We start from the raw sequence: 56,149 nt of genomic DNA, 5'->3' as shown, positions 1-56,149 counted from the left end.
TGCGTTCCGCCCGGCCGGATTATGGCTGGCTTTCGGAAGAGACGGATGACGATGCCGACAGGCTTTCCCGCTCCACCGTTTTCGTCGTTGATCCCATCGACGGGACCCGCGCCTTCATTGGCGGCCGGGATACCTGGTGTGTCAGCGTCGCGGTGGTGCATGAGGGGCGGCCGGTCGTTGCGGTCCTTGTTGCTCCGGCGCTTGCCGAGGAATTCACGGCGCTTGAAGGCGGCGAGGCGCTGAAGAACGGGCAGGCCATTTCCGTCGCGCGCGAAAATGCCGGCATCTTCCATCTGGCGGCCCCCGAAGACGTGATCGCTTATCTGCCGGAGGAGGTGCGCGCCGGCGTCAAGCGCATTCCGCACGTGCCTTCGCTCGCCTACCGGCTGGCCATGGTGGCGGATGGCCGTATCGACGGAACGCTGGTCAAGGCCAATTCCCATGAGTGGGATCTGGCCGCTGCCGACCTCATTCTGGAAAGAGCCGGTGGGCAGCTTGTCGGCCTCGATGGAAAACCTCTGATGTATAATCGCCGTGAGGTGAACCACCCCGCATTGTGCGCCGCAGCAGATTATGCGCTGCCCGCACTTTTGAAAGCGTTTTCACACGTTTCCGACGGTTGACGTTTGCCCGGAAATCCCGCAGATGAAGGCCTCTCTCAGCGTTTAAGAAAGAGATAATGACATGACGGAATCCGGCAAACCGAAACAGCTGCTGCACCTCGTCTTCGGCGGCGAACTTGAAAACCTTCAGGATGTTCAGTTCCGGGATTTGAATGCGCTCGATATCGTCGGCATCTATCCGGACTATGCTTCTGCCCTCACGGCATGGAAGTCCAAGGCGCAGATGACGGTCGATAATGCCCATATGCGTTATTTTATCGTGCATATGCACCGTCTTCTCAATCCCGACGACAAAAATTGAGTCCTTTTGCCCTTGCGTTGTAATACTATTGGGTGAAGGCGAGCTTTCCGTGATTCCTGCCGTTCAGCGCAGGCCGGGAGTTCCGGCACGAGAAAATGTGATCGCGCTTTCGTTTCCGATGATAAAAAATGACGCAATTTAAGAAGAAGTAGGCGGCGACAACAACAAGAACAGGGGCAGGCTTTGCGCGGAATGATCAAGGGCAGAATGTCATGAGCAGCCGTATCGCACGTTTCGCTCTTTCGGGTTACCGGATTGCCGGTATCGCTGCCTATCCCTTTGCCCGACCCTATCTTTCCTATCGGGCCGCAAAGGGCAAGGAAGACAAGCGCCGCCGCTTCGAACGTTTCGGTTATGCCAGCGCCGAGCGCCCGCGCGGGCCGCTCGTCTGGTTCCATGCCGCAAGTGTGGGCGAAACGCTTGCCCTCATTCCGCTGATCCGCGAAATTCGCAAACGCGACATTTTCGTGCTCCTGACCACCGGCACCGTCACGTCAGCCGAACTGACCCGTACGCGGCTTGGTGACGATGTGATCCACCAATATGTGCCGCTCGATATCAAGATCGCGGTCAACCGCTTCCTCACCTATTGGGCGCCGGATGCCGCCATCACCGCTGAATCGGAAATCTGGCCGGTGACGATGATGGAGCTGGAGCGCCGGCACATCCCGCAGATCCGGGTCAATGCCCGTCTCTCCGACCGGTCCTTCGACCGCTGGAAAAGCCGTCACGATATTGCGGAATCGCTGTTTTCCAAGCTGGCGCTGGTGGTTGCGCAATCCGATCTCGATGCCGAACGCTTCCGCGATCTCGGCTCCTGGCCGGTGGTGATTTCAGGCAACCTCAAGGGCGATACCGACCCGCCGCCCTGTGACGAGGCGCTGCTGGAGACCTATCGCAAGCAGGTCGGCAATCGCAAGACATGGGCGGCGATCTCCACCTTCGACGGCGAAGAAAAGGCTGCCGCCACCGTGCATGCGGCGATCAAGTCGCGCAACGGGCAACTGACCATCATCGTGCCGCGCCATCCCGAGCGTGGCGACGACGTGGAAGCCATGCTGAAGGGCATGGGACTGACGGTGGCGCGCCGTAGCCGCAACGACGTGATCACGCCGGAAACCGATATTTTCCTCGGCGATTCCATCGGCGAAATGGGGCTTTACCTGCGGCTGACCGAACTTGCCTTCGTCGGCCGTTCGCTGACGGCGGAAGGCGGGCAGAACCCGCTGGAGCCGGCCATGCTGGGCTGCGCCGTATTATCGGGCGCGCATGTGCAGAATTTCCGCGAGGCCTATCAGAAGCTGATCCGCGCCGGCGGCGGTCGTATCATCCGTGATGTGGAGATGCTGGCCAAGGCGGTGCACTATCTGCTGGTCAACGACAATGAGCGTTACAAGATGATCGATGCCGGCAACCGGGTCATTCAGGACATGCGCGGCGCGTTGTCCTCCACCGTCAAGGCGCTGGAACCCTATATCAACCCGCTTACCGTTTCGGCCAAGCTGCAACCGCGGAGCGCCATCGGTTCATGGTAGCGGATATCGAAGTTGATGCGGCGCAGTCGATCGCCGCCGTGCTTTTCGACAAGGACGGTACGCTTTTAGGTTATGACGCGAGCTGGGGACCGGTAAACCGCGAACTTGCGGCGATCGCGGCCAAAGGTGACGCGGCGCTTGCCGACCGCCTGCTGGCCGCCTGCGGCATGGACCCGATCACCGGCCACGTGGTGCCGGACAGCCTGCTCGCCGCCGGAAATACGGCGGAAATCGCCGCCGGTCTGGTTGCCGCCGGCTCGCCCTGCGATGTTGTCGAACTGACGCAGCGCCTCGACCGGCTCTTCACCGAAGCCGCGGATAAATCCGTGCCCGTCACCGATCTCAAGGCGTTTTTCGCACGGCTGAAGGCACGCGGCTACAAGCTCGGCATCGCCTCCAGCGACAATGAAAATTCCATCCGCCAGACGGCAATCCGCTTCGGTTTCGAGAGCGATGTCGATTTCGTCGCGGGTTATGACAGCGGTTACGGCACCAAGCCGCAGCCCGGCATGGTTCTCGGTTTCTGCGAAGCAATCGGATTTCCGCCGGAACGTGTGGCTGTTGTCGGCGACAATAATCACGATCTGCATATGGCGAAAAATGCGGGTGCGGGTTTACGCATCGCCGTTCTGACGGGAACCGGCTCACGCGAAAGCCTTGGTGCGGATGCGCATTATTGTTTCGATGATATTACCGCGCTGGAAGCGCTGTTGCCGGAACGGGTTGTTTAAGAAGGAACCACCCATCTCTTCCGTCATTCCGGCCTCGAGCCGGAATCCAGCCAGCCCAAGTCCTTGGGCTGAAACAGACTCTTCTCGCCGCGCAGACGCGCGCCGGATGGATTCCGGCTCGAGGCCGGAATGACGGAGAGCTTTTTTGCAATTTATGGTTTTTTCTGGCAAACAACCCCTGACGTATAACATCCGAACGAATGCCGTGGGCGACGCGGCCGGGAGCGGGCATAGATGGTTTCTGAAGCGCCGCCATTCTGGTGGCAGAAAGCGGGCTGGCAGGCATGGCTCCTGTCGCCTTTCTCGCTTCTCTACGGCAAGGTTGCCGGACGGCGGATGCGGACGGCAAAGCGGGCAAGCGTATCCGTCCCGGTGATCTGCATCGGCAATTTCACTGTCGGCGGAGCGGGCAAGACGCCGACGGCGATGGCAATCGCCCGGGCTGCTACCGCTAAAGGCCTGAAACCCGGTTTCCTCAGCCGCGGTTATGGCGGCACGCTTGATGTCACCACCCTTGTTGATCCGCACCATCACCGCTCCGCCGATGTCGGCGATGAGCCGCTGCTGCTGGCGCGTGAGGCGGTGACGGTGATTTCGCGCAGGCGCGTCGAGGGCGCGCATCGGCTGGTGAAAGAGGGCGTCGATCTCATCATCATGGATGATGGCTTCCAGAGCGCGCGCCTGACGCTGGATTATGCGCTTGTTGTCATCGATACGGTGCGTGGCATCGGCAATGGCCACCTCGTGCCGGGTGGGCCTGTGAGAGCGCCGCTGGCCGATCAGATGCGGCAGATGAGCGGCCTTTTGAAGGTCGGCAACGGCCATGCGGCCGATCCGCTGGTGAGACAGGCGGCAAAGGCCGCCAAACCCGTCTTCGTTGCAGCGATTGCGCCGCAGGAACCGCAGGAGTTCAGGGGAAAGCGCGTGCTGGCCTATGCCGGCATCGCCGATCCGGCCAAGTTTTATCGAACCGTTGAGGCGCTTGGCGGTGACATCGTGCAGCAGCGCTCCTTTCCGGACCATCATCACTTCAGCGACGACGAGGTCGCTGATCTCCTGCAGGATGCGGGCAAGGAGAACTTGCAGCTGGTGACGACGGCCAAGGACGCCGTGCGTCTCAATGGGCATCACGGTCGGGCAGAGGAACTGCTGTGGAACAGCCAGGTGATCGAGATCGACATGGTGTTCGATGACCCCAATGCGGCCTCAACGATCATCGATGCCGCGATCCAGCATTGCCGCGCCCGCCTGCTGCGGGAAAATGCGCGGTCGTAATTGTGGAGGTTGTCGGCAAGGTCCGGAAACCTCTCCTCCGTCATGCTCGGGCCTGTCCCGAGCATCTGCAACCTATCGATTTATGAGGCATCAGCAGATCCTCGGCACAAGGCCGAGGATGACATCGAGTGAGGGTGTCAGCCGCCTCTGCAACTGCTCCCGAGAAAGCCGCTTAACACACGTAAACGTTTCAGCGCGCCGTTTCCGGCTCATGCCGGCAAACTACCAGCCTTCCGTTCGGCCTCAAGCGAAGCGGCCGCGTCCACATAGGCTTCCTGCCGCGCTACGCTCCAGTAACGTAATTCATCGAGCGGAATGGTCTTTCCGGTGATGGCGCAGACGACATGCGAGCCGGTTTGCACGATCCGGAAGTCTCCGTCGAGATATTCGATGACGGCGAGACGATTTCCGCCTCCCTCAAATCTGTTCATCCGTTTTCGTCTCCTGCTCTGTCCTGTCAGGGCACCCAGTCCGAAACGGCGTAGCGTTTTCCTGAACAATCCGGATGCTCCAATGTCCTGGATTTATATCGTTCGGCGCGGCACAAGGCCAGCCCCGGCCGCTTGCGGCTGGATGAAGACGTCAGCTTCGACCGAAGAGCCGTTCTATATCGGAAAGTTTCAGTTCGATATAGGTCGGGCGGCCGTGATTGCATTGTCCTGAGCCCGGCGTGTTTTCCATCTGCCGCAGAAGCGCGTTCATCTCCTCCGGCCGCATGCGCCGGCCGGAGCGCACGGAGCCGTGGCAGGCCATGGTGGCCGCGACATATTCCAGCTTGTTGGCAAGCGTGGAGGCGGCGTCCCATTCGGCGATCTCGTCGGCAAGCTGGCGCACCAGCCCCTGCACATTGACCTCGCCGAGCATGGCCGGTGTTTCCCGAACCGCAACCGCTCCCGGCCCGAAACGCTCGATGACGAGGCCCAGCCCATCGAAACCGGCGGCATGATCCATCAGCCGGTCGCAGTCTTCCTCGGGCAGATCGATGATCTCGGGGATCAGCAGAACCTGTGACGGCGGACGCCGGGAATGCAGTGCATTGCGCATTTCCTCGAACACCAGCCGCTCATGTGCGGCATGTTGATCGACGATGACGAGGCCGTTTTCCGTCTGTGCGATGATGTAGTTCTCATGCAGCTGCGCCCGTGCGGCTCCGAGGGGGTAAAGCACCGGTTCGAACGAGGAATTTGCTGCGGCTTCGTAAGCCTCCCGTGGTTCCACCCGCGCCGTCGGCATAGTGATGTCGGAAAAGCGCGATTGCACCGCCTCCGCAAACTGTGACCCGCCGGAAACGGCGAGCGGCCGTGAGGGCGAGGTGGCGGCGGACCATGTCACGGAGGGAGAAGGCCGCAGACCGGACGGGCTGTATCCGGGACGAAAGGCATTCATCATCTGACTCGCGCCCGTCGTCGCCGCCCTGTCACCGTCGCGCGTCAGCGCCTGCCGGATCGCGCCGACGATCAGCCCGCGAATGAGGCCGGGATCGCGGAAACGCACGTCGGATTTCGCCGGATGCACGTTCACATCCACAAAAGCGGGATCGAGCGTGATGGACAGCACCGCCACCGGGTATCGCCCATGCGGCACGGTTTCGGCATAGGCGCCGCGAATGGCGGATAAAAGCAGCTTGTCCTGCACCGGGCGGCCGTTGACGAAAACATATTGATGCGCCGAGTTGCCGCGGTTGAAGGTCGGCACGCCGGCAAAACCGGTCAGCATCACGTCCTCGCGCCCGGCATCGATCTCGATGGCATTGTCCTTGAATTCCGCGCCGAGGATTTGCGCCATGCGGGCAAGGTGGTCATCGCCGGTCGAGGGGATTTCGAGCGTCGAACGGTCGGTGCCTGACAGCACGAAGCGGATATGCGGAAAGGCGATCGCCATCCGCTTGACGACCTCGGTAATGGCGGCCGCCTCCGCCCGTTCCGTCTTCAGGAATTTCAGCCGCGCGGGCGTGGCGAAGAACAGGTCGCGCACCTCGACGATGGTGCCGGCATTCGCGGCGGCGGGGCGCACGTCCGAAACCTTGCCGCCGGTAACCGAAATCACCGAACCCTGTTCCGCGCCCTGTTGGCGGCTGGTGATCGAAAGCTTGGCGACCGAACCGATGGAGGGCAGCGCCTCGCCGCGAAAACCAAGCGTGCGGATGTCATCCAGCGTCGTGGAAATTTTTGACGTGCAGTGGCGCCTCACCGCAAGCTCCAGATCGGCGGGTGACATGCCGGAACCGTTATCGGTGATCCGCACCAGCCCCTTGCCACCGCCCGCCGTGGCGATCTCGATCCGGGTTGCGCCCGCGTCGATGGCATTTTCCACCAGTTCCTTCGTGGCGCTGGACGGTCTTTCGATGACCTCGCCGGCGGCGATCTGGTTGATGAGGGTTTCTGAAAGCTGCTTGATGGCCATGATCGTCATTTTCGCGGATTCGCCATGGCTTCGAAAGCAAAAAACGCCAATTGCGGCAATTTGCACATGTTTTGTGGACTTCCGGGCATTTGATCATTTCCGTCAACGCCGGGTTAAGCGTTAATCCGCTTTTAATCGGCCTTGATTATGGTGGGGCGGCTTGAAATGACCGCAGGCAAGAGGCCCCCGTTCCGGGTGGTGTGTGACGTCGATTATGGGTGAACGTCATCTTCTCCTCAAGACTGCTTCAAGTGGCGAACCCTGATGTCTCTTTTTCGGAATTTGTCGTTTCATCCCGGCATCTGCCCTGAACGATTCCAATAGAAACATAAGCCTGACCCATTAACAGGCGGGAGTTTGCAGTTGAGTGATTTGGCGTCCTCTGGCGCGGGCGTTCATACGGTGATGCTTGATGCCCTTTGCGACGCGCTTGGCGCGGCGATCGTCGTTTACGACCGTAACGATCACATTATTTTCGCAAGCCGGAAACTGTTGAATTTTTTCCCGCTGGAAGAGGCCGTTGTCGGCCCCGGTGCGCGGCTGCGCGACTATCTGAGCGCGCTTTACGATTGTTATCTGCTGGAGACGGAAAATCTCGCCGCCAATGCCCGCCAGCTCGGGCGGGACGAATGGATCGGCGAGCGGCTGGCGCTGCACTGGAAGGAAAGATCGGAAAAGACCGAACGGCTGAAGGGCGAGCGCTTTCTGCGTTTCGTCATGAACCGCCTGCCTTCCGGGCTCGGCATCAGTGTCGTCGCCGATATTTCCGAACAGAAAAAAAGGGAAGAACAGTGGCGCATCGACCTTGAGCGGGTGCAGCTGATCGAGGACATCCTCGACAATCTGCCATTCCCCGTTTTGGTCAAGGACCGCAACATGGCCTATGCGGCCGTGAACAAATCCGCCTGCACCATGGTTGAAACCAGCGCGGAGAGCATTCTCGGCAAGACGGTTTTCGATCTGCATTCACGCAAGGTCGCCGCGCAGATCGATGCGGCTGACCGCGCGGTGATGGATAGCGGCACGCCGAGCCTCATTCCCGAAAGAGTGAGACGCATAAACGGCGAGGAAGTGCTGACGATTACCCGCAAGCAGCGCGTGGGTCGCCCGGGGCGGCATTTTCTGGTGACGACGATGGAGGATGTCACCGCGCTTGCCACCATCGATGCGAGCGGCAGGCCCGTCATCCCCTCGCTCGAACATGTCGCTTTCGTCGCCTCCACCTATGGAAAGGACGAGGGGGACGCACCGGCTAAAGACCTGCTGAAAAGCAAGGCGGTGCTGGTCGTCTCCGAAAGCGGGCGTTTTGCCGAATCCGCCGGCCGCCGGTTGACCGCGGGCGGCATGGATCATGCGGCGGTGACGAGCGAGGAAGAACAGCAGGCATTCATCGATATCGCTACCTCCGCCGGCGTGGGCATCGATGTCGTCGTCGTCGATGCCCAGATGAGCGTCACATGTCTCGATATAGCCGCTGCGCATGACCTGCCAGTCGTCACCATCGAGGAAGAGGAAATCGACGCATCCCTGCTGCATCACGTCGCCCTCGGTCTCAAATCGTCTCCTAACGAGAAATCGCCGGAGGAAGACTGGGAAATCATGACCGAAGACCTGCCCAGGATCCTCAAGACGGATGGTGTCTGCGAGATACTTCTCGTCGAGGACAACCGGGTCAACCAGATCGTCTTTTCGCAGATACTCGAAGGTCTCGGGCTTTCCTGGCGGCTCGCCGCCTCGGGCGAGGAAGCCTTGCAGCTTTTTGCGGAGCAGGCGCCTTCCGTCGTCCTGCTCGACACGACACTCGCCGATATCGACGGTTTCGAGGTCGCCCGCCGCATGCGTGAACTGGCGGGGGACCAGAACATTCCCATCGTCGGGGTCATCACCCACGCCTTCGAGGGCGATCTCGACAAATGCCTGGCGTCCGGAATGAACGACATGCTGCTGAAACCCGTCAGCCCTGACATGGTCGAGGCGGTTTTTCTGCGTGTTTTCGGCGCGGATGCGATGCGGCTGCAGGCCTGAACGCCCACCGACCCGGCCGTTTTTCCCGAGCGGCAGACTTTCCGAAAATGCCGCCGCATTTTTGGTTCGCAGCTCTATGGTTTTTTTAATACTTGCCCTGCATTGTGAGCGCGTTCACACAGGATTAACGAGATGCAGGAATGAAACGGGCAGAACCGCAATCGTTGCAGGTCAGCCAGAACGAGCTGCAGGCGATGGCTTACAGCGACCCTCTGACGGGGCTCGGCAACCGTTACCGTCTGCGGGACAAGATCCGCATGCTCGCAAGCGAACGCTCCAGCGACCCCGCGCCCTTCACGGTCGGCATCGCCAATATAGACGGCTTCAAACCCATCAATGATCTTTTCGGTGTTCAGGCGGGTGATGAAATCCTGTGTCAGGTCGCGCACCGCCTGAAGGCCTGCATTCCCGATGGCGCGGTCGTGACGCGCCATGATGGCGACGAATTCGCCTTCGTGCTGCCGCTCGTGTTCGAACGCACCGGCGCGGAGCGCATCGGCAACATGATCAAGGACGTGCTCTCGGCCCCTTACGATCTCGGTGATCGTAACGTTCGGCTTTCCTCCTCCTTCGGTTTTGCCATCTATCCCTTTGCCGGCGATGACTTCGAGGACCTGCTCAAAAGCGCCGAGACGGCGCTTTATCGCTCCAAGCGGCGCGGACGTGGCCAGATAACGGTCTATTCGCGTGAGATCGCGCAGGAAATGAAGCGCGCCACCCAGCTGGAACAGGCCTTGCGAAACGCCATCATCACCGATGCGATCGATGTGCATTTCCAGCCCATCGTCCGGCTGGAAGAGGCGAAGGTCATCGGCTTCGAGGCGCTGGCCCGCTGGAACGACCCTGATCTCGGCTTTGTTTCGCCCGCCGTCTTCGTGCCGCTTGCCGAAGAACGGGGTTTTATCGACGCTCTGTCGGAAGCCCTGCTGCGAAAGGCGGCGGAAGCCGCCCTGTTCTGGCCGCGTGAGCTGTTTTTGTCCTTCAACCTGTCTTCCGCGCAATTGATGGACCCGAGCACGGCGGATAATATTCTTTCGATCCTTGCCCGCGTTGGTCTCGATCCGCACCGCCTGGAGCTTGAAATCACCGAAACGGCTGTGATGACGTCAGCCGATACCGCGCAACGCATCATCAGCGAATTGCAGAGTGCCGGCGTTCGCATTTCGCTTGATGATTTCGGCACCGGCCAGTCCAGCCTTGGCCGCCTGCGCGATTTCACCTTCGACAAGGTTAAGATCGACCGCGCCTTCGTTTCCCGCATCAGCAGCGACCGCCCCTCGGAACACATCATCAAGGCCATCGTCGCCATGTGTGACGGACTTGATCTTGAGGTGGTGGCCGAAGGCATCGAGGAGCGGGTGGAAGAGGAAAAGCTGCGCGCGCTCGGCTGCGCCATGGGGCAGGGCTATTTCTACGGCCGCCCCGCCGATGCCGCCGCAACCCAGCGGTATCTGCATGAGAATTATCGCGAGATATTGTCGGATATTTCCTGAAAACCGGGTGACCATAGACCGGAGTCGAACTCACCAGCCCTCATTCCTGTGCTTGTCACAGGAATCCAGCCGACGCGCGTCTGCGCGGCGAAACGACTCCTTCCCGCCCAAGGACTTGGGCTGACTGGATTCCTGTGACAAGCACAGGAATGAGGGAGGTCGTTTCGGGAACAACCCTTGCCAGAAGGCGCTCCGCGTTTTGTTGCGGGCGGCATGCGCCTCGCTTCACAACCGGTAAAGCGGCTCGAACCGGCCTTTGACGTCGATGCCGAGGTCGAAGGTCAGGCCATGTTGCGGATTGGCGGCAAGGGCGCCCGCGTCCAGATTTTCCCGTGCGGAGGTGACGAGAAGGCGCGACGCGTCGGGTCCGATGAAGGCCGGGCAGGTTGTCTGTCCCGCCGGCACCTCATATCGGGCGATGTGATTGCCGTCCGTATCGTAGTGATCGACCGCGCCAATACCCCAGCGGGCATTCCAGATATGCCCTTCGGCATCGCAGACCGACCCGTCGATGCCGCCTTCGACCCCGGCGGAATCGATGAATACCTCTGCCTTGCCAGTGGGAAGGCCGGTCTCCGCGTCGAGCGACACCCGCATCAGCTTGTTCACCTTGGTATCGACGTAATATCCCGTCGCGCCATCGGGGGAGAAGCAGATTGAATTGGGGATGCTGATCTCGGCAAACAGTTTCGTCACGGTTCCCCGGGCGACGTGATAGATGCTGCCGGCACCTGTCTCCGCCTTCCGGCCCATGGTGCCGATCCAGAGCGCGCCGGAGGGGTGCATGCGCCCGTCATTGGAGCGGTTGCCCGGCAAGTCCTTTTCCAGCTCCGCATGCAATGTCAGCACGCCGGTCGCCGTGTCGCGCAGGAAAAGCCCGTCATCGGAGGCGATCAATTGCTTGTGGTCGCTGATCTTGGCCAGCGCGCTGCCCATGAAGGGCAGTGCGTACACCGTCTTGCGGCCGGAAGCGAAATGCAGCTCGTGCAACTCGCGCTCGATGATGTTGAACCACCAGGCGGTGCCTGTCGCAGGGTCGAAGGTCGGGCCTTCGCCAAGCATCATCGGCGTTTCGTCAAGCACATGTCCGGCAAAGGGAAAAACAGTCGCCAAGCTCTTATCCTCCGATGGCTGCGTCATAGGCCGAAAGTGTGACGGTAGCACGCTCGCGCACCTCGGCCGCCGTCATACCCGGCTTGTAGAGGCTGGTTCCAAGCCCGAAAGCGGTAATGCCGGCCGAGGTATATTCGGCGAAATTCCTGTCCGAAACGCCACCGACTGCGACAATGATGAGGTCCTTCGGCAGGATCGTCCTGATAGCATTTATGCCGGCCGGGCCGATGATGCTGGCGGGAAAGAATTTCAGCCCCGTCGCACCGGCCTTTGCAGCCACCAGCGCTTCGGTAGGCGTGAGAACGCCGGGCATCGTTACCATGCCCTTGACGCGCGCGGCGATGATCACCTCGGCATCGGCATTGGGGCTTACCATCAGCTTGCCGCCGGCGGCATCCAGTGCCTCCACGTCTTCTACGCTCAGCACCGTGCCGGCACCGATCAGGCAATCGGCAGGCGCCATCTTCGCGGCAATTTCGATCGAGCGGAACGGATCGGGCGAATTAAGCGGGATTTCGATGGCACGGAAGCCGGTTTCGATCAATGCACCGACGACGCCTTCGGTTTCCTCGGGTTTCAGACCACGCAGGATGGCGATCAGCGGATATTTCATGGCAGGGAAGGGGATACGCATGGTGGGTCTTTCTTTTATGACCAGATGGTATTGGCGGCGGCCAGCAATCCGCGCCGCACGGCCTCGTCTGCATCGATGACCGTATATTGGATATCAAGGGCCGTGAAGGCGCCTTCGTAAAGCGCACCGAGCGCGCCGGAGCCGATCAGCACGACCGGTGTGTCCCGCCGTGCATTGGCATGCGCGCCGGCAATTTCCAGCCCGATCATGATGCCGGAAAGCTTGGCCTTGGCATCGGTCGCGGTCAGACCATGCAGCAATTGCCCCGAGCGCAGGGTAAACAGCCGGTTGGTCGCCAATTGGGGATTGGCGTAGATGTCGCGCACGGCGGCCTTGAAGGCCTCGTGTTCGCCGGTAAAAGCGTCCGCTTCGGCCACCGCATGGGAAAGGATCGTCTGCTTGGAGATGACCTCGAACAGTTCGCCGGTCATGAAGGTGGCAAAGCCGGTCACGTCACCGCCCTTGACCGTCACCCATTTGGAATGTGTGCCCGGCATGCAGACAAGCTTTTCGCCAGCATCAGTGGAGGCGAGCGCACCGAGCAATTGCGTTTCTTCACCGCGCATCACGTCGGGCGCATTTTTATCCCGCTGCGCCAGCCCCGGCAAAATCCGGACATCCCGCGCCTGACCTGGTACCCGAACCGCGCCGTCGAGAACCGCTGAAAGCGCTGCCGGCACGTCGATATAACCGGCCTCAACCCAGCCCTGCCGCGCACCCGCCATGCCGCAGACGAGAACCGGCAGATTGTCAGGTGCACCCATGGCATCAAGATGCGATTGCAGCACCTCGGCAAAACCGGTGCGCGCGGCGGTGGTCATGCCTTCCGCGCTTCTGCGCTCAGCCAGCACCGCGCCGGAACGGCTCAGAAGCCAGAGCCGGAAACTGGTCGTGCCCCAGTCGACGGCGATAAAAGCGGGTTCGGACATTATAGGAGGCCTCCGTCTACGATTATGGATTGCGCCGTGATGGCGCTTGATGCTGAGGATGCGAGAAACAGGCTCGGCCCGGCGAGATCGGCGGCGATGAGCGTGCGCTTGAGACATTGCCGCGCCGTGGTGGCAGTGATGCCCTCGTCCGTCAGCCACAGCTCTTTCTGCCGCTCCGTGACGATCATGCCCGGCAGGAGCGTGTTGACGCGGATATTCTCCGGTCCCAGCCTGCCGGCAAGGCTCTTCGTCAGTCCGATAATGCCGGCCTTGGCCGCCGCATAGGACGGCAGTTCGCCCATGTTCAGCAGAAATGAGATGGATGAAAAATTGACGATGGATGCATTCTTCGCCTGTCTGAGATAGGGCAGCGCGGCTTGAACGGTGAAGAACATCTGCTTGAGATTGACGGCCTGATTGGCGTCCCAATAGGCTTCCGTCACGGTGTCTATGTTGTGGCGGTCATCCCACGCGGCATTGTTGACCAGCACCTTGATGCCGCCGGTGGCGGAGGCCGCCGCATCCACCGTCCGCCCGATGGCGGGAATGTCGCTCAAGTCTGTCTTGAAAAAATGCACCGGATGGGGAGCCACTCCTGCGAGCCGCTGGACGAGGGCGGCGCTCGGCTCCTCGGCGATGTCGATGAAGGCGACCTTCGCTCCCTGCATTGCGAAGGCTTCCACCAGCGATGCCCCGATGCCGGAGCCGCCACCGGTAATGAGCACGCCCGCATCCTTGAGGTCGGGAAATTGGGCTTGCATCATCGACATCGTCTCATCCATGAGGGCTTGATTGTTCCAATATATGGAACTAGATTTTATTAAATGGAATTATTCTCTTGGCGTCACACTTATGTCAAGGCAGATGACGGTGGATGTTGCCATGCCCGATAATAAAACGCCCAATGCTCAACAGCATGACCCCGTTCCCGGTCGCGCAGGAAAACCGCAAAGTGAGACCGGCACGCTCGGAAAGGCGGTCTCACTTCTGGAACTTATCGCCTTTGCGGAAAAACCGATGCGTTTTACCGATGTGGTCGAGGCTTGCGGCCAGCCGCGCGGCACGGTCCACCGCCAGCTCGCCCACCTCCTTGCCGAAGGCTTGATCGACCATGCCCCCGACCAGACCTATGCTGTCGGCCTGAGGTTGTTGCAATTTGCGGCGAAAGCCTGGAGCGGCAATGATCTGCGCAGTGTCGCTGCCCCGCATCTGGCGGCTCTGCAGGAAATGACGCAGGAATCTGTACATCTCGCCGTTCTGAACGGCGGGCAAGTCACCTATCTCGACAAGATCGAGGGCAGGCACACCCTGCGCATGCATTCGCAGGTCGGCAAGACCTCGCCGGCCTATTGCACGGGTGTTGGCAAGGCGGCGCTGTCCCTGCTGCCTGCTGATGCTCTGGCACACCTGGCTGCCGGGCTGGAGTTCCAACGCTTTACGGAAAACACGATCGCAACGCCGGAAGCGCTGATAAGGGATGTGTCGACCATTCGCGTGCAAGGTTACGGTTTTGACCTTCAGGAACACGAGATCGGCATTCATTGCGCCGCTGCGCCGGTCCACGCGCCGGGACGCAATTTCCATGCGGCGATTTCCGTCACCGGCCCCGCCTATCGGGTGGATGTGGAACAGCTTTACAAATGGGCGCCGCTGGTGCGCGAAACCGCTGATAAAATTTCAGCGGAGCTTGCCTGCCGACTGTCGCCGGTTGCGGATGGTTGAGGAAAAACAGGCGCTGCCCCGTCGATTTTCGCGACCGGGGAGACGGGTTTGACGTCGAATTGCGCGAGTTAAATCTTATTTTCGACTATTCTGAATTAAGTTTTCAACTTTTGTTTGCATGAATCATTTTGGTGAGTAACATCCCCGGCAATTTCCGGGCAAAGGTGGCCTTTGCGGCGGTATTTCTCATTCTCGAAGAACAGCTTTCATGCAGAAAACAGAGACGGCCGCCGTTCAGGCGATTGGTGTTGATTGCGTTCGCGAGATCGCCGGTCTGAACACGCAATTCGACATATTCCGGTTCTTGAAACGGTTGACGGAGGCCTGGGAGTTCAGGGCCTTTATGGTGCTTGACCTGTCATCCGAAATGGCGAGCGAGCTGTCGCAATATACCATCATCACCAGCTGGCCAGCCGAGCTTCTGCAGCGTTACGACGAAGAGGGCATGCTGCAGAACAGCAAAGTGATGGCGCAGTTGAAAAAATCGACGGTGCCCTTTTCCGTCTCCGCGGATTTCCTGGCCGGAGGCAACGAACAGATCGCCAAAAAAAACGTGATCGGCCTTTTCGAGCGATTTGAGATGATCAACTCCATATGGTTTCCCGTTCACGACATCACCACAACCAGGGGCGCGGTGTCGTTCTCCGGCAACAAGACAATTTTGCCGGCAAGCCGGCTGGCGGAACTGTTTTACATTTCAAGCCATGTGTTTGCCCGGCTATCGGAAATCCGTCGTCTCGATCTCCGGGTTCCCGAAAAATTGAGCGAGCGGGAGATCGATTGTCTGAATTGGACGGCGGCCGGCAAGACCAGCGCTGAAATCGCTGAAATCATGGTGTTGTCGGAACATACGATCAATCATTACCTCAACCGCGCGACGAAAAAACTCGACACGGTCAACCGCACCCAGGCCGTGGCCAAGGCGCTGCGGGTCGGTTTGATAAAATAGCGAAATCGTAATTTTATCATTGTGATAAAGCCTTTCCTGGGCGATCCTTCTTTCGAATCACCGGAAAGGAGAAATCGTTTGCCGGAGCGGCATAAGGTAAAAGCGGGATTTTCTCCGACTGTCGATTGCGCCGTGCTGATAGTCGCTGCCGAAAAAGGCTTTGCTGCCGATGAAGGCATAGAACTGCAACTCGTCCGAAAACAATCCGCACGCGCTGTTTTGACTGCGCTTGCCGAGGATGAGGTTCGCATCGCCCATCTGCCCGCTCCGGTGCCGGTCGGTTCCGCAGTCGGCCTCGATGAGCTGCCGGCCGATATTATCGGCGTTTTCACACTTTCCCTGGGCGGATCGGCAACCACTGTTTCGCACGCATTTTACGACGAGCTTTACCGTGAAGGTCTGAAGCTTCCGGACCCTGCGGCCTTCGGGCGAGCCATGGCCCGCGTCTGCGCGGCGCGCCGCGCGGCAGGTAAAAACCCGCCGGTCTTTGCGGTCGAGGATATCGTTTCCACGCCGTTTTATATGTTGCGTTATCTGCTCGGAAGCTGCGGTGTGCTGCTCGGCCGGGACATGGAAATTGTCGAGGCCCTGCCGAAAGCCATGCCCGACCTGCTGGAAAACGGCAAGGTCGATGCGCTCTGTGCCGCCGAACCGGCGGGCAGCGCCGTGGTGCTGGGCGGCGCCGGGCGGATCGTCACCACCGGGGCGCTGATCTGGCAAAATGCGCCGGAAAAGATACTGTCTGTGAAGCGGCAGTGGGCTGAGGAGAACGCCACGCTGCTGGAAGGGCTGTTGCGTGCGCTCTACCGCGCCGGCGAATGGTGCGCCAATTCCGCCAATATCGAGGAACTGACGGGCATCCTCGCCGCCCCTCATTATATGGACGAGAACGGCGAATTCCTGTTGCCGGCGCTGACGGGCTATATCTCCACCTCGCAGAGGGATATGCGGCGTTATCCGGAGTTTTTCGTGACCAGCGCCAAGGCCGCAAATTTTCCGTGGCAGAGCCAGGCGCTTTGGTTCTTCAGCCAGATGTTGCGTTGGGGCGAGGTTCCCGCCGAATGTCGATTCGACGCGGCCGTGGTGGAGGCCGCGCGCAACGGCTATCGGCCGGATATTTTCCGTAAGGCGATGAAGCCGCTTTTCGTGCCGGTGCCGGGCGCCAACCTGAAACTCGAAGGCACGCTCAGGGAACCGGTGCATGTCGGCGCGTCGCGCACGGGCCTCGTCCTCGGCCCGGACTGTTTTTTCGACGGCCGGGTCTTTGACCCGGAAACGCTCGATATGGATGACGAAATCTGAAATGGCAGTGTCGAATCGCCGCTAATCTCTCCTGTTTGCGCTTTGGCATTGGCGAAGCGCTCCCGCTTGTCTATGGATGGCGCGGAAGAGTGCCCATATCCGGCCGGACCACGTATACGGAGTAAGACAATGGCAGACGTCAGCAAGAACCAGGTGGAAAAGGCTCTGGAAGCCGTCATCTATCCCGGCAGCGGCAAAAGCATCGTGGCGCTCGGTATGGTCTCGGAAATCTTCATCGCCGACGCGAAGGCCTATTTTTCGATTACCGTTCCCTCCGACAAGGCCGCCGAGATGGAGCCGCTGCGGCTTGCCGCTGAAAAGGCGGCCAGGGGCGTTACGGGCATTGCCGGCGCCGTGGTCGCGCTGACGGCGGATCGCAAACCCGGCCAGCAGCAACAGCCGCCGCGCCCCGCCGCAGCAACCGGCCGCCCGGCTGCACAGCCGCGCTCCTCCAAGGTGGGCGTGCCGGGTGTCGGCGCCATCATCGCCGTCGCCTCGGGCAAGGGCGGGGTCGGCAAGTCCACGACCGCTGTCAATCTGGCGCTCGGTCTTCAGGCGCTCGGCCTCAGGGTCGGCATGCTCGATGCCGATATTTACGGCCCTTCGCTTCCCAAACTCCTGAAGATTTCCGGCCGCCCGCAGCAGCAGGAAGACCGCATCATCCTTCCCATGGAAAATTACGGGCTGAAGGTCATGTCCATGGGCTTTCTGGTGGATGAGGAAGCGGCAATGATCTGGCGCGGGCCGATGGTGCAGTCCGCCCTGATGCAGATGCTGCGCGAAGTTGCCTGGGGCGAACTCGACGTGCTGGTGCTGGACATGCCGCCCGGCACGGGTGACGCGCAGCTGACCATTGCCCAGCAGGTGCCGCTTGCCGGCGCCGTCATCGTCTCCACACCGCAGGATCTGGCGCTGATCGATGCGCGCAAGGGCATCACCATGTTCCGCAAGGTGGAAGTGCCGTTGCTCGGCGTCATCGAGAATATGAGCTATTTTATCGCGCCGGATACCGGTGCGCGTTACGATATTTTCGGCCATGGCGGGGCAAAGGCCGAAGCCGAGCGGATCGGCGTGCCGTTCCTCGGCGAAGTGCCGCTCACCATTTCCATCCGTGAAATGTCGGATGCCGGCACTCCGGTTGTCGCCGCCGAGCCGGATGGACCGCAGGCAGAGATCTATCGCGATATCGCCGAAAAAGTCTGGGCGCGCATCGGTGCAGGCGAGAGAAAGGCCGCGCCGAAGATCGTTTTCGAATAACGCAACGGCTTCCGGCATAAACCGAAAAGGCGTCTGTCGGTATTAAATAATCTTTTTAAAACAAAGATTGATCGCCAGTATCAGGCAATATTTCTGGATGTGAATATCGAGAAATGCTTCGCCTGCAATGCTGTCGAGAAAAAATATTGCTTGATTGCATCTCGCTTTGGGCGCATACGCCTGCGCCGTTTGGCTCTTGGTCCATCGGGCTGGCGAGATATGAAATCCCGCTCGTTCCGGCGTGCCCTGAAGTGTCGTCCAAAGGTTTGCCGACCGCAAACAGGATATGTTAAGCAGCATTGCGGCTGAAGCTTGCGATGTGGACCGGAGAAGCGGATTGATAAAAGCCTATCGCGCCAATTGCGAGGCAATCAGCCTGTCGCCAGACGACGGCTCCGGACAGATTCCCGACGACATCGTCTGGATCGACATCGTCAATCCCGACAGGGCGGAAGAGCAGCATGTGGAAAAACTGCTGGGGCTCGATCTGCCCACCCGTGAGGATTTGAAGGATATCGAACCCTCCAGCCGCCTGTATATGGAAGACGGCAACGTCTTTATGACTGCCTCTCTGGTGTGGAAGGCGGAATCGGACGATCCGCGCCTCACGGATGTCGCTTTCATTCTTGCCGGCAAACGCCTTGTGACGATCCGTTATGCCGAGCCGAAATCCTTCCACCTCTTCATCGCCGCCATCACCCGCGTGCCGCACGAAATGCGCAGCGGCACGGCCCTGCTTCTGAAGCTGCTGGAAACCATCGTCGACCGCACGGCGGAAATTCTCGAAAATTCGGTCACCGGCATCGACAATCTCGCCGCCGACATTCTCGGCAGCCAGGCACGCTCCAAACGCAAGGCGCCGCGTTATCTCGAAGACCGTCTGACCAACATCGCCGCCTATCACCGGCTGATCTCGAAGGTCCGCGTCAGCCTCGCATCGCTGGCGCGCCTGCAGACCTTCCTGTCCACCAGCGATCAGGCTCGCGGAGACAAGGAAGCGCGGGAACAGGGCAAGTCGATCGGCCGCGATATCCAGTCGCTGAACGAACATGCGGCCTTCGTTTCCGGCAATCTGACATTTCTGCTCGACGCCTCTCTCGGCATCATCAATATCGAGCAGAACGGCATCATCAAGATTTTCTCCATCGCTTCGGTGGTGTTCCTGCCGCCAACGCTGGTGGCCTCGGTTTATGGAATGAACTTTCAGCTCATGCCGGAGTTGAACTGGACATTTGGTTATCCACTCGCGCTCGTCATCATGCTGATGTCCGCAATCATTCCGTTTCTCTTTTTTCGTTGGAAGGGCTGGCTCTAAGGAGCCAGGATCATCATGTCTCAAATCGTCGACAAGGACGTTGCCGAGAAACCGGATGCGGATGACAAGCATCAGAACAAGGGGCTTTACGCCGCCATCCTTGGTTCGATCGGCGTTGTTTACGGCGATATCGGCACCAGCCCGCTTTATGCCTTCCGCGAAGCCCTGCGGCCGATCGCCTATGATGGCGTGACGCGGGAGGAGGTCATCGGCCTCACATCGCTGATGATCTGGGCTTTGACGATCATCGTGACGTTCAAATACATCACGCTGCTTTTGCGCGCCGACAATGACGGCGAGGGCGGCACGCTCTCGCTGCTAGCGCTGCTGATGAAGACGGCGGGTACCCACCGCGGCGTGCTCATCGTGCTCGGCCTCATCGGCGCGGCGCTGTTTCTGGGCGATGCGATGATCACGCCGGCGCTGTCGGTGCTGTCGGCGGTGGAGGGCCTGAAACTCGTCACGCCCGCTATGGACGACTTCATTATTCCGATATCCGTCTGCATTCTCATCGGTCTTTTCGCCATCCAGTCGCATGGCACGGGAACGGTGGCGAAATTCTTCGGGCCGATCACGGCGGTCTGGTTCCTCGTGATGGGTCTCGCCGGCCTCATTCATATCGCGGATGATTTCGGCATTCTCTTTGCCTTCAATCCGTGGCACGCGGTGGAGTTTCTGGCCAATGAAGGCTTTTACGGCATCGTCGTGCTCGGCGCGGTGTTCCTGACGATCACCGGTGCCGAAGCGCTTTATGCCGATCTCGGCCATTTTGGCCGCCGCCCCATCCAGTGGGCATGGTTCTGTCTGGTGTTCCCGGCGCTGACGCTGAATTATCTCGGGCAGGGCGCGCTGGTGCTCAAAGACCCGGCGGCGATGTCCAATCCGTTTTACCTGATGTTCCCGCAATGGGCGATCCTGCCTGCCGTCATTCTCGCCACCGCCGCCACCATCATCGCCAGCCAGGCGGTGATAACAGGCGCGTTTTCGCTGGTGCGTCAGGCCATCCATCTCGGCTACCTGCCGCGCATGGAAATCCTCTTCACCTCGGAAACCAATACCGGGCAGATCTACCTGCCGGCCGTCAACACCATCCTGCTGTTCGGCGTCGTCGCTCTGGTGCTCACCTTCAAGAGTTCCGATGCGCTGGCCACCGCCTACGGTATTTCCGTCACGGGTGCGATGGTCGTCACCAGCTTGATGTTCTTTGAATTCGTGCGCAAACGCTGGCAGTGGTCTGTCTGGCTGGCGCTTGCCGTGTTGGCGCCGCTTCTGCTGCTGGAGCTAATCTTCCTCGGTGCGAACCTGCTGAAGATTCACGACGGCGGCTACGTGCCGGTTCTGCTGGCGATCGCCTTCACGATCATTATGACCACCTGGCAGCGCGGCTCGCGAATCCTCTTTGCCAAGACCCGCCGCAGCGACGTGCCGCTGAAGGCTTTCGTCGCCTCGGTGGAAAAGGAAAGCGCCCATGCGCCGGTGCGTGTGCCCGGCACTGCGATTTTCCTGACTGGCGATCCGGAGGCAGCACCAGCGGCCCTGCTGCATAATCTCAAACACAACCACGTCCTGCATGACAAGAACGTCATCCTGACAATCCGCACCGAGGACCAGCCGCGCGTCCGCCCGGAGAACAGGTACACGCTGACGAAACTCAGTGACCGTTTCGCGGTGGTGGAACTGCATTTCGGCTTCATGGAAACCCAGAATGTCACCCAGGCGCTGGGTTACCTGAGGCGCACCGGCTACAAGTTCGACATCATGTCGACCTCATTTTACCTGGGTCGCCGCAAGCTGGTGCCGGATCCGAAATCGGGCATGCCAGGCTGGCAGAACCGTCTGTTCATCGCCCTTGCCGAAACCGCGGCCGATCCGTCGGACTATTTCCGCCTTCCGGCCAACCGTGTGGTGGAACTGGGTTCTCACGTCGTCGTGTGATGACGCGGGCATGCCTTCAGGTAGCTGAGCGGCCTCCTTCCTTCCGTCATACCGGCCTTGAGCCGGTATCCAGCCAGCCCAAGTCCTTGGGCTGAAAGGGATCTTTACACCGCGCCGACGCGCTTCGGCTGGATTCCGGCTCGAGGCCGGAATGACGGATGTGGAGATGGCCGGCGGGACCGTTATGATCGGCACATGCGAACTCGACTCCACGCCATGCGCATTAGAAGGCGCGCACACATTAACGTGAAGCCACGTCCGCTCGCGGCGTTAACCAAGCATCAAGGTTAATAAGAGATTCTTCAACACCTGTAGCAAATATGGTTGTCGGTGTTCGGAGTGCTGGTTTTGCGTTCGAAAAGTGTAATGCGTCGTCGGTCCTCCGCGTCCCTTCAGGCATGGACCTCCAGATGGGCCTCGCCCGTCGTCTTCGGCCTTGCCGCCTGGCTCGTCTTTCCTTCCCTCGCTGCGCGTGCAGATCTGGCCTCGCTCTTGGCCGGGTTGGACAATGGCGGCGAGCAATGGCGCATGGTGCTGACTGCCTCTCCGGCGGGTTCGGTGCACAATGCCTCGCTCACTTTTAATGATGCGGCGGGCGAGGCGGCGCTGCATGGCAGCGGCATGACCCTGCCAAATGGCAGCAAGGTCGCCTTCGTCACCAACAAGAAGGGCGAGGCCACGACGCCCGACAGCGAGCGTGTCAACCGCGCCGCCAAGAAGGGCCGCATCGTCGCCACCGAAATCATGCAGCCGCCAAAGGCCTTCACCGCCGGCTCCGTCCTTCAACGCACCAGCATGCTGGATATCGAGCCGCTGAAGCGCAAGGACCGCACGGCCTTCGTGAAGCCCAAACGCGGCAAGGATGTTGAACTCGCCTCTTTCTATTTCCGCCGCGATGAAAAGAAGGTGGACAAGAGCGTGTCGCCGATGCTGGCGGAACTCATCACCAACCGTACCCCTGACATTCTCGCCACGGCCTACGCGCCGGCCGCCCCCGATTTTGCCCGCGAATCGCCCTTCGACGCCATTCTCAAAAAGCCCGAGGCCGGCCGTTTCGTGCCGCAGATCAGCCCGGAAGACCACGCCTGGGCGGCGACCCCGCTGCCGGCCGAGGTGTTTTCCGCAGCTGAACAGCAGTGCCTGGCATCCGGCATCTATTTCGAGGCGCGCGGAGAATCGGTCAAGGGACAGGCGGCGGTGGCGCAGGTCATCCTCAACCGTGTGCGTAACCCTACCTATCCGAAAACCATCTGCGGCGTGGTCTATCAGAACAAGGACTGGCGCAACCGCTGCCAGTTTTCCTTCGCCTGCGACAATATAAAGGACCGCGTGAATTCCGAACGCCATTGGAAAATGGCGCGCGAAGTGGCCATGGCCACCACCGCCGGCAAGATCTGGCTGAACGAAGTGGGCTCCGCCACTCATTATCATGCCGTTTATGTTCGCCCGGCCTGGGGCAAGTCCATGAAAAAGGTCGGCCGGATCGGTCTGCACGTGTTTTACCGTACCTATGGTGGCGGCTGGAGCTGATACCACCGCCAATTTGTCGCATTTTGCGTGTCAAAAATGCCGATTCCCTCGCGAAACATCGCCGCCAAACAGTGACTTGGCATCAAGCTATTGTTTTTCAATGATTAATTTGTGCTGAAACAAGCGCCCTCAGTGCCTTGACTAGAGAAGCCCCTAAAACTATGTTGCGCGCGACTTCAGAGCGGGCTGGAACAGGCTTAATCCGTCACCGTTTACAACTCCAAAGGGTTCTGGCATGGCTGGAACGGAGAAAATGGGTGGGATTTTAAGATGACTGGCAACCGTGACGATAGTCTGGACGAGCGTCGCAAACGCCTTGCTGATGAGTTGGCAAAGGTGAAAGCGGAGGATGAGGCGGAAGTGAGGGCGGAGACCAACGCTGCGGAAACCCGGAAGGGTTTTGCGATGGCGGTGAAGCTCTCATCGGAGTTCATTTCGGCCATCGTGGTCGGCGCTATGCTGGGTTATCTTCTGGATTATTTTGTCGGCACGACGCCGTGGGGGATGATCGTTCTTCTTCTTCTCGGTTTCTGCGCAGGCGTATTGAATGTGTTGCGCTCGACGGGCGCGGTGGCCAAGCCGCCGTTGCTGGAGAAGGCGGACAAGCGAGACGAGGGTGGAAAAGGCGGCGTTTAAGCTGTTTTTTCTTGGCAGTTGAGATGCCGCGATGCGCGGCGACAGGTAAAGAGGGCAGCCGGTGGCAAACGATCCGACCCATCAGTTCTTGGTGCAGCCGATCATTCCGATCGAAATTGGCGGCGTCGATTTTTCCTTCACCAATGCGTCGCTTTTCATGGTTGCGACCGTGGCCGCCGCTTCCGGTTTCCTTTATTTCGCAACGTCGAACCGCGGTCTGATCCCGACCCGCATGCAGTCCGTTGCTGAAATGTCCTATGAATTCATCGCCTCCATGCTGCGCGAAGGTGCCGGCAAAAAGGGCATGGTGTTCTTCCCCTTCGTCTTTTCGCTGTTCATGTTCGTGCTGACGGCAAACCTTCTCGGCATGTTCCCGTATTTCTTCACGGTCACCAGCCAGATCATCGTTACCTTTGCGCTCGCCTGCCTCGTCATCGGCACGGTCATCGTTTACGGTTTCTACAAGCACGGCCTGCATTTCTTCGGTATCTTTGCCCCCTCGGGTGTGCCGAAGGCGCTTTTGCCGCTTGTCGCGTCGATTGAAATGATCTCGTTCCTGTCGCGTCCGATCAGCCTTTCGGTTCGTCTCTTCGCGAACATGCTGGCCGGCCACATCACGCTCAAGGTTTTCGCGGGCTTCGTCGCCTCCATGGGTGCGCTCGGCGCGCTTGGCGTCGGCGGCGCTGTCCTGCCTCTCATCATGACGGTCGCAATGACCGCTCTCGAATTTCTCGTTGCCTTCCTGCAGGCTTATGTGTTCGCGGTACTGACTTGCATGTACCTGAACGATGCCGTGCATGGTGGTCACTGAGAAGTAAAGTCGCTGGCCCCGGTAACGGGTGTCAAGAATAGCCGCAACAACCAATATCTCAAGGAGTCTCACATGGAAGCGGAAGCAGCAAAGTACATCGGCGCAGGTCTCGCATGCCTCGGCATGGCTGGTACGTCCCTCGCACTCGGCCGTATCTTCGGTGATTACCTGTCCGGCGCACTGCGCAACCCCTCTGCTGCCGACAGCCAGTTCGGCCGTCTGGTATTCGGCTTCGCCGTTACGGAAGCTCTGGGCATCTTCTCGCTGCTCGTTGCTCTCCTTCTCCTGTTCGCTGTCTGATAACGGCATCAGGTCTGGATCACGGCTCGCGCTGATGGCGTGCCGTGATCCTTCGCATTTGCAGTCCCCCTGGAGGTGAGCATGTTCGTGACCGAGGCTTATGCCCAGTCAGCACCGACCGTAGGTGAAACGCATACGGAAACTCCGGCTGTCGGCCAGCCGCAACCGGAAGCCACGCACACGGAAACCGGTGTAGCGCATGGTTCCGAAGGTGCTTCCGGCGTATTCCCGCCGTTCGACCAGTCTACTTATGCATCGCAGGTCCTTTGGCTGGCGATCACGTTCGGCCTTTTCTATCTGCTGATGCAGAAGGTCATCGTTCCGCGCGTCGGCGGCATTCTCGAAAACCGTCATGGACGCATCGCACAGGATCTCGACGAAGCGGCACGGCTGAAAACCGAAGCCGACGCAGCCGTCGAAACCTATGAAAAAGAACTCGCGGCAGCCCGCGCCAAGGCAAGCTCGATCGGCTCCGCGGCACGTGACGCCGCCAAGGCCAAGGCCGATGCCGACCGCGCCGCTATCGAGGCAGGACTTGCTGAAAAGCTTGCTGCCGCCGAAAAGCGCATTGCGGGCATCAGGGACCAGGCTTTCGCCGATGTCGGCGCCATTGCCGAGGAAACCGCGACCGCGATCGTCGACCAGCTGGTGGGCGCCAAGGTCAAGGATACCGACGTCAAGGCTGCCATTGCCGCCGCTTCGAACGTGAAGGGAGCCTGACATGGCATTTGATGCATCATTTTTCGCTCTTGTCGGTCTCGTCCTTTTCTTCGTCCTGATCGCCTATCTCAAGGTTCCGGGCATGCTCTCCAAGTCTCTGGACGAGCGCGCCCAGAACATTCAGGACGAGCTGGCCGAAGCCAAGCGCCTGCGTGAAGAGGCCCAGCACCTGCTGGCCGAATATCAGCGCAAGCGTAAGGAAGCAGAAGCCGAAGCCGCCGGCATTGTTGCCGCCGCTGAGCGCGAAGCCGCTGCGCTGACGGAAGAAGCCAAGCAGAAGACGGAAGAATTCGTCGCTCGCCGCACGGCCCTTTCGGAACAGAAGATCAAGCAGGCCGAAGAAGACGCCATCGGCGCCGTCCGCGCCGCCGCCGTTGATATCGCCATTGCCGCTTCCGAGAAGCTCATTGCCGAAAAGACGACTGCCGCCGCAAAGGCCAAGCTTTTCTCCGCCACGATCGGCGAAGTGAAGTCGAAGCTGAACTAAGTTCATCATCGGACTATCAAAAACCCCTCCGGCGTGAGCCGTGAGGGGTTTTTTGTTTGAGGTGGTGAAGCCGCTTCGAGACATGACATTGTCTGTTCATCGGGAATGCGGCAGTTTTCCGAGGGGTATTCTTCGACCGCAGCGGCTGGGTTGGGTTCGATTGCGCTTCCGCTTTTCGCCAAGAAGGGGACATTCGGACAAACGGCGGACTAGATGAAGCGGTCGATGAGCAGTTTGATCCGCGCGCGGAGTGTGGGTACATCCGGCTCGTCGCCAATCTGGCCATCCAAGGCGAAAAGGAAGACCTCCGCCGATGTCCCGTCACCTATCAGCGCCTCGAAGCTTTCCAAGGCGACCATGCGATGGAGGGCGTCAATTTCGGGATCGAGGCGTTCGCAAACCGCGTAGAACTCCCCAGCCATAGGTGCGCCGATCATGTCGGCCCACGGCTCTATCATCATAATCCGGCAGACTTCGAATAGACGCTCCCGGGGCGTCCCCACACCCTCTACCGCCTGGCGTGCGGCAGGGTGCCGGGATATTAGCCAGTGCCGGAACACGGCGGTGTAGATGTCTTCTTTGTCGGTGAACGTTTTGTAAAGCAGTGTCCGCGAGATGTTGGCGCGCTTTGCGATGTCATCGAGTGAGGTTTTCGCATAGCCGAAATTCAGGAAGCACCAACGTGCCGCCAACAGGATGTTGTCGCGGCGCTGTGCCGCTTCTTCTGGGGTGATCTTCGATGCCATAACGTTTCGTGACAAAATTCGTGTTTTTTGTCAATCAAGCCGAGTAACGAGCTTGTGTTGTTTAAGTTATCAATCTATTTTGACAAAAAATACAAAAACCGTCATAATGTTAATTCGTACAGGTTGCGAATGGCGATAACTCAATTGAAATGAAGGCTATCAATCATGACCTCGAAATGGACACCTGCGGAAATCCCATCGCAGAAAGGCAAAAGAATTATTGTGACTGGCGCAAACAGCGGTATCGGTTGGTACACTGCCTTGGAACTGGCACGTGCCGGCAGCCAGGTCACTATTGCCTCCCGCAGTGCCGACAAAGGCGAAGATGCTGCTGGTCGTATCAGGGTGATTTTACCGCATGCGGACATTCGTACAGGAATCTTAAATCTGTCTGATCCCGCGTCCGTGACGGCGTTTGCCAACACTTGGCTCGCCGATGGGGATGCGCTGGATATGCTGATTAATAATGCGGGTGTAATGGGTTTGCCGAAGCGGGAGATGAGCGTTGATGGCCATGAACTTCAGGTCGCAACTAACGTGTTGGGGCCCTATAGACTGACTGGCCTGCTCCTACCTTCCCTATTGCAAGCATCCGACCCCCGCGTGGTTACAGTCGCGTCGAACACGCACAAGATGTTCAAGCCCGGTCCGATCACCGACTTTGAGGCCAAGGCAAAATATGCTCCGATGCAGGTCTATGCCAGAACCAAGCTCGCTAACATCTTGTTTGCCCGTGAACTGCAGAAACGTGCTGGCAACCGCCTGCTTTCCACAATAGCCCATCCGGGCGGCGCCCGGACGAACCTTTTCGCCGCCACGACTCTAAGTACGAAGATCGCAGGCATTCTCACCTATCCATTGCTGCAAGATGCAGCGCATGGCGCCTGGCCGACCCTAATGGCTGCAACGCTGCCGAATGCTCGCCCCGGCGGCTACTATGGCCCAAGTGCACTGTTTGAGTTACGTGGAAGTCCCAAGGAAACGACGACGGCACCTTACGCCGATGATCCGGCCGCAGCACGAGAGCTGTTCAATGATCTGGAGCGTATTACCGGCTTCCGCTACGATCTCTGAAAGAACTTGCGATAAAAAATCCCCAGTGCGGTCATCTAGTCTGCATGCTCGCCGAAAGTGTCAACGGGCGAGCTTTCCCCATGCAGTTTTGGCGTTGAGCTATCACGGGGCGTCACCCGCAAGGTGTTGGAGCGCCATGGAGCTAAAAATCGTCCGATTACGACGAGTGGACGACGCAATCAATCCCGCTTCAGCGGCCGGAAACTCATCCTGTGCAGCGGGCAGGGCCCATGGCTTTCAATGGCACGCAGATGTGCGGGTGTGCCGTAACCGGCATGGCCTTCGAAGCCATAGGACGAATGTACCGCACCGGCGCGTTCCATCATCCGGTCGCGGGTCACCTTGGCGACGATCGAGGCGGCGGCGATGGAGAGGGAGCGGGAGTCGCCCTTGATGACGGCCCTGGCTTCGCAGGTTATGCCGGGCGGCCTGTCGCGGCCGTCGGCGAGCACAAGGGCGGGGCAGGTTTCGAGGCCGAGCACGGCGCGGCGCATGGCGTCGAGGCTGGCGCGCAGGATATTCATGCTGTCGATCAGGCCGGGGCCGGAGGAAGCGACCGATACGATCGATGTTTCCATGATCTGTACGAAGAGGCTTTCCCGCTTCAGCCTCGTCAGCTTCTTGGAATCGTCCATACCCTTGGGAATATTGTCCGGATCGAGAATGACGGCTGCCGCAACGACTGGGCCGGCAAGCGGCCCGCGGCCTGCTTCATCCGTGCCTGCCACGGGCCAGAGACCATTCTTTTTTGCCTCAAGCTCGAAGGAAAAATCCGGGCCGGTATCGGCAAGATCGAAGAGGGCAGGAGAATCGGGTGGTGTACGGCGTTTCATGCGGCGAAACTTGCACACACACCCGATCTCCTGCAAGCCCCCGGAGGCGGGCGATGACAGGCAGGGTGAGCCGGGTCGAGGGGGCGTGGCTCACTATGCCCTTGAGGTCATCATGACCTTCGATCCTCCAGCGGGGCGGCGGAGGAAAAGCGATCGCACGCGAGGCGGCGGTTCCGGGGGGCGATGACCGGCGGACCAGGGAAAACCCGCCGGGCATTTCGTCGAGAGCAACGAGACGAGGTGGTTGCTCCTTATCGTTTTGGATTCAATCTATTTTCGGCTTGCCGAGCCTCAAATTATTGACGACCTATCCTTCAAACTCGACGTCATCCTCGGGCTCGACCCGAGGATCCACAACCCGTCGAACGATGGATCCCCGGGTCGAGCCCGAGGATGAGGTTGAGTGTATTTCGGACATTCATCACCCCAAGCCACTTCCTGCCTTTGCTTCTCAAAGCAGCGACAATTGCACCCCCGCACCGCCCGGCGGCACGAAGAGATCGTCGCGCAGATGAATGCCGCGGCGGATGAGGCCAAGCCGCTTCGTCGCCATCTCGAAACGCCTGCCGATCTGCCAGGCGTAAGGACCGGCGCCCTTCATGCGTTTTCCGAACTCCGCATCATAATCCTTGCCGTCGCGCATGGAGCGCACCAGTGACATGACGTGACGGTAGCGGTCCGGATAGTTGCGCAGCAGCCAGTCGCGGAAGAGCGGGCTCACCTCCAGCGGCAGGCGTAGCAGCACGTAAGACGCTTCGGTCGCACCGGCTGCCTTGCCGGCTTCCAGAATCCGTTCGATTTCATGATCGTTGAGTGCCGGGATGACAGGCGCCATCATCACGGCAACCGGAATACCCGCCCCCGTCAGCGCCTTGACCGCTTCCAGCCGCTTCTCCGGCGTGGCGGCGCGTGGCTCCATGTTGCGCGAGAGCTTGCGATCCAGCGTCGTCACGGAAATGCCGACCTTGGCGAGACCCTTTTTGGCCATGGGCGCCAGAATGTCGATATCCCGCTTGATCAGCGCCGATTTGGTGACGATGGCGACGGGATGGTCGGCCTTGGCCAGCACTTCCAGTATCTGCCGCATGATGCGCCATTCACGCTCGATTGGCTGATAAGGGTCGGTATTGGTGCCGATGGCGATCACCCGCGGCTTGTAACCCGGTTTTGCCAGCTCGCGTTCCAGAAGCTTCGCCGCATCCGGCTTGGCAAACAGCTTCGATTCGAAATCCAGCCCGGCCGAAAGACCCATATAGCTGTGCGTAGGCCTTGCGAAACAATAGATGCAGCCATGTTCGCAGCCGCGATAGGGGTTGATGGAGCGGTCGAACGGGATATCGGGCGATTCGTTGCGGGTGATGATGCTGCGCGGCTTTTCCACCTGCACCTCGGTGCGGAATTCCGGCATGTCTTCGAGCGTCTGCCAGCCATCGTCGAAAACCTCGCGCTGCAGGGCCTCGAAGCGTCCATCCGGATTGATCCCGGCGCCACGGCCGCGACGACGGTCGATCTCGATCCGCAGGCCCGATGCATCGGCCAGCGCGTTGGCAATATCTGGCATATGGCTCGGCTGGAAGGCAGCCTGCCCCGAAAGCGTATGGTTTCTCATCTGGATGCTCCCGAGCGCCGCGCGCCTGAAGGCCCGCCAAACACCCTAAACCGTTTCCGTTCAAACAGGCTTTCATCACCTCTTCGATGATTAAATTCCTAACGCAGAAATGAGAACAATACAAGAACAAAAAACGCAGAACTGATCTTTGTCCACATCCATGCAGGGAAAGGTTGGGGGAGTGATTTCGCCGCGAAGCGGGGTGCCGATCCGCACTGCGAATGGCAGATTTTACCGTGAAGGGCATAGTGGCAATTTATTGTGCGATGCGTTAGAGCTATGCATATGTTGACAGTCATAATGGAATGCCGGGATCAGGAACCGGAGCTGGCGCATACCTTGTCTGCGCTTGTAACCGGTGCCGTGGAAGGGCTTGTAAGCGATGTGGTGATCCTCGATCACGGCTCGCGCGATGGATCGTCGCGTGTCGCCGATGCCGCCGGCTGCCGCTTTTATGGGCAATGGGACATTGAAGATGTCATGCGCTCTGCGCGCGGACAGTGGATATTGCTGGTGGAGCCAGGTGCGCGGCCGCAAAGCGGCTGGATTGAGGAAATATTGGAATATGTGACGATATGTGCGGAGCCGGCGCGGTTTTCGCCCTCCCGTTACCACAAGCGTCCATTCTTCAGCCGAATCATGCGTCGCTCGCCGCCGCTGGAATATGGTTACCTGATGCCGAAGAAACATGCGGTGGCGATTGCGAAATCCGGCATGGGCCTGACGCAGTTCGTCCATGCGCAAAAGCCGCGCCGCCTGAATGCGGAGCTGCTTCCCGCCTGGACCGCCCGGCCGTCGGGCTAGCCCGTAATCCTGAAGCTGCTTGAAGACTAATTCTGAAGAATTGAAGATTTAAACGGGCTGAAATGCAGCTGAGACACCCGATTCTGTCCCTGAAAAAGACTGGACTCGACTTCTGCATGAATAAATGCAACCTATACATGTTTTGTAGGGGGAGGGTTGCATGTCACACGGATTTTTCAGGTCGAATTCTTCCAGGATGCACGCTGTCTTTTGCGCTGCCACACTATTGGCGCTGCCAACGACAGCCTTGTCTCAGGCCATGTGTGGAACGGGAGGTGTCGTTTTTTCCACAAAGGAACTCAAGGTCGATGCGGATGGGGCGCCCAACTCTTATCTCGTGAATGGGGAGGGGCTGTCTTATACCTGCGACGGCATGACGGCCGTGGGTTCAACACCCGATACGGACCCCAAGGGATGGCAAAAAAAATGCCAGAATGCCTGGAAGAAAGCCGTTGCCACGGGTGATTATTCGAAGGTCAGGATTTTCGGCTTTTCGAAAGATGAGAACAATAAGCCGATAATTCAAAAAGCCGGCGATCCCTTGCCCGGCAAGGCTTTTATCACCGAAACATCTGTTTCAGTTCCGGATGGACCGGCGGGGACACAAAGGCATTGGGTCGATGCCACCGAAATTCCCTATGTTGTTTTGTCCAGCAGCTTCGTGAGGAAATATGGCGTGAAGGACGGCGATATCGCCGTGGTCTATCGCCCGGCGACCAAGCGCTTCGCGTACGGGGTTTATGGTGACGGCGGCAAGCTCGGTGAGGCCTCCGTGCGCTTCCACCAGGATATCGGCAACAATCCGCTTGTGGACAGGGGTGGCGTTCTGAGAGCGAAATCGGGCATTGCCGACGAACGCAAAAATAAAGATCCGATCCCGGTTATTACGGTGGTGTTTCCCGGAAAGACGTCCCATCCGACCGTTGACGCTAAAAAATGGCGGGCTGAAATTGCGGCAATGGGAAAAACGCATTTCGACAATTGGGGCGGTCTTCAGAAATTGATCGAATGCGCCCGTTAGTTTGAGCCGGCCCTGTCGTCACGAAAAGCGGGCGGCCAAAACCGCCCGCATCAGTCTTCCTGAAAGCCCAACCTAGCCAGCGGCAAGCACCTTGCCGGGGTTCATGATGCCGGCCGGGTCAAAGGCGTGCTTGATGCGCCGCATCAGGTCCATTTCGATGCCGGGCCGAATGGCGGCCAGTTCGTCGCGTTTCAGCTGGCCAATGCCATGTTCGGCGGAAATGGAGCCGCCGAGCGTCAGCACGATACCATGGACGATCTCGTTCATGTCTCGCCAGCGACCAAGAAATTCGGCCTTGTCGGCACCAACAGGCTGGGAAATATTGTAGTGGATGTTGCCATCGCCAAGATGGCCGAAGGCGCAGACGCGGGCGCCGGGAATAGCGGCAATCACCGCCTTTTCCGCCGTCGCCATGAATTCCGGAATTTTCGAGACCGGAACAGAAACGTCATGCTTGATCGAGCCGCCTTCCGGCTTTTGCGCATCCGACATGCTTTCACGCATGTGCCACAGCGCCTGTCGCTGGGCTTCTGACGCCGCGATCACCGCATCCTGAACGAACCCTGCCTCAAAACCGCGCTCCAGCAGCGATTGCATCATCGTCTCGGCTGTCTCCGCCGAATCGGAGGTGGATATATCGATGAGCGCGTACCAGTCATGCGGCGTTTGCAGCGGGTCGCGCACACCGGGAATATGTTTCGTAGTGAATTCGACGCCGATGCGCGGCATGAGTTCGAAGCCGGTCAGGGCCGTACCGCAGAGGTTCGAGGCCATTTCGAACAGCTTCAATGCGTCTTCGGTGGAGCCGAGCCCGGCAAAAGCCACCTGATGGCCGAGCGGCTTCGGGAACAGCTTCAGCACCGCGCCGGTGATGACGCCGAGCGTGCCTTCCGAACCGATGAGGAGATCGCGCAGATCGTAACCCGTATTGTCTTTTTTCAGCCGGCGCAGCCCGTTCCAGATTTCGCCGGTTGGCAGGACGACTTCAAGCCCGAGGCAGAGCTGGCGCATATTGCCATAAGCGAGAACAGCCGTGCCGCCGGCATTGGTGGCGAGATTGCCGCCGATGCGGCAGGAGCCTTGCGAGCCGAGCGACAGCGGGAACATCCGTTCCACCGTCTCCGCTGCCTTGTGGATGTCATCGAGAATGCAGCCGGCATCGGCGACGATGACATTGGCGACCGGATCGATATCGCGGATGCGGTTCATGCGCTCCAGCGACAGGATGATGTCGGTGCCTTCCGCCCGGGGTGTCTGGCCGCCGACAAGGCCGGTATTGCCGGTCTGCGGCACGATTGGTGTGCCGGTCTCGCTGGCGAGCTTAAGGATGGCGGCAACTTCTTCTACCGAACCGGGTTTGACGAGCAGCGGCGAGGCGCCGCGATAAAGCCCGCGATTTTCCACCAGACGCAGCGCCATTTCCGCCGGGTCGCGCACCGCATTTTTCTCGCCGACAATGGCGGTGAAGCGGTCGAGGATGTCGGAGGAGGGGATGGCGGTCATGGGTGTCTCGCTGTCTTTTGAAGCATGGGCGAAAAGGGGTTAAGTGCCGTCAGCCTCTCGGTGCGGCGGCGCGGGAAAGGCGGTCGTTGATCGCCTCTCCGAGACCATGTGTGGGAATGGCGGTGATGGCGATGGTGTTCGCGCCGGTCGCATCGGCGGCTTTGAGATAATCGAACAGATTGGCGGCGGCCTCGGCAAGATTGCCAGCGGGGCTGAGATCGAAAACGGCGCGGGCCGCTTCTTCACCCTTAATCGTGACGCTGCCGAAACGGATCAGCGCTTCGTTCGGCAAAACAGATGTGGCGCCGAGGCGCACGGATGCACCGGGCGCATAGTGCGACGCCAGCATTCCGGGCGCTTCAATCGCGGCAGAGGCTTTTTCGGGCCGTTCCAGCCGCAGGCCGGCAATGGTCTCTATGTCCTCGGTGACGATGCCGCCGGGGCGAAGCAGCCGTACGCGACCATCCTCGTCCACCTTGACGATGGTGGATTCGACGCCGACCGAGGCGGCCCCGCCATCGAGAATGAGATTGATCTTCCGGCCGAGATCGGCCTCCACATGGGCGGCACTTGTTGGGCTGATCTTGCCGGAACTATTGGCGCTCGGGGCGGCCAGCGGCCTGTCGAACCGGCGGATCAGATCACCGGCAAAACCCTGCGGCACGCGGATGCCGACCGTATCAAGCCCGGCCGTTGCCAGCGAATGAATGCCGCTTTCCGGTCTCAGCGGCAGAACCAGCGTCAGCGGGCCGGGCCAGAAGGCCTGCGCAAGCTTCAGCGAAATGGGGTCCAAAACCGCATAACGTTCGGCCATGGCAATATCGGCCACATGGCAGATCAACGGATTGAACTGCGGCCGGCCTTTCGTCTCGTAAATGCGGGTGATGGCCGCCGGATTGGTCGCATCGGCGGCAAGGCCGTAGACGGTTTCCGTCGGCAGGGCGATGGGCTGGCCGTCCGCAAGCTCCGCTACGGCGGCCTGCAACGCGGTTTCCCGCTCATTTTCGATGTTGATATGACGCGCCATGATGCTGCCTTTCAGCGCGCTCAATAGCGTATTTCGGGCCCGGATGGAAAGCGCTATCGTTTATATCGCCTTGATGATCCTGCGCATCTCCTCCGAGCGCGCGCCGAGCAGCAGCACATTTTTCAGCGCCACGCGCGGGTCATGGGTCTGGAACAGCAGGCCGCCGCGATGGAAGGAGGTATCGACTGCGAATTCCTTGTCGGGAAGCGCATTGATGGCGACGGCAAAATACATCCGGGAATAACGCGCATCGATATTTTCGAAGAAGTTCTCTTCACCGCTCAGTTCGGCGAAAAAATTCGCGAAATAGAAGGACCACAGCACGTGGCGTTCAGCGTCGAAACTGGTTTTCGCCGCCGTGACGTGACAATAGCCGAGATGTGGCCGGTCGTTGAGCAGATGGTGGGAGACCATCTTGGGAAAACGGATGGACTGGTGAAAGGTGTTGAGGCGGCTATGGGTGGCATCGGCGGCGGCCTCGAGCTTGCGCCCGGTCATCGCTGCCACCTCCTCATGGCTGTAATAGACACGCTCCCGCGGCAACCAGCGTTCTTCATAACGGCTGATCCGGCCGGTGCGCAGAAAATCCGAATGCGCGGTCTTCGACCGTATCGGCATGATCGAATGTCTGGCCGCATCGAAATAACGTATGCGTGTCGCCTTCTCCACCAGGAACGCCCTCGTTGCTGTCGATGCGGCAAGATAATTTAGTTCGCGTTAATACTCCGTTGCGTCGCACCCCCTGTTTTCTGATGGGTGGAGAGGCAATCGCGCAATATCATGCGTCATATTGCGACGTGGTTTTGTTCACCAAGTAGCTGCCGGATTTCGCAGCGGAATGGGCTATGGCAGGCATTTGCTGATGTCGCAATTTGTCGCCAATGCGGAAGCCGATGTCGCTGTCTGTGCTGCTGCAAATGACCGCCGGTGTTTAGATGTGATCATGCTTCCGCAGCCCGGTAAATGGTGCCGGGCAGGGCGGTTTGATCGAGGATTTGGCCATGGAATTGCGTGATACCGTATTGCGCCAGCTGAAGAACCGCCGCGAGGGCTTCAGCCTGGAACAGCCCTTCTACACGGACCAGGATTATTTCAAGCTGGATATGGAAACCATCTGGTATCGCGACTGGCTGTTTGTCGGCCATGATTGCGAAGTGCCCAAATCCGGCAATTATTTCACCGTGCAGGTCGGTTCCTATTCCGTCGTCATCGTCCGTGGACGCGACGGCGAGATCCGCGCCCTTCACAATTCCTGTCGCCATCGTGGTTCCCGCGTCTGCTCCGCCCATAAGGGCCAGTCCGCCCGTCTCGTCTGTCCCTATCACCAGTGGACCTACGATCTGGATGGCAAGCTCCTGTTCGCGCGTCATATGGGCGAGGAGTTCGACAAGGCGGAATTCGGCCTGAAGCCGGTCGCCTGCCAGACCGTTGCCGGTTACGTCTTCATCTGCCTTGCCGACCAGCCGGCGGATTTCGCGCCCATGCGGGCCGAAGTCGAAAGCTACATGGCCCCGCACCGCATCTGGGAGGCCAAGGTCGCGCATGAAAGCACGATCATCGAAAAGGGCAACTGGAAGCTGGTCTGGGAAAACAACCGCGAGTGCTACCATTGCGCCGCCAACCACCCGGAACTTTGCCGCACTTACCCCGAAAACCCGAGTGTGACGGGAACGGATGGCGGCGCCAGCGATCCCGAGATCGGCGGTCACTGGGCGCGCTGCGAGGCCGCCGGCCTGCCGAGCCGTTTCAAGATCGATCCGCAGGGCCAGTTCCGCGTCGCCCGCATGCCGCTGATCGGCGAGGCGGAAAGCTATACCATGTCGGGCAAACGCGCCGTGCGCCGGCCGCTGTCCGAGGATGTCAGCATCAGCCATATCGGCGCGTTGCTGCTGTTCCATTATCCGACGACCTGGAACCACTTCCTCGGCGACCACACCATTTCCTTCCGGGTGCTGCCGCTCAATGCCAATGAGACCATGGTCACCACCAAATGGCTGGTGCACAAGGACGCGGTGGAAGGCGTCGACTACGATCTGGAAGACCTGACCCACGTCTGGAACGAAACCAACGATCAGGACCGCCGCATCGTCGAGGAAAACGCCTTCGGCATCCGGTCGCCTGCTTACCAGCCTGGGCCTTATTCCATGGAAGACGAGGGCGGTGTGATGCAGTTCGTCAACTGGTATTCCGATTTCATGATCGACCGGCTTTCCGGCGACAAGGCCCGGCTTTCGGCAGTAGCGTAACGCGAAGATGAATATGGTTGTGACCTACAAGCACATAGACGAGATGAAGCCGTGGAGCGACAAGCTCCAGCTGCTGGAGTGCATTTCGGTGACGCCCGAAACACAGGATGTAATGACATTCCTGTTCCGCTCCGAAGATCAGAACTGGTTCCGGTATCTGCCGGGTCAGTTCGTCACGCTGGAACTGCCGGTGGGCAAGGAGCCGCTCTATCGCACCTACACCCTGTCCTCCAGCCCGTCACGGCCCTATGCGCTTTCGGTCACGGTCAAGGCGCAGGCCAACAGCATCGGCACGCGCTGGATGTTCGATAATCTGAGGCCCGGCATGAAAATCCGGGCGCTCGGCCCGCTCGGCGATTTCTCCTATGTGCGCCACCCCGGTGACAAATATCTGTTCATCTCGGCAGGCTCCGGCGTCACGCCGATGATGTCGATGGTGCGCGACATGAGCGACCGTGCGCCGCAGAGCGACATCGCCTTCATCAACTGCTCGCGCTCGCCGTCCGATATCGTCTTCCGCCACGAGCTTGAATATCTCGCCCGCTTCATGCCGAAGCTGTCGCTCGGTTTCATCGTCGAGAACTGCGGCCGCACCGATCTCTGGTCCGGCCTGAAGGGCATGGTCGACAAGGCCAAGATCGCGCTTCTATCTCCTGACTTCATGGAGCGCACCGTATTCTGCTGCGGGCCGGAGCCGTTCATGGCCGCCGTCCGCTCCATGCTCGACGCGTCCGGCTTCGACATGAGCCGTTACCATCAGGAAAGCTTCTCACCCGCAGCCCCGGTCACGGTCGGCGAGAGCGTTCTCACCGATGTGGACGGTGAGGCGCTGTCGATGGTGGGCTTCACGCTTTCCGGAAAAGAGATGGCCTGCCAGCCCGGCCAGACGGTTCTGATGACGGCGCGCGCCGCTGGCGTACGCATCGGCGCGGCCTGCGAATCGGGTATCTGCGGCACCTGCCGGGTGCTGAAGCTGTCCGGCGAGGTGGAGATGAACCACAATGGCGGCATTCTCGATGACGAGATCGAGGAAGGTTATATTCTCGCCTGCTGTTCACGGCCCTTGACCGATGTGAAGGTGGAAGCCTGACGCCAATAGCGTGTCATCTTCCCTATCCTTCACCGGATGGTTGTCATGGAACCAAATTTCCCTAAACTCGTTTGCACGTCATCGAATTCTTTTCGGGTGTTCCATGGGGCTGACCCTTACCTCCGATGAGAGCGAGCGGTTAAAGGGCGCGGTTTAACGCGCCAGAGCAAACGGAGGAAGACCATGATGAATTTCCGGACAACGAGCGTCGCCACGGCGATTGTCGTTTTCCTCACCAGCTTCACGCCGTCGCAGGCCTTCCAGGCGCCTGTGCCGATGCCGAAGCCGGCGATATCCGCCGACAATAATGTCGTGCCGGTGCAGTACCGCGAATGGGACCGCCGAAACGACCGCAGGTATGGGGACCGCATGTATCGCCCCCGCCCGCCGAGTGACGGATATTACAACGGCCACCGCGGCTATCGCGATCGCCGCCCGGGCTATCGTTATCATAACGGTTACTGGTTCCCGCTGGCAGCCTTTGCGGCCGGTGCGATCATCGGCGGCGCCATGCAGCAGCCGCGTCCGACCTATGGCGGCAGCCATGTCTCCTGGTGTCAGAACCGCTGGCGGTCCTACCGCGCTTACGACAATAGCTACCAGCCGAACAGCGGTCCGCGCCGCATATGCGTATCGCCGTACAGCCGCTGACAGGATTTTCGAAAGCCCGGATTTTTATCCGGGCTTTTGTTTTGCCGCTGCCGGATCGGGTAACCGAAGCGTGAATGGAGCGTTAATGCTGGGTTCAGGCGAAAACGCCTAGCCTGCAACCAGTAATGTTCCAGCCAGACCGAAAAACTGGCCGAATGAGAAGAAAAAAGTGCTATTATTCACGGAGAGCGGCCTGTTGACCGTCGTGAATGGAGGAAGTCAGATGAGAAACTATATGAAGAATATCTTGGCTGTCGGTCTTTCTGCGATCGTGGTTGCAGGAGCGATCGTTCCCGCAGAAGCAGCAATGCCGTTGCCGATGGCGCCGAAAAGCGTCGAGGCTACAGGCAGCGACGCCGGCAATATCGTGAATGTGCAATATTGGCGCGATCGTGGTGGTCGCGGCGATTGGGGTGACCGTCGCGGCTGGTATGGCGGCCATCGCGGTTATCGCGATTATCGCCCGGGCTATCGTCACCATGACGGTTACTGGTTCCCGCTCGCAGCCTTTGCGACGGGCGCGATCATCGGCGGCGCTCTTTCGCAGCCGCGTGAAGTCTACCGTCCGGTGCCGGAATATCGTCCGCGCCCGGTCTATCGCGAATACCGCCCGGTCCGCCGTGGCGGCATGAGCCAGGCGCACGTGAACTGGTGCTATGGCCGTTATCGTTCCTACGATGCCTATAGCAACACGTTCCAGCCTTACCACGGCCCGCGCCAGCCCTGCTATTCGCCTTACAGCTGATAGAATGCCAGGCTGAAATTGATAGAGCCGTCCGGTCATCACCGGGCGGCTTTTTTATTACAGGATCCGTGCCCGTTTGAGCACGAACCAGGCAAGCACGACCGAAATCACGATAAAGACGCCGGCCGACAACGTGCCGCCGGTGCCGACTGTAAACGGCAACTCATCCGTATTCATGCCGAAAAAGCCTGTCACCAGCGATGGCGGCAGCAGGAAGGCCGTCATCAGCGACAGGATGTAAAGGTGCCGGTTGGTTTCGGACGAAAGTTTGGAATCGATTTCTTCGTGCAGCAGCCTTGCGCGTTCCTGCAGGGCATAGACGTCGTGATCCACCGCTTCGAGGCGACCCATCAGGCGTGAGGCGACATCTTCGAAACCGTCAGGCATTTCGTCCTCATCGGCGGCCGAAGCGCGTCGCATCAGGGTCAGCACGGTGCGCAGATGCCGGTGCAGGCGAACCACCGTGCGGCGCAGCGGGGCGAGCCGCCGTCGCTCGTCGCGGTTCTCGCTGTCATAGACCATGTCCTCGATGGCGTTCAGTTCTTCCGTCGTCTCCATCACCAGATTGATGAGCGAGCGCTGGAATTCCGCCACCAGCCCCTCGAAGACATGCGATGGGGTGAGGTAGCGGCTGGAATTCTTGTCGACCGCCGCTTTCAATCGGTCCACCGAATGCAGCGGCTGCAGGCGGGTGGTGATGATGAAACGATCGCTCACCGCAAAATGCAGCCAGCCGAAATCGCGCGTTTCCTTGTCGAATTCCCGCTGGAAATCGACCAATGTGCCATAGAGCGATTTTTCATCGACCACGATGGAAGGGTGCGTCTCATGGGTGGTGAGGCTTGCCCGCGCCGCTGGATCGAGACCGTCGATGGTTTCGAGAAAAGCCGCCACCCGCTGGTCGGCGAGATTGAGATGCAGCCAGAAGAAACCTTCGCACTCGGCCACTTCGTGAAAGCGCGCATCGGGCGCCAGCCGGCGGCACGGCGCTGTGCCGGGGTGGAACTGATAGGCCCAGACAAGGCCGGGAATATTGGGCGTTACGAGATCCATCGTGGCAGTCCTGACCGGCTGGATGGGAGGAGGGAAGGCGTCCGTCGTTCTGGTGTGGGAGCGGCAGTGGCGGCACGGCGCCTTTCAGCGCATGCTGAGCAAATTCATATGACAGTTTTATAACAATCCCGCTGAAATGACGGGAATTTTCAAATTGACGTTTACGTAAAAATCATTTAGCCCGAAGGCAGTAGCAGGATACAAAAGCTTCGGGAGGAGGCAGCATGTATAGCGCGCCGGTGGATGATATCGCCTTTACACTCAAACATGTAGCGGGTCTTGAAGATGCGCTGGCAAAGGGTGTGCTGGGTGATCTCGGGGAAGATCTGGTGGATGCCATTCTCCAGGAAGCCGGCCGGTTCGCCACCGCCGAGGTCGCGCCGCTTGCCGAAATCGGCGACCGCCAGGGCGCGAAGCTTGCCGATGGCAAGGTCACGACGCCGGATGGCTGGGCCGATCTTTACCGCCGCTGGGCCGAAGCCGGCTGGAACAGCCTGACGGCGCCTGAGGAGTTTGGCGGCCAGAACCTGCCGCATATGCTGAATGTCGCAGCACTCGAAATGTGGAACTCCGGCTCCATGGCCTTTGCATTGGCGCCCACGCTCACCATGGGCGCGGTGGAAGCCATCGTCACCCACGGCAGCAATGATCTGAAACGCACCTATCTTCCCAAGCTCGTCTCCGGTGAATGGACCGGCACGATGAACCTCACCGAACCGCATGCGGGTTCGGACCTTGGCGTGTTGAAGACTAAGGCCGAGCGCAATGGCGACGGCACCTATCGCATCTTCGGGCAGAAGATTTTCATCACCTGGGGCGAACATGACGCGGCTGATAATATCATCCACCTCGTTCTTGCCCGCCTGCCGGATGCACCGGCCGGCACGCGCGGCATTTCGCTGTTCCTCGTGCCGAAATTCCTGCCTGATGACAATGGCGCACCGGGTAACCGCAACGATCTTTTCTGCCATTCACTGGAACACAAGCTCGGCATTCACGGCTCGCCCACCTGCACGATGATCTTCGGCGACGGCAAATTCGGGGAAGAGAAGGGCGCTCTCGGCTGGTTGATCGGTGAGGAGAACAAGGGCCTCGCCTGCATGTTCACGATGATGAACAATGCCCGCCTTGCCGTCGGCATGCAGGGCGTGGCGATCTGCGAGGCGGCGACCCAGAAGGCAATCGAATACGCGAAGGAGCGCACGCAGGGCAAGGCGCCCGGCTGGCAGGGCTCCGGCATGAGCCCGATCATCGAACATCCTGACATTGCCAGAACGCTGCTGACGATGAAGGCGCTGACGCAAGGATCGCGGGCGATTTCCTTCAGCTGCGCCCATGCCATAGACATGGCGCATGCGAGCGAAGACGGGCCGCAGCGTTCTCACTGGCAGGAGCGCGCTGCTCTGCTCACCCCGATCGCCAAGTCCTTCTCCACCGATGCCGGTGTGGATGTCGCCTCCATGGGAATTCAGGTGCATGGCGGCATGGGCTTCATCGAGGAGACGGGGGCTGCGCGTTACCTGCGTGATGCCCGCATCGCCCCGATCTACGAAGGCACCAACGGCATTCAGGCCATCGATCTGGTGTTGCGCAAGCTGCCGCTCTCCGAGGGCGGGCAGGTGCGCGGTTTCATCGCCGAACTGCGTGAGATCGCCGCCCGGACAGCCGCTTCGAACCGTGACGATCTCGGCGAGACCGCCCGTTATCTCGAAGCCAGCCTCAACGATCTGGAAACGACGACCGAGTGGCTGCTGGACCGCATCAAGGCGGGCGAAACCGAAACCGCACTCGCCGGCGCGACGCCCTATCAGCGCCTCTTCGGTCTGGCGCTCACCGGTGCCTATCTTGCCAAGGGTGCATTGGTTTCCGTCGATGATGGCAGGGGCGCACATCGCGCCGCACTTTGCCGTTTTGCGGCGGAAAACCTGCTGGCGGAAACGGCGGCGCTGAAGGATCGCGTTATCGGTGGCGCGGCAAGCCTTGCCGCCGCCCGCACCGTATTGGCTTGAGGAGCTGCAGATGTCGGACGAACATATTCTTGTCGAACGGGTCGGCCATGCGCCTGAGGTGCTGACCATCCGTTTCAACCGGCCGGAAAAGAAAAACGCCATCACCGATGCCATGTATCTGCGCATGGCCGAAGCTCTGCACGCCGCCAATGCCGACCGGGACATCCGCGTCGTTGCCTTTCTCGGCACGGAAGGCTGCTTCTCCGCCGGCAACGACATGGCCGATTTCCTTGCCTTCGCCATGTCGGGCGCAAAGGGTAAGCTTGCGGTGCTCGATCTTCTGAAGGCGCTGGCGACGTTCGAAAAACCGCTGGTTTCGGGCGTTGATGGGCTGGCCATCGGCATCGGCACGACGCTGAACCTGCATTGTGATCTGACCGTTGCTTCCAATCGCAGCCTGTTCAAGACGCCATTCGTGGATCTGGCGCTGGTGCCGGAGGCCGCCTCCAGCCTGCTTGCGCCAAAACTCATCGGCCACCAGCGCGCCTTTGCGCTGCTTGCCATGGGCGAGGGCTTTTCCGCCGAACAGGCGTTGCAGGCCGGGATGATCTGGAAAGTCGTTTCCCCTGAACATGTGGAAACTGAAACGCTGGCGCTCGCGACGCGGCTCGCCTCCAAGCCGCAACAGGCGTTGAAGATCGCCCGCGATCTGGTTCGTGGCAAGCCGGAAGATGTGCTGGCCCGCATCGACGAAGAAGCCCGCTATTTCATCGCGCAATTGCAAAGTGCCGAAGCCCGCGCCGCCTTCGAGGCATTCATGCGCCGCTGAGTGCGGGAATCGGGAAGCCCGCCGCTTGTTTCTTCTCCCCGCCGGGGAGAAGTCCTCGGCAGCGGGATGAGGGAGCAAGCTCCCCGTAAATCTCTACCGTCGCCCCTTCATCCGACCCTTCGGGCCACCTTCTCCCGGCGGGGAGAAGAAACGAGCGGCATCGTGGAATTTGGAAGCCTCTGTGCTTTTAAATACGGATTATATATCGTCCACCAAACCGGTCCGGCAGAAACGGATCTCACAAACTCTCCGTCCGAAGGCCACCCGCATGCGTTACCTCGTTTTCGCCCTGTCCGTCTTTCTCTCCGCCGCAACTGTTGCGGAGGCAGCAGCGATCACACGCTTGCCGGTTTCGAGCAGCAACGTCATTCTGGCGCAGTCAAGCGATGACGATAGCCCGGACTATAATTCCGGCAACAGCCGCAGTCACCAGCGCCGCGCGCGTTTCGTCTGCGTCATCACCCCGCCGGAAAGCGCCAATCGCCGCCGCCCCTATATCTGCCCGCTGGAACGGGGCCGCGTCGGTGGTTCGTGCCGCTGCTCGGGCGTGGTGGGCAACGGCACGGTCGATACGGCCTGGTAAGAGTCACCCTCGGCCCTCATTCCTGTGCTTGTCACAGGAATCCAGCCAGCCCAAGTCTTTGGGCTGAAAGGACTTCTCTCGCCGCGCAGACGCGCGTCGGCTGGATTCCTGTGACAAGCACAGGAATGAGGGCAGTGGTGATTGCGGGCATATGGGATCGTTGCGTCAGCTTCGTGTGAGCGGCTCTCCGCCCCGATTGCTTATTTCTCCAGAACCGCCACCGCTTCCACATGCGGCGACCACAGGAACTGGTCGACCGGTGTGACGCGGGTGACGCGATAGCCGCCCTCAACCAGAAGCGCGAGATCGCGCGCCAGCGTCAGCGGATTGCAGCTGACAGCAACGATTTTTTTCACCGTGCTGCGGGCCAGTTCCTTGCACTGGACTTCCGCCCCGGCGCGCGGCGGATCGAACACGACGGCATCGTAATTCTTCAATTCGCTGGTCATCAACGGCCGGCGGAAAAGATCGCGTTTTTCGACGCTGACCGGTTTCAGGCCCTGCGTATTGCGGGCAGCGAAATCCAAGGCCTTCAACGCCTTGTCTTCGGCCTCCACCGCATGCACCTTGCCAATGCGCGCCAGTCTGAGCGCAAATGTGCCGGAACCGCAGAACAGGTCGGCAATGCGCTTGGATTTGCCGATATGGGCAAGCACCAGTTCCGCCATGGCGTCCTCGGCCTGTTTCGTCGCCTGCGTGAAACCGCCGGCGGGCGGTGAGACCGGAACGCCGCCGAATTCGATGATCGGTTTTTGCGGTTCGATCAGGATTTCACCTGAAAGCGAGACACGGGCGATGCCACGCATGGCAAGCACTGTTTCCGTCAGCATCCGCCGCTGCTTGTCGTTGACCGACTTGATACCCTCGACGGAAATATCCAGACCGGAAAGCGTTTCGAGAACGGTCATGCGGAACGGCTCGGCATTCGCCGTCATCGAAAGCCCGATGGCGCGGATGGCGTCGAGGCGCGAGACAATGCCGGGCGAGGTGACGGGACATTCCTCGATGGCGACGATGTGATGGCTGCTCGCCTGGCTGAAGCCCAGCAGCAGGCCCTTTTCCGTCCTGCGGGCGGCAAACACCGCGCGGCGGCGCTCGCCGGGGCGACAGATGACGAGATCGTCCACATCAGGCGTCAGGCCCTTCGATTTCAGCGCCGAAACCACCAGCTCCCGCTTGAAGGCATGGTAGGGCTGGTCGGCCAGATGCTGCAGCGAACAGCCGCCGCAGGTGCCGTTGACGCCATCAGGACCGAAGTGGCGGCAGGCGGGTTCACGGCGGTCCGCCGAAGCTTCCGCAACCGACATGACCGTGCCGTGGTCCTTCACTTTGGCGATGGCCACCGTCTCGCCGGGCAGGGCGAAGGGCACATAGACCGGGCCGTCGGGACAGTGCGCGATGCCGTCGCCCTGTGCACCAAGGCTCTTGATGGTGACGGTCTGTGTGCTCATGGCTTTTCGCCTCCGAGAAGAAATTCGATATTGCCGTCGCCGCCGGAAATCGGCGAGGGAATAAGCCCGAGGCTTTTCCAGCCCATGTCCTCGGTCAGCCAGCGTTCCAGCTCGGCGGCAACTGCGGGCGCGGTTTCCGGCTCCTTCAGAAGCCCGGCCTTGCTGATGGCATCACGCCCCGCCTCGAATTGCGGTTTGACCAGCAGAACCGCCAGAGCACCCGGCGCAGCAAGCTCAAGGGCCGGGGCAAGCGCAAGCTTCAGCGAAATGAAGGACACGTCCGAAACGATGAAGCCGATGGGTCGGTCATCGATATCGTCAGAGGTGAGGAAACGCGCATTCAGCCCTTCCAGGCTGGTGACACGCGGATCGTTCTCGATCCTTGGATGAATCTGCCCGTGGCCGACATCGATGGCGACGACATGTTTTGCGCCGCGATGAAGCAGAACCTCGGTGAAACCGCCAGTGGATGCGCCGACATCAAGACACTCAAGGCCTTTCGGATCGAGCTTGAAATAATCAAGCGCGGCCGCAAGTTTGAGGGCAGCGCGCGAGACGTAAGCCTGCGCCGGATCGGTGATCGTGATCTTGACGTTTGCAGCGACGGTCTGGCTCGGTTTGGTGACGATTTTACCGTTCACGCTCACGGTGCCGCGCGAAACCGCGTCGCGCGCACGCGAGCGGCTGGCAAAGTGGCCGAGCGACACAAGAAGCTGGTCAAGCCGTTCATTTTCAGATGTTTTGGACATGGTCCCGTTCAATGACCGCCAAACCCCGCCGATGCAAGCGATTTATCGCTGAAACGGCCCTGAATGCCGCTGCTCCCGGCCATGTTTGTGTTGCACCGCAAAGTCAGAATGTTCGATTAATCCAATATAAAGGCTTGTATTGCACTTTGTGCCCAAGGCCCGTGCGGCCACCGGAACCTGCCATGACGGCATCTCCTCCTATCCACAAAATTGCGACCGTTGCAGCGCAGACGCTGGCTTCGAGGCATCGGGTCGCCGAGAGAGTTTGCGATGTCGCTGAAAAATCTCCCTATCAACCTGAAGCTCATAGCTACCTTCTGTGCCTTGATGAGCGTGTGCCTGCTCGCCTCCGCGGTCGTATTCTGGCAGACGCTGGGGAGCGAGCGTGTCACAATCGACAACAACCGGACCAAGGATATCATCCAGGCGGTGGATGGCGCGACGGCCGCCATGCTGGAACAGGCCGTCAACCAGCGCGGCTTCCTGCTGTTTCGCAGCGACAGCACCTATAATGACGTTTTCGCCCAGCGCGACATCATGCTGAAGAAGCTGGACGAAGCCCGCACACTTGCAGCCGGCCAGCCGGATGTCCTGAATTCCATCGATGACATGCAGAAATCCGCCACTGTGTTCTTCAAGGAACTAGCCGAACCGCAGATCGCTGCCCGCAAGACCACGGAAGCGCCGATTTCCGAAATCATCGAGATCGGCCGCAATCAGGCCAAGGGCCAGCTTGACGGCTTCCGCGCCTCTGCCGCCAAGATCAAGGAACAGCTGAACGGCCTGTCCACCGCCTATGCGGCTGAACAGCAGGCAGCAGCGCTGAACCTGAAATATGCGCTTCTGGGCGGCGGTGCTGTTGCCGGTCTTCTGGCCGTTGCCCTCATCTGGGCACTGTCGCGCTCGATCGTCACGCCGATCGTCGGCATGACGGCGGCAATGAGCCGGCTTGCCGATGGCGATCTGGAGACGGAAGTTCCGGCCACGGATCGTGGAGACGAAGTCGGCAAGATGGCGAAGGCCGTTCTGGTCTTCAAGGAAGCCGGGCTGGAAAAATCCCGCCTTGCCGGTGAGACCGATCGCATGCGTTCCGCGACGGAGACTGAACGCCGCCGCAACGAGGAAGAACGGGCCAAGGACGAAGCCGCCAGCGCCTTTGCCAGTGCCGAGCTTGGCAAGGGCCTTGCCGCTCTCGCGGATGGCGATCTTTCCTATCGCATTGAAACGCCTTTTGCGCCCGCCATTGATCCGGTTCGTGTGAATTTCAACAGCGCCGTCGAAAAGCTCCAGCAGGCCCTGCGCACGGTCGGCGAGAACGCCGCCGCGATCAATGCCGGCGCCTCGGAAATGCTGTCGGCTGCCGACGACCTGTCGCGCCGCACCGAACAGCAGGCTGCCTCCATCGAAGAAACCGCTGCCGCACTGGAAGAAGTCACAACCACGGTGCGTGATAGTGCGCGCGGCGCGGAAGACGCCGGCAATCTGGTCCAGCGTGCCCGCACCGGCGCGGAAAAATCAGGCACCGTGGTCCGCAAGGCGGTCGCCGCCATGCGCGAGATCGAAAAATCCTCGGGTGAAATCGGCAACATCATCGGCGTCATCGACGATATCGCCTTCCAGACCAACCTTTTGGCGCTGAATGCTGGCGTGGAGGCCGCTCGCGCCGGTGATGCCGGCAAGGGCTTTGCGGTCGTCGCGCAGGAAGTGCGTGAACTCGCCCAGCGTTCTGCCAATGCCGCCAAGGAAATCAAGACGCTGATCAGCGCTTCCAGCCGGCAGGTGGAAAACGGCGTGAGCCTCGTCGACGAGACCGGCAAGGCGCTGGAACTCATCGTTTCGGAAGTCGAAGAGATCAACGCCCATGTCAGCGCCATCGTCGTCGCGTCACGCGAACAGGCGACCGGCCTTCAGGAAATCAACACGGCCGTAAACACCATGGACCAGGGCACGCAGCAGAATGCCGCCATGGTGGAACAGCAGACCGCCGCCAGCCATTCGCTCGCCCGCGAAGCGGAAGCGCTGAACAGCCTGCTCGGCCAGTTCCGGGTGGGCGGCGCACGCGCTGCCGTTGCGAGTGCCGGTGGATATTCTGCACCGCGCCAGTCTTCGGCCAAGCCTGCCTTCCAGCCGGCACCTGCCGCACCGGTCCGCAAGGCTCCGGTAAAATCGGCCTCCGCAACGGCAAGGCCTGTGGCCTCACCGGCCCGGGCGCTGGGCCAGAGCCTCGCCCGCGCCTTCGGCGGCGCTGCCGAAGCACCTGCCGCGAAGGATCAGGACTGGACAGAGTTCTGAGCCGGATTTTTCGAATTGGATGCAAAATCGGGGGCCGTGAGGCCCCCTTTTTGCATTTGCTTTTCAGATGAGATCGGCAGTGTGTAATCGGTAAAGCCAGACGTTGATCCGCCTACGTACTCTGTAGCCTGAACATCCGCTGGAAAAACACCTCGTCGGACAGGCGGTGAAGCAGGGCGGCAATAGCGGCGGTTGCTGCGATGGCGAAAACAAGCCGGCCGACCAGAACGCCGTAAACATCGGCCCCGAGCGACATCACCACAAGAGTGTCTTCGATCACGCTGTGAGCAAAACCCATGAATACGCAGGACAGGAAGACCTGACGCGGCGAGATCGCCCCGGATTGCGCTTCGCGAATGAGAAAACCGGCGCCGTAGGAAATCCCCAGAAACAACCCGATGGCGGTGAGATGTTCGGCCTCGCCGCGAATGCCGGCAAGCCGCAGCAGGGGCGAAAGCGCCTTCATCATCAGAGCCAGAAGCCCGGTCAGTCTGAGGATTTCGAGGCCGAGTGACAGCACAAGAAGGATGACAAACATCCAGATCATGGTTTTACCGAGACCCAGGAAATACTCCGCCCACTCCGGCGTGGCGCTCATGGCAATCCAGGCAGGGTTCACCGGCGCAGACAACCACCCCGTTGCTTCCAGAACCTGATGCAGAACAAAGGCGTAGAGCAATCCTCCCCCGATACGCAGCGCCGTGGTGACGAGCATGCCGGGCCCTGCCTTTTCGATGATCTTCTGCTCGATGGGCAGGCCGTGCGCGAACAGGATAAGCGCCGAAAAGACCGTGATATCCGCGACACTGAGCGAAGATGCGGGAACAAGCGTGAAGATAAGCGGAACGGCGCCCCAAATGCCGACGAGCATCGCTGTCAACCAGGCGAGACCGAGCTCCGGCGGTAGTCCTACGAGGTTCATGACAGGCGCGAAGGCCGGCGCCACAGCCTCGATCGCACCCATTCTCGACAAAAGCTCGGTGAGGATGGCAATCGGAACGGTGATCCGCACCAGCACCCAGTAGATATCAAGCGTTTCCCGGGTTTTCTGCCAGATGGTGACGAAAATGGGCATGTGAGGCTCCTCGAAGGTTGTCCCCATCCACTAGGCTGAACCCATTCGCATTTGTGGTCAAAGATTGCATCTTTGTGCAATTTTATTGCAAATATGTTTGCGGGAGATATGCTGCCGGCATGGATCGGATCGACCGGAAACTTCTCAACCTCTTGCAGGGCGATGCGTCGCGCACCAATGTAGATATGGCCGATGAGGTTGGGCTGTCTCCTTCCAGCTGCCTGCGCCGCCTGCAAAGATTGCGCAAATCGGGCGTGATCGACCGCATCGTCGCGATCCTCAATCCCGCAAAGGCCGGGCGTGTGATCAAGGCTCTTGTGACGGTGGAGCTGAAACTGCATGGCGAGCAGCATATGCGCCGCTTTCTGGATGTTGCCAGTGCCGAAGAGGCCGTGTCGCACGCCTATGCCGTGACAGGCGCAAGCGATGTCGTGCTGATGTTGCGCCTGCGCGACATGGAAGAATTCGACGCCCTGTGCGACAGGCTGTTCCGTGACCAGCACAATGTCGCACGCTTTTTCACCATGGTCGTCATCAAGACGGCGAAAGAGGAGACGGCCATTCGGCTTTGACAAGAGGTCACTGCTTTTTTTGGGAAGGTAACAACTGCATGGCAGCGCGCGTAACGTTAAAACTATTGGATGGGGCCTACGGCGTGGCCAGGCTTCACGCGGATGCAGCCATTCCGGCATGGGCCGATGGCGGCGGGTTTGTCAGCATCAGCCGGACTGATGACGAACTTTCTGTCGTCTGCCGGCAGGAGCGTATCCCGCAGGATGCGCAGGTTGATGCCGGTTGGGCCTGCTTCAAATTTCAGGGTCCATTTGCCTTTGATGAGACGGGTATCGTCCTGTCAGTGATTGAACCCTTATCGGCCAATGAAATAGGAATATTCGTGGTCTCGACGTTTGACGGAGACCACCTGCTGGTGAAGTCGAAAGATATTGGGAAAGCATCCCATCTTCTGACAAATGCGGGGCATTCGCTCGTTTAGGCGGTGTCGAGATCTTCGAAAGGACCTCGCCTCTCATCCCATCAGATGTGATCCACCCGTATGGGATGCCAGACGGAGATATCCCGTGGGGCCTCCAGAAGCTCGGGCAGTGCATCATGCCATGCCTGACGATAGGGGCGGTGAATCTGGACATCGATGACGTCCTGATGGTCGCTCCAGGTCTCGTGCAGCAGGAAGCGGTTGTCGTTTTCGCCATCCCGATGCAGGGTGGCGTTCACGAAGGTCTTTTCGTGCCGCATGGCGTCGAGCAGCGCATTCAGCAATTCGAGAAAGCGCTCGCGCTGGCCGTCACGGACCTGGAAACCGATGAGATAGGTGGTGTGCACGGGTCTTACTCCTTTGTGCCTGGCATCAGGGCGGCGCGGGTTGCCGCATCGGCGGGGTAGAAACATTCCAGCACCAGTTCGGACAGCGTGACATCGGTCGCGGTTCCGAAAACCGTGGTGGTGGAAATGAAGCTCAGAACGGCGCCCGATGCCGGATCGCGCAGTTGCAATGGTATGGCCAGCGGATCGGTTCCGGCAGCATGGGGCGAAGCCTTCGGTGCGGGATAGGCCGAAAGCTCGGCATGCAAGCGGCGAAGCGCCTCGTCTCCCGTTTCCTCGACCTGACGGCGCAGACGCTCCAGCAGGTGATGCCGCCATTCGGCGAGGTTGACGATGCGGGAACTCAAGCCCTCCGGATGCAGGCTCAGCCTCAAGGCGTTAAGCGGCGGGCGAAGCAGCTCTTCGGAAACACCGGCCAGAAGCGATGTAATCGCATCATTGGCGAGAATGACGTTCCAGTGCCGGTCGACGGCAAGCGCGGGGAAGGGCATGTGGCCCTGCACCACGGTTTCGACGGCCTGCCGGGCCGCGGCCATGTCGGGTGCGTCGAGCGACCGTTCGGAATGAACAGGCGCATAACCCGCCGCCAGCATCAGCCGGTTGGTGGCACGGGCGGGCATGGAAAGCTGCTCCGCCAGCCTCGCCAACATTTCGCGGCTGGGCGAGGATCGCCCGCTTTCCACGAAGCTCAAATGACGTGCCGATATCTCGGCATCGGATGCCAGATCAAGCTGGCTCAATCTGCGGCGCGCGCGCCATTCCTTCAGCACCTGGCCGACATGGTCTCGATGATGTGTCATGCCCCGTAGCCTAGCAGAAGATATCGGCAATGCGATTACCTCTGAGGTAATTGTCCCGCGTCACAGCCCCCGGCATGCTCTGGCCGTCAACCAGAAGGAGCACAATCATGACGCAGCATCTCGCAATCGCCGAAACCTATCTCGCGCTCTGGAACGAAGAGGACGATGAACGCCGCAAGCACCTTTTAGGCAAGGCTTGGGCAGAAACGGCACGCTACATCGATCCTTTGATGCAGGGCGAAGGGCGACAGGGGATCGCCGCAATGATCGAGGCGGCGCGGCAGAAATTTCCGGGATATCGCTTCGTTCTTGCCGGCACCCCGGATGGCCACGGTAACTTCACCCGTTTTTCATGGCGTCTCGTTTCGCCTGATGGAGACGATGTCGCGGGCGGCACCGATGTCGTCAGCCGCGATGCCGATGGGCGAATTGAAAATGTCGTCGGCTTCCTCGACGGTGCCGCAACGTAAGGCGGACGACAGGCGGCGGGTTAGCCCGCCTTCTGTCCCCGGACGTGTGTCTAGCCCGCAAATCCCACATCGGCCTGACGCTGGCCAAGCGCATGGAACACGGTGGACACGATGCCGGCCCGGTCGAGGCCGGCATTGGCATACATGGTCTCGGGCTTCGCCTGCTCCACCCACTGGTCGGGCAGGGTCAGCGTCCGGACCTTCGGGCCGTGGTCGAGCAGGCCGGCGCTCGCCATGAAATGCAGCACATGTGCGCCAAAGCCGCCGACGGAGCCTTCTTCGATCGTCACCAGAACCTCGTGGTGCGCCGCAAGCTGGCGGATGAGATCGAGATCGAGCGGCTTGGCGAAGCGCGCATCGGCAACCGTGGTCGAAAGGCCGGCCGCATCGAGATCTTCGGCGGCCGCAAGGCATTCCGCCAGCCGCGTGCCGAAGGAGAGCAGCGCAACCTTGGTGCCCTCCTTGATGATGCGGCCCTTGCCGATCTGAAGAATCTCACCACGTGCCGGCATCTCGACGCCCACGCCTTCGCCGCGCGGGTAACGGAAGGAAATCGGGCCTTCGTCATAGGCCGCTGCCGTGCGCACCATATGTTTCAGCTCAGCTTCATCCGAGGCCGCCATCACCACCATGCCGGGCAGGGTGGCGAGGAACGTCGTATCGAAGGAGCCGGCATGGGTCGGTCCATCAGCACCGACAAAACCGGCGCGGTCGATGGGGAAACGCACGGGCAGGCTCTGGATCGCCACATCATGCACCAGCTGGTCGTAACCACGTTGCAGGAAGGTGGAATAAAGCGCGCAGAACGGCTTGTAACCATCAGCCGCAAGCCCGGCCGCGAAGGTGACGGCGTGCTGTTCGGCAATGCCGACATCGAAGGTGCGGGATGGGAAAAGCTCGGCCATCTTGTCGAGGCCCGTGCCGTTCGGCATGGCGGCGGTGACCCCGATGATCTTGTCGTCGAGGGTGGCTTCCTGGATCAACGCTTCGGCGAAGACACTGGTATAGCTCGGCGCATTCGGCTTGGCTTTCGCCTGCGCGCCGGTGATGACGTCGAACTTGTTGACGCCGTGATATTTGTCGGCTGCGGCTTCTGCCGGCGCATAACCCTTGCCCTTCTGCGTCACCACATGGATGAGGACAGGGCCTTTCTGGTTGTCGCGCACATTGCGCAGCACCGGTAAAAGGTGATCGAAGGAATGACCGTCGATCGGGCCGATGTGATAGAAGCCAAGCTCCTCGAACAGCGTGCCGCCGGTTACATAACCGCGCGCATGGGTCACGGCGCGGGTAATGGCGCGGTCGATGGTCTTGCCGAGATAGGCCGTCAGTTTCTTGCCGAAATCGCGGAAACCCATATAGGTGCGGCCGGAGGCAAGTCGCGCCAGATAGGCGCTCATCGCGCCCGTCGGCGGCGCAATCGACATGTCGTTATCGTTGAGGATGACGATCAGCCGCGCATCGAGCGCGCCGGCGTTGTTCAATGCCTCAAACGCCATGCCCGCCGACATCGAGCCATCGCCGATGATGGCTACGACCTTGCGGTCGCTACCGTCCAGCCCCGCCGCCACGGCCATGCCGAGACCGGCGGAAATGGAGGTGGAGGAATGGCCGGCGCCGAAATCGTCATAGTCACTTTCCGCACGACGCGTGAAACCGGAAAGCCCGCCTTCCTGGCGCAGCGTGCGAATGCGGTCGCGACGGCCGGTGAGGATCTTGTGCGGATAACATTGGTGTCCGACATCGAAGATCAGCCGGTCTTCGGGCGTGTTGAAGACCTTGTGAATGGCAATCGTCAATTCCACCACACCGAGGCCGGCACCCAGATGGCCACCGGTCTTCGACACCGCGTCAATCATCTCGTCGCGCAGTTCCCGTGCCAGTTCCGGCAGGTCGCGATCGTCGATCTCCTTGAGATCGGAGGGGAAATTCACCCGGTCGAGCAGTGGGGTCTGGGGCATTCCGGTCAATCGTTCGGCCTTTTCTCGTGGTCAGCAGGGGGCGCCGGAGCGGCTTTCATGGTGAAAGCCGACGGTCCATTCCTGCATGTCGTACACTTCTATAGAATTTCAACCTTCCGGCAAAGGGACAAACTCTTCTTCATCGCCGGGAACGATATCGAAGCGTCCGGTTCTCCACTCCTGTTTGGCCTGCTCTATGCGTTCTTTTGATGACGAAACGAAGTTCCACCAGATGTAACGGCGCTCATTCAGCGCCGCGCCGCCAAAGATCATGATGTGACAGCCATTGCTGCCGGCCTGCAACGTGATGTCGTCGCCCGGCCGGAAGACGAGCAACTGGTCGGCGGCGAAGATATCGCCCGCCACATCCAGCGAACCGGACAGAATATAGATCGCCCGTTCCTCATGATCGGCGGAGAAGGGAAATTTCACCCCCGGTTCCAGCGTCAGGTCGACATAGAGCGTATCGGTAAAGGCCGAAACGGGGGAGGTGAGGCCTTCGAATTCGCCGATCACCACCCGGCCGGTCGCGCCCTTGAGGTCGATCAGCGGCATGTCTTCCTTGGCCGTATGGGCAAAGGCGGGGTCGATTTCTTCCATATGGTCCGGCAGGGCAAGCCATGTCTGCAGGCCGGACATGGAAAGCGGATGGCCGCGCAGGTTTTCCGGCGTGCGTTCCGAATGCACGATGCCGCGCCCGGCCGTCATCAGGTTGATATCGCCGGGGCGGATGACAAGCTCGGTGCCGAGACTGTCGCGATGCTTGATTTCGCCGTCGAACAGATAGGTGACGGTGGAAAGCCCGATATGCGGATGCGGTTTGACGTCCAGCGCCTCACCGGCCTTCAGGATCGCCGGGCCCATGCGATCGAAAAAGATGAAGGGGCCGACGAGACGCCGCTGCCGCGTGGGAAGCGCGCGGCGCACCGCAAAGCCGCCAATATCGCTGGTGCGGGGAATGATGAGGTTCTCGATGGCGTCGCAGGCAAAAGCATCGCCCGCGACGGGATCGTTACCGGGAAAAAAGGACATGGCAAGCTCCTCGTATCGTCTGGCGGGAGTTTAGCATAACCGAGGGGGAGGGGAGCATCGCGATATCGAACGCAGCGTCAACGATCCTTGTTAACACGACATTGTGAGAACACCTTACGGCCGGGGAAAGTTTTCAAACCTCTCCTCCGTCATCCTCGGGCTTGTCCCGAGGATCTAAACACGTCAAGAAAATCAATGCATTGCAGATCCTCGGGACAAGCCCGAGGATGACGTCGAGTGTTTGAATCGGGAGGTGGCTGCCTTATCGAATCACGTCCAAACGCTCCCGCTAAACGCAGTCACTCCCCGTCCAGCGGCTCCACGCCCTGCGGTTTTCCGGCGCGGTCGAGACGGATTTTCTCGATTCGCTTTTCAGCGGCATTCAGCAGCGTCTCGCAGTGCTTTTTCAGGGCCTCGCCGCGCTCATAGATGGCGATTGATTCGTCCAGCGCCACGTCTCCGCGTTCCAGGCGTGCGACAATGCTTTCCAGCTCGGCGACGGCTTTTTCGAAGGAATAACCGCTGACATCGGCTGTGTTGGCATTTTCCGTCATGTTCAACCCTTCATCATTCTCAAAATATGCATGGCTGCCGATTCTGCCAGCCCTTCCAGATCATAACCGCCTTCAAGCAGGCTGACGACCCGGTTCGATGCGTATTTGTCGGCCATTTCCAGAAGCCGGCCCGTTGCCCAGTCGAAATCCTCGCCCACCAGATTGATCTGCGCCAGCGGATCGCGGTGATGCGCGTCGAAACCGGCGGAGATGAGGATGAGATCGGGCGAAAAATCGGCGATCGCGGGCAGCACGCGGGATTTGAAGGCCTCGCGGAAATATTCGCTGCCGGTGTTGGGCGAAAGCGGGGCGTTGACGATATTGTTCTTCACGCCGGTTTCGTTTTTATCGCCGCTCCACGGGTAAAGCGGCATCTGGTGGGTGGAACAGAACAGCACTGACGTGTCGTTCCAGAAGATGTCCTGCGTGCCGTTGCCGTGATGCACATCCCAGTCGATGATGGCGATGCGCTCTGCGCCATGTTTTTTCTGAGCATGACGGGCGGCGATGGCCACATTGTTGAAAAGACAGAAGCCCATGGCCTTTGCGGTTTCCGCATGGTGGCCGGGCGGGCGGGCGGCGACGAAAACATTGTCGGCCGCACCGGTAAACACGTCATCCACCGCCGCCATGGC

55 protein-coding genes (2 of these 55 cut by a window edge) are annotated in these 56,149 nt (G+C 60.0%); 33 read left to right on the top strand and 22 right to left on the bottom strand.

The window, feature by feature from the left end:
* The 5 genes from ACQZ5F_RS10105 to lpxK all read left to right on the top strand — a co-directional run.
* Positions 1–623, top strand: the 3' portion of a protein-coding gene (locus ACQZ5F_RS10105; RefSeq protein WP_046800694.1) for a 3'(2'),5'-bisphosphate nucleotidase CysQ. Its footprint begins 184 nt before the window's first position; 623 of the gene's 807 nt are visible here — the last part of the coding sequence; its start codon lies beyond the left edge, outside the window; its stop codon occupies positions 621–623.
* Positions 624–684: 61 nt separating this feature from the next.
* Complete coding sequence (locus ACQZ5F_RS10100) at positions 685–924, top strand: DUF4170 domain-containing protein (protein WP_046800695.1); 240 nt, start codon at positions 685–687, stop codon at positions 922–924.
* Positions 925–1,136: 212 nt separating this feature from the next.
* Positions 1,137–2,459 carry a lipid IV(A) 3-deoxy-D-manno-octulosonic acid transferase gene (gene waaA, locus ACQZ5F_RS10095; RefSeq protein ID WP_225339428.1) on the top strand — a complete coding sequence of 441 codons (1,323 nt, stop codon included), beginning with the start codon at positions 1,137–1,139 and terminating at the stop codon, positions 2,457–2,459.
* On the top strand, positions 2,453–3,190 hold the full coding sequence (locus ACQZ5F_RS10090) for an HAD family hydrolase (RefSeq protein WP_225339427.1): 738 nt from the start codon (positions 2,453–2,455) through the stop codon (positions 3,188–3,190). The genes waaA and ACQZ5F_RS10090 overlap by 7 nt, the downstream gene beginning before the upstream one ends.
* Positions 3,191–3,424: 234 nt before the next feature.
* Positions 3,425–4,465 carry a tetraacyldisaccharide 4'-kinase gene (gene lpxK, locus ACQZ5F_RS10085; RefSeq protein WP_225339426.1) on the top strand — a complete coding sequence of 347 codons (1,041 nt, stop codon included), beginning with the start codon at positions 3,425–3,427 and terminating at the stop codon, positions 4,463–4,465.
* 209 nt (positions 4,466–4,674) lie between these two features.
* On the opposite strand, the gene ACQZ5F_RS10080 is transcribed toward lpxK, so the two are convergent.
* Positions 4,675–4,896, bottom strand: a complete 222-nt coding sequence (locus tag ACQZ5F_RS10080; protein WP_046800699.1) for a DUF2093 domain-containing protein — start codon at positions 4,894–4,896, stop codon at positions 4,675–4,677.
* 151 nt (positions 4,897–5,047) lie between these two features.
* Positions 5,048–6,868, bottom strand: a complete 1,821-nt coding sequence (gene mutL, locus ACQZ5F_RS10075; RefSeq protein WP_448730575.1) for a DNA mismatch repair endonuclease MutL — start codon at positions 6,866–6,868, stop codon at positions 5,048–5,050.
* A 405-nt stretch (positions 6,869–7,273) separates the two neighbouring features.
* On the opposite strand from mutL, the gene ACQZ5F_RS10070 reads away from it, so the two are divergent.
* Together ACQZ5F_RS10070 and ACQZ5F_RS10065 are read left to right on the top strand one after the other, a co-directional pair.
* The gene (locus tag ACQZ5F_RS10070; protein WP_349506710.1) at positions 7,274–8,893 is read left to right on the top strand and encodes a response regulator; all 1,620 of its coding nucleotides are present in this window, start codon (positions 7,274–7,276) and stop codon (positions 8,891–8,893) included.
* 140 nt (positions 8,894–9,033) lie between these two features.
* A complete protein-coding gene (locus ACQZ5F_RS10065) occupies positions 9,034–10,386 on the top strand; it encodes a putative bifunctional diguanylate cyclase/phosphodiesterase (protein ID WP_046800701.1) in 1,353 nt (450 codons plus the stop codon).
* Between the two features lie 225 nt (positions 10,387–10,611).
* Here the strand turns inward: ACQZ5F_RS10065 and ACQZ5F_RS10060 are convergent, their stop codons facing one another.
* From ACQZ5F_RS10060 to ACQZ5F_RS10045, 4 genes are read right to left on the bottom strand one after another with little or no spacing between them, the layout of a single operon-like run.
* Entirely contained in the window at positions 10,612–11,499 is an 888-nt protein-coding gene (locus ACQZ5F_RS10060) for an SMP-30/gluconolactonase/LRE family protein (protein WP_309581351.1), read from the bottom strand.
* 4 nt (positions 11,500–11,503) lie between these two features.
* On the bottom strand, positions 11,504–12,133 hold the full coding sequence (locus ACQZ5F_RS10055) for a 2-dehydro-3-deoxy-6-phosphogalactonate aldolase (protein ID WP_448730480.1): 630 nt from the start codon (positions 12,131–12,133) through the stop codon (positions 11,504–11,506).
* A 14-nt stretch (positions 12,134–12,147) separates the two neighbouring features.
* The gene (locus ACQZ5F_RS10050; RefSeq protein WP_309581352.1) at positions 12,148–13,062 is read right to left on the bottom strand and encodes a 2-dehydro-3-deoxygalactonokinase; all 915 of its coding nucleotides are present in this window, start codon (positions 13,060–13,062) and stop codon (positions 12,148–12,150) included.
* Positions 13,062–13,844: an SDR family NAD(P)-dependent oxidoreductase gene (locus ACQZ5F_RS10045; protein ID WP_309581353.1), complete on the bottom strand. Its 783-nt coding sequence runs from the start codon at positions 13,842–13,844 to the stop codon at positions 13,062–13,064. The genes ACQZ5F_RS10050 and ACQZ5F_RS10045 overlap by 1 nt, the downstream gene beginning before the upstream one ends.
* Before the next feature lie 70 nt (positions 13,845–13,914).
* Between ACQZ5F_RS10045 and ACQZ5F_RS10040 the strand changes: the two genes are divergently transcribed.
* The 12 genes from ACQZ5F_RS10040 (at position 13,915) to ACQZ5F_RS09985 (ending at position 26,026) form a co-directional block, all read left to right on the top strand.
* Positions 13,915–14,784 carry an IclR family transcriptional regulator gene (locus tag ACQZ5F_RS10040; RefSeq protein ID WP_309581354.1) on the top strand — a complete coding sequence of 290 codons (870 nt, stop codon included), beginning with the start codon at positions 13,915–13,917 and terminating at the stop codon, positions 14,782–14,784.
* A gap of 208 nt (positions 14,785–14,992) precedes the next feature.
* Positions 14,993–15,733 carry a helix-turn-helix transcriptional regulator gene (locus ACQZ5F_RS10035; protein ID WP_309581355.1) on the top strand — a complete coding sequence of 247 codons (741 nt, stop codon included), beginning with the start codon at positions 14,993–14,995 and terminating at the stop codon, positions 15,731–15,733.
* Between the two features lie 78 nt (positions 15,734–15,811).
* Positions 15,812–17,035 (top strand): CmpA/NrtA family ABC transporter substrate-binding protein, encoded by a 1,224-nt coding sequence (locus ACQZ5F_RS10030; protein WP_309581356.1) that lies wholly within the window; start codon positions 15,812–15,814, stop codon positions 17,033–17,035.
* Between the two features lie 129 nt (positions 17,036–17,164).
* A complete protein-coding gene (locus ACQZ5F_RS10025; RefSeq protein WP_225339421.1) occupies positions 17,165–18,292 on the top strand; it encodes an Mrp/NBP35 family ATP-binding protein in 1,128 nt (375 codons plus the stop codon).
* A 337-nt stretch (positions 18,293–18,629) separates the two neighbouring features.
* Complete coding sequence (locus ACQZ5F_RS10020) at positions 18,630–19,607, top strand: magnesium transporter CorA family protein (protein WP_225339420.1); 978 nt, start codon at positions 18,630–18,632, stop codon at positions 19,605–19,607.
* A gap of 15 nt (positions 19,608–19,622) precedes the next feature.
* Entirely contained in the window at positions 19,623–21,542 is a 1,920-nt protein-coding gene (locus tag ACQZ5F_RS10015) for a potassium transporter Kup (RefSeq protein WP_046800710.1), read from the top strand.
* Between the two features lie 366 nt (positions 21,543–21,908).
* Positions 21,909–23,072: a cell wall hydrolase gene (locus ACQZ5F_RS10010; RefSeq protein ID WP_175414431.1), complete on the top strand. Its 1,164-nt coding sequence runs from the start codon at positions 21,909–21,911 to the stop codon at positions 23,070–23,072.
* Positions 23,073–23,342: 270 nt separating this feature from the next.
* Positions 23,343–23,708, top strand: a complete 366-nt coding sequence (locus ACQZ5F_RS10005) for an AtpZ/AtpI family protein (RefSeq protein ID WP_046800712.1) — start codon at positions 23,343–23,345, stop codon at positions 23,706–23,708.
* Positions 23,709–23,769: 61 nt separating this feature from the next.
* Complete coding sequence (locus ACQZ5F_RS10000; protein ID WP_006309767.1) at positions 23,770–24,519, top strand: F0F1 ATP synthase subunit A; 750 nt, start codon at positions 23,770–23,772, stop codon at positions 24,517–24,519.
* Positions 24,520–24,591: 72 nt separating this feature from the next.
* The gene (locus ACQZ5F_RS09995) at positions 24,592–24,819 is read left to right on the top strand and encodes a F0F1 ATP synthase subunit C (protein ID WP_003494147.1); all 228 of its coding nucleotides are present in this window, start codon (positions 24,592–24,594) and stop codon (positions 24,817–24,819) included.
* An 81-nt stretch (positions 24,820–24,900) separates the two neighbouring features.
* Positions 24,901–25,539: a F0F1 ATP synthase subunit B gene (locus ACQZ5F_RS09990; RefSeq protein ID WP_046800713.1), complete on the top strand. Its 639-nt coding sequence runs from the start codon at positions 24,901–24,903 to the stop codon at positions 25,537–25,539.
* A 1-nt stretch (position 25,540) separates the two neighbouring features.
* Positions 25,541–26,026: a F0F1 ATP synthase subunit B gene (locus tag ACQZ5F_RS09985; RefSeq protein ID WP_046800714.1), complete on the top strand. Its 486-nt coding sequence runs from the start codon at positions 25,541–25,543 to the stop codon at positions 26,024–26,026.
* Between the two features lie 209 nt (positions 26,027–26,235).
* Here the strand turns inward: ACQZ5F_RS09985 and ACQZ5F_RS09980 are convergent, their stop codons facing one another.
* Entirely contained in the window at positions 26,236–26,772 is a 537-nt protein-coding gene (locus ACQZ5F_RS09980) for a TetR/AcrR family transcriptional regulator (RefSeq protein WP_225339418.1), read from the bottom strand.
* A 165-nt stretch (positions 26,773–26,937) separates the two neighbouring features.
* On the opposite strand from ACQZ5F_RS09980, the gene ACQZ5F_RS09975 reads away from it, so the two are divergent.
* Positions 26,938–27,846, top strand: a complete 909-nt coding sequence (locus ACQZ5F_RS09975; RefSeq protein ID WP_137083620.1) for an SDR family NAD(P)-dependent oxidoreductase — start codon at positions 26,938–26,940, stop codon at positions 27,844–27,846.
* A 179-nt stretch (positions 27,847–28,025) separates the two neighbouring features.
* On the opposite strand, the gene ACQZ5F_RS09970 is transcribed toward ACQZ5F_RS09975, so the two are convergent.
* Both ACQZ5F_RS09970 and ACQZ5F_RS09965 read right to left on the bottom strand, forming a co-directional pair.
* Entirely contained in the window at positions 28,026–28,679 is a 654-nt protein-coding gene (locus tag ACQZ5F_RS09970) for a ribonuclease HII (RefSeq protein WP_225245459.1), read from the bottom strand.
* A 451-nt stretch (positions 28,680–29,130) separates the two neighbouring features.
* On the bottom strand, positions 29,131–30,288 hold the full coding sequence (locus tag ACQZ5F_RS09965; protein ID WP_225339417.1) for a PA0069 family radical SAM protein: 1,158 nt from the start codon (positions 30,286–30,288) through the stop codon (positions 29,131–29,133).
* A gap of 285 nt (positions 30,289–30,573) precedes the next feature.
* On the opposite strand from ACQZ5F_RS09965, the gene ACQZ5F_RS09960 reads away from it, so the two are divergent.
* Together ACQZ5F_RS09960 and ACQZ5F_RS09955 are read left to right on the top strand one after the other, a co-directional pair.
* A complete protein-coding gene (locus ACQZ5F_RS09960; protein ID WP_225339416.1) occupies positions 30,574–31,092 on the top strand; it encodes a glycosyl transferase in 519 nt (172 codons plus the stop codon).
* Between the two features lie 160 nt (positions 31,093–31,252).
* Positions 31,253–32,113, top strand: a complete 861-nt coding sequence (locus ACQZ5F_RS09955) for a glycoside hydrolase family 75 protein (protein ID WP_225339415.1) — start codon at positions 31,253–31,255, stop codon at positions 32,111–32,113.
* A gap of 72 nt (positions 32,114–32,185) precedes the next feature.
* Here the strand turns inward: ACQZ5F_RS09955 and ACQZ5F_RS09950 are convergent, their stop codons facing one another.
* Genes ACQZ5F_RS09950 through ACQZ5F_RS09940 form a run of 3 tightly spaced genes read right to left on the bottom strand, consistent with a single transcriptional unit; the run spans position 32,186 to position 35,312 of the window.
* Positions 32,186–33,616 carry an FAD-binding oxidoreductase gene (locus ACQZ5F_RS09950; protein ID WP_448730481.1) on the bottom strand — a complete coding sequence of 477 codons (1,431 nt, stop codon included), beginning with the start codon at positions 33,614–33,616 and terminating at the stop codon, positions 32,186–32,188.
* 49 nt (positions 33,617–33,665) lie between these two features.
* Positions 33,666–34,643, bottom strand: a complete 978-nt coding sequence (locus ACQZ5F_RS09945) for an L-threonylcarbamoyladenylate synthase (RefSeq protein ID WP_448730576.1) — start codon at positions 34,641–34,643, stop codon at positions 33,666–33,668.
* 60 nt (positions 34,644–34,703) lie between these two features.
* Positions 34,704–35,312, bottom strand: coding sequence for a DUF6656 family protein (locus ACQZ5F_RS09940; RefSeq protein ID WP_162249027.1), 609 nt, complete (start codon positions 35,310–35,312; stop codon positions 34,704–34,706).
* 332 nt (positions 35,313–35,644) lie between these two features.
* Between ACQZ5F_RS09940 and ACQZ5F_RS09935 the strand changes: the two genes are divergently transcribed.
* The 4 genes from ACQZ5F_RS09935 (at position 35,645) to ACQZ5F_RS09920 (ending at position 39,375) form a co-directional block, all read left to right on the top strand.
* Positions 35,645–36,889, top strand: a complete 1,245-nt coding sequence (locus ACQZ5F_RS09935) for an aromatic ring-hydroxylating oxygenase subunit alpha (protein WP_052817861.1) — start codon at positions 35,645–35,647, stop codon at positions 36,887–36,889.
* 7 nt (positions 36,890–36,896) lie between these two features.
* Positions 36,897–37,979 carry an FAD-binding oxidoreductase gene (locus ACQZ5F_RS09930; protein WP_046800721.1) on the top strand — a complete coding sequence of 361 codons (1,083 nt, stop codon included), beginning with the start codon at positions 36,897–36,899 and terminating at the stop codon, positions 37,977–37,979.
* Between the two features lie 183 nt (positions 37,980–38,162).
* Entirely contained in the window at positions 38,163–38,630 is a 468-nt protein-coding gene (locus ACQZ5F_RS09925; protein WP_448730482.1) for a BA14K family protein, read from the top strand.
* 223 nt (positions 38,631–38,853) lie between these two features.
* Positions 38,854–39,375 carry a BA14K family protein gene (locus tag ACQZ5F_RS09920; protein WP_046800723.1) on the top strand — a complete coding sequence of 174 codons (522 nt, stop codon included), beginning with the start codon at positions 38,854–38,856 and terminating at the stop codon, positions 39,373–39,375.
* A 57-nt stretch (positions 39,376–39,432) separates the two neighbouring features.
* On the opposite strand, the gene ACQZ5F_RS09915 is transcribed toward ACQZ5F_RS09920, so the two are convergent.
* Positions 39,433–40,428: a transporter gene (locus tag ACQZ5F_RS09915; RefSeq protein WP_046798471.1), complete on the bottom strand. Its 996-nt coding sequence runs from the start codon at positions 40,426–40,428 to the stop codon at positions 39,433–39,435.
* A 224-nt stretch (positions 40,429–40,652) separates the two neighbouring features.
* Here ACQZ5F_RS09915 and ACQZ5F_RS09910 point away from each other — a divergent pair, with 224 nt between their 5' ends.
* From ACQZ5F_RS09910 to ACQZ5F_RS09900, 3 genes are all read left to right on the top strand, one after another.
* Positions 40,653–42,437 (top strand): acyl-CoA dehydrogenase, encoded by a 1,785-nt coding sequence (locus ACQZ5F_RS09910; RefSeq protein WP_225339413.1) that lies wholly within the window; start codon positions 40,653–40,655, stop codon positions 42,435–42,437.
* A 10-nt stretch (positions 42,438–42,447) separates the two neighbouring features.
* Complete coding sequence (locus ACQZ5F_RS09905; protein ID WP_225339412.1) at positions 42,448–43,206, top strand: crotonase/enoyl-CoA hydratase family protein; 759 nt, start codon at positions 42,448–42,450, stop codon at positions 43,204–43,206.
* A gap of 268 nt (positions 43,207–43,474) precedes the next feature.
* Positions 43,475–43,789: a hypothetical protein gene (locus ACQZ5F_RS09900; protein ID WP_052817863.1), complete on the top strand. Its 315-nt coding sequence runs from the start codon at positions 43,475–43,477 to the stop codon at positions 43,787–43,789.
* A 200-nt stretch (positions 43,790–43,989) separates the two neighbouring features.
* Here the strand turns inward: ACQZ5F_RS09900 and ACQZ5F_RS09895 are convergent, their stop codons facing one another.
* The gene (locus ACQZ5F_RS09895; protein WP_225339411.1) at positions 43,990–45,240 is read right to left on the bottom strand and encodes a class I SAM-dependent RNA methyltransferase; all 1,251 of its coding nucleotides are present in this window, start codon (positions 45,238–45,240) and stop codon (positions 43,990–43,992) included.
* A complete protein-coding gene (locus ACQZ5F_RS09890; RefSeq protein ID WP_225339410.1) occupies positions 45,237–45,989 on the bottom strand; it encodes a TlyA family RNA methyltransferase in 753 nt (250 codons plus the stop codon). The genes ACQZ5F_RS09895 and ACQZ5F_RS09890 overlap by 4 nt, the downstream gene beginning before the upstream one ends.
* Positions 45,990–46,259: 270 nt before the next feature.
* Here ACQZ5F_RS09890 and ACQZ5F_RS09885 point away from each other — a divergent pair, with 270 nt between their 5' ends.
* The gene (locus ACQZ5F_RS09885) at positions 46,260–48,281 is read left to right on the top strand and encodes a methyl-accepting chemotaxis protein (RefSeq protein WP_046798476.1); all 2,022 of its coding nucleotides are present in this window, start codon (positions 46,260–46,262) and stop codon (positions 48,279–48,281) included.
* A gap of 112 nt (positions 48,282–48,393) precedes the next feature.
* Here the strand turns inward: ACQZ5F_RS09885 and ACQZ5F_RS09880 are convergent, their stop codons facing one another.
* A complete protein-coding gene (locus ACQZ5F_RS09880) occupies positions 48,394–49,356 on the bottom strand; it encodes a nucleoside recognition domain-containing protein (protein ID WP_225339409.1) in 963 nt (320 codons plus the stop codon).
* A 119-nt stretch (positions 49,357–49,475) separates the two neighbouring features.
* Between ACQZ5F_RS09880 and ACQZ5F_RS09875 the strand changes: the two genes are divergently transcribed.
* On the top strand, positions 49,476–49,928 hold the full coding sequence (locus ACQZ5F_RS09875; protein WP_046798478.1) for an Lrp/AsnC family transcriptional regulator: 453 nt from the start codon (positions 49,476–49,478) through the stop codon (positions 49,926–49,928).
* A 38-nt stretch (positions 49,929–49,966) separates the two neighbouring features.
* Positions 49,967–50,350: an ACT domain-containing protein gene (locus tag ACQZ5F_RS09870; RefSeq protein WP_052817388.1), complete on the top strand. Its 384-nt coding sequence runs from the start codon at positions 49,967–49,969 to the stop codon at positions 50,348–50,350.
* 41 nt (positions 50,351–50,391) lie between these two features.
* On the opposite strand, the gene ACQZ5F_RS09865 is transcribed toward ACQZ5F_RS09870, so the two are convergent.
* Entirely contained in the window at positions 50,392–50,697 is a 306-nt protein-coding gene (locus tag ACQZ5F_RS09865; protein ID WP_046798480.1) for a putative quinol monooxygenase, read from the bottom strand.
* A 5-nt stretch (positions 50,698–50,702) separates the two neighbouring features.
* Positions 50,703–51,497, bottom strand: coding sequence for a helix-turn-helix domain-containing protein (locus tag ACQZ5F_RS09860; protein ID WP_225339408.1), 795 nt, complete (start codon positions 51,495–51,497; stop codon positions 50,703–50,705).
* Positions 51,498–51,604: 107 nt separating this feature from the next.
* Here ACQZ5F_RS09860 and ACQZ5F_RS09855 point away from each other — a divergent pair, with 107 nt between their 5' ends.
* A complete protein-coding gene (locus tag ACQZ5F_RS09855; RefSeq protein WP_225339407.1) occupies positions 51,605–51,967 on the top strand; it encodes a nuclear transport factor 2 family protein in 363 nt (120 codons plus the stop codon).
* A gap of 50 nt (positions 51,968–52,017) precedes the next feature.
* Here ACQZ5F_RS09855 and dxs read toward each other — a convergent pair whose 3' ends face one another.
* The 4 genes from dxs to ACQZ5F_RS09835 form a co-directional block, all read right to left on the bottom strand.
* Entirely contained in the window at positions 52,018–53,937 is a 1,920-nt protein-coding gene (gene dxs / locus ACQZ5F_RS09850; protein ID WP_225339406.1) for a 1-deoxy-D-xylulose-5-phosphate synthase, read from the bottom strand.
* A 99-nt stretch (positions 53,938–54,036) separates the two neighbouring features.
* Complete coding sequence (locus ACQZ5F_RS09845) at positions 54,037–54,960, bottom strand: pirin family protein (protein ID WP_225339405.1); 924 nt, start codon at positions 54,958–54,960, stop codon at positions 54,037–54,039.
* Between the two features lie 299 nt (positions 54,961–55,259).
* Positions 55,260–55,514 (bottom strand): exodeoxyribonuclease VII small subunit, encoded by a 255-nt coding sequence (locus ACQZ5F_RS09840; protein WP_003503059.1) that lies wholly within the window; start codon positions 55,512–55,514, stop codon positions 55,260–55,262.
* Between the two features lie 2 nt (positions 55,515–55,516).
* A protein-coding gene (locus tag ACQZ5F_RS09835; protein ID WP_080842258.1) for a histone deacetylase family protein crosses the window boundary here: on the bottom strand, positions 55,517–56,149 show its 3' portion. It continues 303 nt past the right edge of the window; 633 of the gene's 936 nt are visible here — the last part of the coding sequence; the start codon falls outside the window, past its right edge — the gene reads right to left on this strand; its stop codon occupies positions 55,517–55,519.

This window comes from Agrobacterium sp. 22-210-1, assembly GCF_053522525.1.
This window is presented reverse-complemented; position numbering and strand designations above follow the sequence as displayed.

Coding starts and splice junctions, on each gene's coding strand:
- ACQZ5F_RS09845 (WP_225339405.1), bottom strand. CDS start 54,960: ATGTCCTTTTTTCCCGGTAACGATCCCGTCGCGGGCGATGCTTTTGCC.
- ACQZ5F_RS09925 (WP_448730482.1), top strand. CDS start 38,163: ATGATGAATTTCCGGACAACGAGCGTCGCCACGGCGATTGTCGTTTTC.
- ACQZ5F_RS09880 (WP_225339409.1), bottom strand. CDS start 49,356: ATGCCCATTTTCGTCACCATCTGGCAGAAAACCCGGGAAACGCTTGAT.
- ACQZ5F_RS09945 (WP_448730576.1), bottom strand. CDS start 34,643: ATGGCGCGTCATATCAACATCGAAAATGAGCGGGAAACCGCGTTGCAG.
- ACQZ5F_RS09905 (WP_225339412.1), top strand. CDS start 42,448: ATGTCGGACGAACATATTCTTGTCGAACGGGTCGGCCATGCGCCTGAG.
- ACQZ5F_RS09985 (WP_046800714.1), top strand. CDS start 25,541: ATGGCATTTGATGCATCATTTTTCGCTCTTGTCGGTCTCGTCCTTTTC.
- ACQZ5F_RS09970 (WP_225245459.1), bottom strand. CDS start 28,679: ATGAAACGCCGTACACCACCCGATTCTCCTGCCCTCTTCGATCTTGCC.
- ACQZ5F_RS10090 (WP_225339427.1), top strand. CDS start 2,453: ATGGTAGCGGATATCGAAGTTGATGCGGCGCAGTCGATCGCCGCCGTG.
- ACQZ5F_RS10015 (WP_046800710.1), top strand. CDS start 19,623: ATGTCTCAAATCGTCGACAAGGACGTTGCCGAGAAACCGGATGCGGAT.
- ACQZ5F_RS09965 (WP_225339417.1), bottom strand. CDS start 30,288: ATGAGAAACCATACGCTTTCGGGGCAGGCTGCCTTCCAGCCGAGCCAT.
- ACQZ5F_RS10040 (WP_309581354.1), top strand. CDS start 13,915: ATGTCAAGGCAGATGACGGTGGATGTTGCCATGCCCGATAATAAAACG.
- lpxK (WP_225339426.1), top strand. CDS start 3,425: ATGGTTTCTGAAGCGCCGCCATTCTGGTGGCAGAAAGCGGGCTGGCAG.
- ACQZ5F_RS09860 (WP_225339408.1), bottom strand. CDS start 51,497: ATGACACATCATCGAGACCATGTCGGCCAGGTGCTGAAGGAATGGCGC.
- ACQZ5F_RS09960 (WP_225339416.1), top strand. CDS start 30,574: ATGTTGACAGTCATAATGGAATGCCGGGATCAGGAACCGGAGCTGGCG.
- ACQZ5F_RS09890 (WP_225339410.1), bottom strand. CDS start 45,989: ATGTCCAAAACATCTGAAAATGAACGGCTTGACCAGCTTCTTGTGTCG.
- ACQZ5F_RS10010 (WP_175414431.1), top strand. CDS start 21,909: ATGCGTCGTCGGTCCTCCGCGTCCCTTCAGGCATGGACCTCCAGATGG.
- ACQZ5F_RS09895 (WP_225339411.1), bottom strand. CDS start 45,240: ATGAGCACACAGACCGTCACCATCAAGAGCCTTGGTGCACAGGGCGAC.
- ACQZ5F_RS09955 (WP_225339415.1), top strand. CDS start 31,253: ATGTCACACGGATTTTTCAGGTCGAATTCTTCCAGGATGCACGCTGTC.
- ACQZ5F_RS10050 (WP_309581352.1), bottom strand. CDS start 13,062: ATGTCCGAACCCGCTTTTATCGCCGTCGACTGGGGCACGACCAGTTTC.
- ACQZ5F_RS10005 (WP_046800712.1), top strand. CDS start 23,343: ATGACTGGCAACCGTGACGATAGTCTGGACGAGCGTCGCAAACGCCTT.
- ACQZ5F_RS10080 (WP_046800699.1), bottom strand. CDS start 4,896: ATGAACAGATTTGAGGGAGGCGGAAATCGTCTCGCCGTCATCGAATAT.
- ACQZ5F_RS10035 (WP_309581355.1), top strand. CDS start 14,993: ATGCAGAAAACAGAGACGGCCGCCGTTCAGGCGATTGGTGTTGATTGC.
- ACQZ5F_RS09950 (WP_448730481.1), bottom strand. CDS start 33,616: ATGACCGCCATCCCCTCCTCCGACATCCTCGACCGCTTCACCGCCATT.
- ACQZ5F_RS10055 (WP_448730480.1), bottom strand. CDS start 12,133: ATGCGTATCCCCTTCCCTGCCATGAAATATCCGCTGATCGCCATCCTG.
- ACQZ5F_RS10065 (WP_046800701.1), top strand. CDS start 9,034: ATGAAACGGGCAGAACCGCAATCGTTGCAGGTCAGCCAGAACGAGCTG.
- ACQZ5F_RS09910 (WP_225339413.1), top strand. CDS start 40,653: ATGTATAGCGCGCCGGTGGATGATATCGCCTTTACACTCAAACATGTA.
- ACQZ5F_RS09995 (WP_003494147.1), top strand. CDS start 24,592: ATGGAAGCGGAAGCAGCAAAGTACATCGGCGCAGGTCTCGCATGCCTC.
- ACQZ5F_RS09900 (WP_052817863.1), top strand. CDS start 43,475: ATGCGTTACCTCGTTTTCGCCCTGTCCGTCTTTCTCTCCGCCGCAACT.
- ACQZ5F_RS09975 (WP_137083620.1), top strand. CDS start 26,938: ATGACCTCGAAATGGACACCTGCGGAAATCCCATCGCAGAAAGGCAAA.
- ACQZ5F_RS09920 (WP_046800723.1), top strand. CDS start 38,854: ATGAGAAACTATATGAAGAATATCTTGGCTGTCGGTCTTTCTGCGATC.
- ACQZ5F_RS09840 (WP_003503059.1), bottom strand. CDS start 55,514: ATGACGGAAAATGCCAACACAGCCGATGTCAGCGGTTATTCCTTCGAA.
- ACQZ5F_RS09990 (WP_046800713.1), top strand. CDS start 24,901: ATGTTCGTGACCGAGGCTTATGCCCAGTCAGCACCGACCGTAGGTGAA.
- mutL (WP_448730575.1), bottom strand. CDS start 6,868: ATGGCCATCAAGCAGCTTTCAGAAACCCTCATCAACCAGATCGCCGCC.
- ACQZ5F_RS09885 (WP_046798476.1), top strand. CDS start 46,260: ATGTCGCTGAAAAATCTCCCTATCAACCTGAAGCTCATAGCTACCTTC.
- ACQZ5F_RS09930 (WP_046800721.1), top strand. CDS start 36,897: ATGAATATGGTTGTGACCTACAAGCACATAGACGAGATGAAGCCGTGG.
- ACQZ5F_RS09870 (WP_052817388.1), top strand. CDS start 49,967: ATGGCAGCGCGCGTAACGTTAAAACTATTGGATGGGGCCTACGGCGTG.
- ACQZ5F_RS09915 (WP_046798471.1), bottom strand. CDS start 40,428: ATGGATCTCGTAACGCCCAATATTCCCGGCCTTGTCTGGGCCTATCAG.
- ACQZ5F_RS10025 (WP_225339421.1), top strand. CDS start 17,165: ATGGCAGACGTCAGCAAGAACCAGGTGGAAAAGGCTCTGGAAGCCGTC.
- ACQZ5F_RS09875 (WP_046798478.1), top strand. CDS start 49,476: ATGGATCGGATCGACCGGAAACTTCTCAACCTCTTGCAGGGCGATGCG.
- ACQZ5F_RS09855 (WP_225339407.1), top strand. CDS start 51,605: ATGACGCAGCATCTCGCAATCGCCGAAACCTATCTCGCGCTCTGGAAC.
- ACQZ5F_RS09935 (WP_052817861.1), top strand. CDS start 35,645: ATGGAATTGCGTGATACCGTATTGCGCCAGCTGAAGAACCGCCGCGAG.
- ACQZ5F_RS10045 (WP_309581353.1), bottom strand. CDS start 13,844: ATGGATGAGACGATGTCGATGATGCAAGCCCAATTTCCCGACCTCAAG.
- ACQZ5F_RS10070 (WP_349506710.1), top strand. CDS start 7,274: ATGCTTGATGCCCTTTGCGACGCGCTTGGCGCGGCGATCGTCGTTTAC.
- ACQZ5F_RS09980 (WP_225339418.1), bottom strand. CDS start 26,772: ATGGCATCGAAGATCACCCCAGAAGAAGCGGCACAGCGCCGCGACAAC.
- ACQZ5F_RS10100 (WP_046800695.1), top strand. CDS start 685: ATGACGGAATCCGGCAAACCGAAACAGCTGCTGCACCTCGTCTTCGGC.
- waaA (WP_225339428.1), top strand. CDS start 1,137: ATGAGCAGCCGTATCGCACGTTTCGCTCTTTCGGGTTACCGGATTGCC.